The following is a 57,671-nucleotide window of genomic DNA, read 5'->3' as shown; positions in this document are numbered from 1 at the left end:
CGAACTCCGCCTGAACAGCAATACGCGGCTGCGCTGAGACGACACCGGCGAAGCGATGGCGGTGCGCCGGAGCGGGTCATGAGCTCGTAACCTGGAAGGTGCCGTCCGAATGGGGGTAATACATGCGTTTTCTACACGATCGCGTGCCGGACGAGGATCTCACCTACAGCGATGTCTACATGGTGCCTCGCCGCTCGGCCGTGGCATCCCGGCTCGACGTGGATCTGAGCACGTCGGACGGCAGTGGCACGACGATCCCGGTCATCGCGTCGAATATGACCGCCGTATCCGGGCGGCGGATGGCGGAGACCATCGCGCGATGCGGTGGTATTGCCGTGATTCCGCAGGACATCCCGGTCGATGTGGTCACCGACGTGATCGGCTGGATCAAGCGGCGGCACACCATGTACGACACGCCGCTGCGGATGGAGCCCACGGGCACCGTCGGCGAGGCGCTGGACCTGCTGCCCAAGCGGGCGCACGGTGCCGTCGTCGTGGTTGACGACGGCCGGGCCGTGGGTATCGCCACCGAGGCGGACTGCGATGGCGTCGACCGGTTCACCCAGGTGCGCAGCGTGATGTCGACGGATCTGTTCACGTTGCCCGACGGCATCGGTGCCGAGGATGCGTTCAACCGCCTGCACGGCGGCGGCCACCGGCTGGCGCCAGTGGTGGACCGCGACGGTCAGATCGTCGGCGTGCTGACCAGGCAGCGAGCCCTGCGCGCCAGCCTGTACGCGCCGACGCTCGATTCCGCCGGCCGGCTGCGGATCGGCGCGGCGATCGGGATCAGCGGCGACGTCGTCTCGAAGGCGGAGGCCCTGCTCGACGCGGGCGTGGACCTGCTGGTGCTCGACACGGCGCACGGTCATCAAGAGCGGATGCTGGACGCCCTGCGGGCGGTGCGCAAGCTCGACGTCTCCGTGCCGGTGGCAGCGGGCAACGTCACGACGGCCGACGGCGTGAGCGACCTCGTCGAAGCCGGCGCCGATATCGTGAAGGTCGGTGTGGGCCCCGGCGCCATGTGCACCACCCGGATGATGACCGGCGTCGGGAGACCGCAGTTCTCGTCGGTGCTCGAGTGTGCCGCGCGGGCACGGGAGCTGGGCTGCCACATCTGGGCCGACGGTGGTGTCCGGCACCCGCGTGATGTCGCGCTGGCGCTGGCAGCTGGCGCGTCGAACGTCATGATCGGGTCCTGGTTCGCGGGAACCTACGAGTCGCCGGGTGATGCGCGGCGCGACAGCGACGGCCGCCTGTACAAGGAGAGTTTCGGCATGGCCTCGGCTCGGGCGGTGCAAGCGCGCACTGCTGACGACACGCCGTTCGAACGGGCGCGGAAGGGCCTGTTCGGGGAGGGGATCTCGCGAGCGCGCATGTATCTCGATCCCGAACGCCCCAGCGTCGAGGACGTGCTCGACGAGATCGTCGCGGGCGTCCGGAGCGCGTGCACGTACGCCGGAGCGAGCACCCTCCAGGAGTTCCACGAGCACGCCGTGGTGGGCGTGCAGACGGCTGCCGGCTTCACTGAAGGTATGCCCGTCCCCACGAGCTGGTGACGTCCGCTCCTGACGTTCATCCCCGCCGAGGGTGACTCGTTGTCGCGTTGTGGCGGCCCGGGACGTGGCGCCGGACGCGGCTCGAGATGTGGCTCGGATCACGGTGCCGTCACGATGACGCGGAATTTCCCGCGCCTTCGTGGGGTTTGATGATACCCATAGGGGGTATCTTTTCCTCGGAGGTGCACGATGCCAGAGCGCGAATCGGCCCATGACGGCATGCATGCCGGACGCGAGGGCCAGATGGAGCACGAGCACATCGGTGACGGCGGCCGTCACGATCCCGCCGACCACGAAGATCACGGAAACCACGACGGCCACGAAGATCACGAGGGTCACGACGGCCACGAGGGTCATTCGCTGGCGATGTTCCGCGACCGTTTCTGGGTGTCGTTGGTGCTCTCCCTCCCGGTCGTGGTCACCAGTCACATGATCATGGAGTGGTTCGGCTACGAGCTGCGCTTCACGGGGATCGAATGGATCGCGCCGGTGCTCGGAACGGTGATCTTCCTCTACGGTGGCAAGCCGTTCCTCGCCGGTGCCGCGGCAGAGATCCGGAGCCGCCAGCCGGGAATGATGCTCCTGATCGGCATGGCCATCACGGTGGCGTTCGTCGCCAGCTGGGCGGCGAGTCTGGACTGGTTCGCCATCGAAGTCTGGTGGGAGCTGTCGCTGCTGATCGTGATCATGTTGCTGGGCCACTGGCTGGAAATGCGGGCGATCGGCCAGGCCCAGGGCGCGCTCGCGGCGCTGGCCGAGCTGCTGCCCGACGAGGCTGAGCGGGTGACGAGCACGGGCGATGTCGAGACGGTGCGGATAGCGGATCTGGCCGTCGGAGACGTCGTTCTCGTGCGTCCGGGCGCCCGGGTGCCGGCCGACGGTACCGTCGTCGACGGCTCGGCCGAGCTCGACGAGTCGATGATCACGGGCGAATCCAACCCGGTGCCCAGGGGCGAAGGAGACCGCGTTGTCGCCGCCAGCGTCGCGGCCGACGGCTCGATCCGCGTGCGGGTCGACGCGCTGGGCGAGGACACGACGCTGGCCGGAATCCGGCGCCTGGTGGCGGAGGCGCAAGAATCCAAATCGCGCACGCAAGTGCTGGCGGATCGGGCCGCGGCCTTGCTGTTCTATGTCGCCGTCGGAGCTGCGGCGCTCACGATGCTGGTCTGGGCGTTGCTGGGAGCGCCGGACACCGCGATCACGCAATCGGTCACCGTTTTGATCATCGCGTGCCCGCACGCACTCGGGCTGGCGATTCCGCTTGTGATGTCGATCTCCACGTCGAAGTCCGCGCGAAATGGAATCCTGGTGAAGGACCGGCTGGCGCTAGAACGGATGCGCAAGGTCGACGCCGTGCTCTTCGACAAGACGGGCACGCTGACCAAGGGGGAACACGCGGTCACGGGCGTGGCAGCGGAAGATGGGATCGAGGACGATGAACTCCTGGCGCTCGCGGCCGCGGTCGAGACAGACAGCGAGCATCCACTGGCGCGGGCGATCGTGGCCGCCGCTCGCGATCGCGGCCTGCGCTTGCCGCCGGCGCGTGATTTCCGCCCGATGACCGGGCGGGGCGTGCAGGCCTACGTCGACGACACGGCGGTGGCGGTCGGAGGGCCGGCCCTGCTGCGCGAGCTCGGCCCGGACGCGCCGGATGGGCTGAGCGGGCGGATCGAGCAGTGGCAGCAGCGTGGCGCGGCCGTGCTGTACGTGATCCGCGGCGGCGGTGTCGTCGGCGCGCTCGCCTTGGAAGACCAGGTGCGTCCCGAGTCGAGGGCGGCCGTCGAGGCCCTGCACCAGCTCGATGTGCGGGTCGCGATGATCACCGGTGATGCCCAGCAGGTGGCCGATGCCGTCGCCCGCGATCTCGGGATCGACGAGGTCTTCGCCGAGGTGTTGCCCGAGGAGAAGGACTCCGCCGTCACCCACCTGCAAGATCGCGGGTTCACCGTCGCGATGGTCGGCGATGGCGTGAATGACGCTCCGGCGCTGGCCCGTGCCGATGTCGGCATCGCGATCGGTGCCGGTACGGACGTCGCGATGGAATCCGCGGGAATCGTGCTGGCGTCCGACGATCCGCGCGGTGTCGTGTCCGTACGACGCCTGTCGGCGTCGAGTTACCGCAAGATGCTGCAGAACCTGTGGTGGGCCGCGGGCTACAACCTGGCGGCGTTGCCGCTGGCGGCGGGTGTTCTGGCGGGCGTCGGGTTCGTCCTCCCGATGGCGGTCGGTGCGGTGCTGATGAGCCTGTCGACCATCATCGTCGCCGCCAACGCTCAGCTCCTCCGCCGGGTCGACCTGAACCCGGCGGCCATAGCGACGGGGTGATGCCCGGCCCCGGCGCCGGTTTGGTCCGGGTGCCGGTTTGGCACAGTTGACCTCAACCAATGTTTAGGTGTCAGCCTGTGTCTGGTCAACGAAACGGTGCACAACGGTCAGACAAGGAGAACGACACACGATGCGAACGGTTCATGTCAGCCAATTCGGCGGACCCGAGGTACTGGTACCGGCGGAGGCGCCAGACCCGGTGGCCGGATCGGGCGAGGTGGTGATCGATGTCTCGGTTGCCGACATCCTGTTCCTCGACACGCAGCTCCGGAGTGGATGGGGCCAGGAATTTTTCGGCCAGGTACCGCCCTACGTCCCCGGAGGAGGCGTCGCCGGCGAGGTGGCGTCGGTGGGTGCCGGCGTGGATCCGGAGTGGGTGGGACGCCGGGTGGTCGCCTCAGTCGACGGCGGAGGGTACGCGGACAGCGTCGTCGCCGCTGCTGACCGGCTCGTCCCGGTGCCAGACGGCCTGAGCGACCGCGACGCCGCGGCCTTGCTGCAGATCGGTCCCGCCGCGCTCCGCCTGGTCGACGACTCCCGCGTCGGACCGGGCCAGTGGGTGCTGGTATCAGCGGTCGGTGGCGGGCTGGGAAGCCTGTTGCTCCAGCTCGCTCGTGCCGCGGGAGCCCGGGTCGTCGGCGCCGGGAGAGGCGAGTCCAAGCTGGCCCTGGCCCGACAGCTCGGTGCCGAAGCCGTCGTCGACTATTCGGAACCGGGCTGGGAGCACCAGCTGCGGCAGGTGACCGGCGGCCGGGGCGTGGACGTCGTCTTCGACGGCGTGGGAGGCACGATCGGCCAGGCCGCCTTCGGCGTGGTGGCGCCAGGCGGCCGGTTCTATGCATACGGCGTGCCCAGTGGCGGGTTCGCCGAGATCGACCCGGAGGAGGCGGAACGCCGCGACGTGACCGTGCGGGGAATTGAACTGGTGCAGTTCACCATCGACGAGACCCGCCGCCTGGTGGAGGCAGCACTGGCCGAGGCGCACGCGGGGCGGATCGCTCCGGTCATCGGGCAGACCTTTCCGCTGGATCAGGTCGCGGAGGCGCATGCCGCCATCGAATCCCGGACGGCTATCGGCAAGACGCTGTTGCTGGTGTGACGACGAGTTGAGGAGGATCTGAGATGCCGAAAGCCATCCGATATGCCCGGTACGGCGATCCGGAAGTGATGACCCTCGACGATGTCGAGATGCCCGTGCCAGCCGCCGGCGAGGTGCGGATCGCGATACGAGCCAGCGGTGTCAACGCCATCGATTGGAAGATTCGCCGGGGCTTGCTGGCCAACGGCGAGGCCATGGATGAACCGGCAGGTGTCGGCATGGAGGTCGCGGGGGTCGTCGATGCCGTGGGGCCCGGGGTGCATCACCTGAACAGGGGGCAGGCGGTATTCGGCCAGGTACCGTCCGGAGCGGCGGCCACTCACGTGCTCGCGGCAGCCGAGCGGCTGATCCCGAAACCGGAGTGGCTGTCGTTCGAACAGGCGGCCGCACTGCCCGTGGCCGTGGAGACCGCCGATCGCACGTTGCGGCAGCTCGATATCCGGAGCGGGCAGACGCTGCTGATCCACGCTGTCGCCGGTGGCGTCGGGCTGTCCGCCGCGCAGCTGGCCCGTGCGCGTGGCGCGGACGTCGTGGGAACGGCCTCAGAGCCGCACCACCCGTTCTTGCGTGAGCTGGGCGTCCGCCCGGCCACATATGGAGACGGCTGGGCCGAACGGGTCACCGCGCTCGCTCCGCACGGCGTCGATGCCGTGCTGGATGCCTCCGGACGCGGCGTGCTGCCCCAGTCGGTCGAGTTGACCGGCGATCCGGGCATGGTGATCACCATCGCCGACACGGCGGCCGAGGAGCAGGGCGTACGGTTCTCCACGAGCGCCGATGGCAAGCCGCTGCCCGATGTGTTCGCGAACGTCCTTCCGCTCGTCGAGCGCGGCGAGTTGTCCATGCCCATTGCCGCGACCTTTCCACTGGAGCGCGCGGCCGATGCGCATCGGCTCAGCGAACGCGGCCACCTTCTGGGCAAGATTGTGATCGTCGTGCCCCAGCCACACAGCTGATCCAGAATGATCATGTTTGGTACGTTTTCTCCGGCCGTAACACGTCTGTAGCCGTGGTATGGCCCGAGGAAACGTACCAAACATGATCATTCGGAAAGGGTGGTGGAGCGGGGGCGATCAGGTGTGCAGGCTCAGATGTGCTGGCGGTAGAATTTCGCGCCGTGACGGATCCCACCCACGCTACCGACGCGACCGAGACAACGCTGCCGACCGTGTTCGACCCATCGGCGGTAGAGGCGCCCGTATACGAGCGGTGGGTGGAGCGCGGATACTTCGAGGCGGACGACACGAGCGAGAGGCCGCCCTTCTGCATCGTCATCCCGCCTCCCAACGTCACCGGCAACCTGCACGTGGGCCATTCCTTCGAGCACACGCTGATCGATGCGCTGGTCCGGCGCCGGCGGATGCAGGGGTACGAGGCGCTCTGGATGCCCGGCATGGATCACGCGGGTATCGCCACGCAGAACGTCGTCGAGCGTGAGCTGGCCAAGGACGGCATCTCCCGCCATGACCTGGGCCGCGAGGGATTCATCGAGAAGGTCTGGGAATGGAAGGAGCAGTCGGGCGGGCTGATCCTCGATCAGATGCGCCGCCTCGGCGACGGCGTCGCCTGGAGCCGCGAGCGGTTCACCATGGACGACGGGCTCTCGCGCGCGGTGCAGACGATCTTCAAGAGGCTGTATGACGACGAGTTGATCTACCAGGCCGAGCGGATCATCAACTGGTGCGTGCGCTGCCAGACCGCTCTGTCGGACATCGAGGTCGAGCACACCGACGACGACGGTGAGCTGATCACCATCCGCTACGGGGACGAGGTGGTCGTCGCCACCACCCGTGCGGAGACGATGCTCGGGGACACGGCGGTGGCGGTCCATCCCGACGACGAGCGCTACCGCCATCTGATCGGCACCGAGGTAGAGTTGCCGCTGACCGGGCGGATGATTCCGATCATCGCCGACTCGCACGTCGATCCCGAGTTCGGTACCGGCATGGTCAAGGTTACGCCGGCGCACGATCCCAACGACTTCGAGATCGGCCGCCGGCACGACCTGCCCCACCTGGCCATTCTCGACGAGCAGGGCGTCGTGACCGCGCCCGGCCCGTTCGAAGGGCTCGACCGGTTCGAAGCCCGGCCCGCGATCGTCGCCGCCCTGCGCGAGCAAGGACGCGTCGTCGCGGAGAAACGGCCCTACACGCACGCGGTGGGTCATTGTTCCCGCTGCAGCACCGTGGTGGAGCCGCGCCTGTCGCTGCAGTGGTGGGTCAAGGTGGGCCCGCTCGCGAAGGCCGCCGGTGAGGCGGTGCGCGATGGCCGCGTCACGATTCATCCGGCGAGCATGGAGTCGCGCTGGTTCGACTGGGTCGACGACATGCACGACTGGTGCATCTCCCGGCAGCTGTGGTGGGGGCATCGCATCCCGGTCTGGTACGGCCCCGGCGGCGAGGTGATCTGCGTCGGGCCCGACGACGAGCCGCCGAGCGGGCCGGGTTGGCATCAGGACGAGGACGTGCTGGACACGTGGTTCTCGTCGGCGCTGTGGCCGTTCTCGACCCTGGGCTGGCCGGACGACACCCCGGCGATGCGCAAGTTTTACCCAAACCAGGTCCTAGTCACCGGCTACGACATCCTGTTCTTCTGGGTGGCCCGGATGATGATGTTCGGCCTGTACGCCAATGCCCACCGCGGCCCCGAGGAGTCGGTGCCGTTCTACACCATCGCGTTGCACGGCATGGTGCGCGACAAGCACGGCAAGAAGATGTCCAAGTCGTTCGGCAACGCCGTCGATCCGCTGGAGTGGATGGAGAATTACGGCTCGGACGCCCTGCGTTTCACCCTGGCCCGGGGTGCCAATCCCGGTGTCGATGTGCCGATCGGTGAGGACTGGGTCCAGGCGTCGCGCAACTTCTGCAACAAGCTGTGGAATGCGACGCGGTTCGCGGTGATGAGTGGCGCCAGGGTCGGCCAGCTACCACCCGCCGACGAGCTGTCGGTGCCGGATCGCTGGATCCTCTCCCGGTTGCACGCGACCCTGGCCGAGGTCGACACGTACTACGAGGATTTCCAGTTCGCGAAGCTGTGCGACGCGCTCTACCATTTCGCCTGGGACGAGTTCTGCGACTGGTACGTGGAGCTCGCCAAGACTCCCCTGGCTGCTGGCGGCGCGGACGCGGAGCGGACCCGGCTGGTGCTGGGCCACGTCCTCGATGCGCTCCTGCGTGCGCTGCATCCGGTCACGCCGTTCGTTACCGAGGTGTTGTGGACGACGCTGACCAATGAGGAATCCGTTGTCATCGCGCCGTGGCCGGTTGCGGACGGGCGATGGTCCGATCCCGGCGCTGAAGCGGGGATCACCGATGTGCGCCGGCTGGTGACCGAGCTGCGCCGGTTCCGCAGCGATCAGGGTCTCAAGCCCGGGCAGCGGGTGGCGGCCCGCACCACCGGCTTGGCCGGTGTCCTCGCCGCGCACGAGGTCGAGATCCGATCACTCACCAAGCTGGACGAGCCGGACGACGGGTTCACTCCCACGGCATCGATCACGGTCGGTGAGGTCACCGTCGAGATGGATCTGTCCGGCGCGGTCGACGTCGAGGCGGAGCGGCGCCGGTTGACGAAGGATCTCGCTACGGAGCGCAAGGCGCTGGAACAGGCCGAACGCAAGCTCGCCAACGAGCAGTTCCTGGCCAAGGCGCCTGACGCCGAGGTGGAGAAGGTCCGCGCTCGCCGGGCCAGCGCGGAGGCGGAGATCGGCCGGATCGAGACCCAGCTGGAACGGCTTGGCGCGCAGTGAGTACGCCCGATTTCGAGGTCGTGCAGGACCTGCTGCGTCAACGCTGGCCGGAGTCGAAGCTCGATCCCACGCTCGAACGCATCCGAGATCTCGTCGACGTGCTGGGCAGCCCGCAGCGGGTGTTTTCCACCATTCACCTGGCGGGCACCAACGGCAAGACGTCGACGGCGCGGATGATCGACGAGCTGTTGCGGGAGCTGAACCTGCGTACGGGCCGCTTCACCAGTCCGCACTTGCAGTCGGTGACCGAGCGGATCGTGATTGACGGCGAACCGGTGAGCGAGGAGCGTTTCGCGGAGATCTACGCCGAGGTCGAACCGTTTCTCGATCTCGTCGACGCCAAGCGCGACATTCCGTTGTCGTTCTTCGAGGTCCTCGTCGCGATGGCGTATGCGGCCTTCGCCGACACTCCGGTCGAGGTCGCGGTCGTCGAGACGGGTATGGGTGGCGCGTGGGATGCGACCAACGTGGTCGACGGCGTCGTCAGCGTGCTGACGCCGATCGGGATGGACCACGTGGATTACCTGGGTGACACTCCGGAGGAGATCGCCGGGGAAAAGGCGGGCATCATCAAGCCGGGATCGTTCGCGGTTCTGGGAGCGCAGTCGCAACCGGTGGCGGAGGTGTTGCTGGAGCGTGTCGCCGAGGTGGGCGCCACGGTCGCCCGGGCCGGCCTGGAGTTCGGCGTGCGCAGCCGCGAGGTGGCCGTCGGCGGTCAGATGTTGCAGCTGCAAGGGCTGACGGGGCAGTACGACGACGTGTTCATCCCCCTGCACGGCGCTTACCAGGCCGACAATGCGGCACTGGCGCTCGCGGCGGTCGAGGCACTCGTCGGCGGTGGCCGGGAGGGCCTCGATTCTGACGGGGTGCAGGCGGCGTTCAGCCGGGTGAGCTCGCCAGGGCGGATGGAGCCGCTCCGGCGCGGTCCGATCGTGCTGGCCGACGCCGCGCACAACGCCGCCGGTGCGCAAGCCCTGGCTGCTGCGTTGACCGAGGAATTCTCCGCGACGGCTATGGTCGCCGTGGTCGCCATCCTCGAAGGCAAGGATGTCGAGGGAATCCTTGCCGCACTCGAACCGGTGGTCCGGGAGGTCGTCGTCACCGTGAACTCGTCGCCCCGCTGCTTGCCGGCCGACCGCGTCGTACCGGTGGCGATCAACGTCTTCGGCGAGCAGCGGGTCCACCAGGTGACACCGCTGCCGGAGGCGATCGCTGCCGGTCTGACCCTGGCCGAACGTGCGGAGATGTTCGGCGGGCACGGCGTGATCGTCACGGGCTCGGTGGTGACGGCGGGCGACGCGCGGATGGTCACCGGAAGCGAGCAGGCGACGTGAACCGTATTGCGGCCACCATCCTGGGAGCCGAGGCGTTCGTCGTCGTGCTGGCGGTGCCGGTTGCCCTGAACGTGGCCGATGTCGCCACGGCACCCGGGTGGATCGGGGCGACGGTGATCGCGTTGCTCTGCCTGCTCGGCATCGGGATGGTGCGCCGGGGTGGGCGTGCGGGCTACGTACTCGGCTCGGTGGTCCAGGTCGGCATGCTCGCTCTCGGATTCATCCTGCCGATGATGTTCGTGCTCGGCGCCATCTTCGCCGCGCTGTGGCTGTTGCTGTTGCGCCTCGGCCCCGATGTCGAAGCGGCCAAACGCAACCGCGAGAATACCGGCGTACGGGAAGACAGGGATGACTGACAGTGTGGACCGAAGTCGCCCTCCTTGACTTCCCGGGCGATAGATCCCGGTTGCTCGTGCAATGTCCACGGGCTACCGCTATCCTCGCTTCTGGCGTGCGTCGAACGAACTCATCGGGACGGTAGAGACATATTCCATGGCAATATCGACGAGTCAGACCAGCGATTCGCAGACCGATCGTCAGCGAACGCGCGAAGAGCGTGGTGTCCGGAGTACGAAGGGTCTGAGCGGGGGCGGCGGTGACCGCATCCCCACGCCACCGCGCCAGCGCAGGCCCGCCTTGGCGGCCTTGGCCGTGCTGCTGATCGTGGGCGGCGCGACTGTCGCGGCGATCCTGGCGATGCGCGCCGACGAGCGCGTTCCGGTGCTGATGGTGCAGAGTCCGGTCGAGGCGGGAGAACAGATCACCGAGGAGCATCTGGGCACCACCCAGGTCGCCTCCGAGGGCACGCTGTTGATTCCCGCCAGCCAGATGGACCGCGTCGTCGGTCAGTACAGTACCGTCCGGATCAGCGAGGGCCAGCTGCTCGACACGTCGATGCTCGGTGGCTCTGGCATGCTGGTCGACGGGCACGCGGCGGTTGGCGCGTCGTTGGAGATCGGGCGTTACCCGGCCAGCGGCCTGCGGCCGGGAGACATCGTGGACCTGATCGCCGTCCGCTCGGATGGCGGTGGCGAAGTGATCTCGCAAGGGGCGCGCGTGAGTTCGGTGTCCGGCGGAGGTGACGGCGGTGCGGATTCCACGGTGAGCAGCGGTATCCAGGCGACGTTCATCGTTCCCGCCGCCGAGCGGGCCACGGTGGCCAGCTGGGCCGCAAACAATGGGCTGGCGGTCGCGGTGATCGAACGTGGTGCGGCGGTGGATGACGACGCACCGTCGATGCCCGATGCGGAGGACGGGCCGACGGATGACGATACGGGCGAGTCCAACGGGGACGCCGATGCCGATGACGAGGAGGGCTGACCGAGGTGCTGGTCGCTTTCGCCTCGGCCAAGGGGTCTCCCGGTGTCACCACCACGGTCAACGTGCTCGGTGACGTGTGGCCGACGGATGTGCTGGCCGCGGAGTTCGATCCGGCCGGCGGGGATCTCGCACTGCGCCACCGGGATCCGTACGGTCATCCGCTGGAGCCGGAACGCGGTCTGGTCTCGTTGGCTGCGGCATCCCGCCGGGGTATCGGCGTGCACGAGCTGGAGCAGCACGTGCAGACGATCGACGGGGGCCTGCCGGTGCTCACCGGTGTGACGAGGCCGGAACAGATCACGGGGATCGGTGCGGTCTGGCCGACGCTCACCCGTAGTTTGCGCGAGACCGGCATGGACGCGCTGGTCGATTGCGGGCGGGTGGCGCCCGGTACTCCGGTGATGCCCGTACTCACCGGTGCCGACGCCGTGGTCTTCGTTACCCGGCCTTCCGTGGAGTCGTACGCCCACCTGCGCGAACGCCTGCGCTGGCTCGCAGAGCCGCTGCGGATCGGGGAGCTCGGCAGCACCCCCGTCGGGGTGATCGTGATCACTGAACCGACCGACTCCGCGGCCGCGCGGGATCTGGACCGGCTGCTGCAATATGCCGGCCTGCAGGTATCGGTGCTGGGCCGGATCGCCGACGATCCCAAGGCCGTGCCCGCGTTGACCGGAGCGTCGAACCGCAAGCTGGAACGTTCGCTGCTGGTGCGCTCCGCGCGTGAGGTCGCCTCCGCGGTGCGCTCGCTCGCCAGCGGCGCAGGTTCCGTTTCGAGGGCAGGGAGGTGAGCATCCTGGAACAGAGCGGCATCGACCAAGACCTCGTGCGTCGGCTTCGCGAGGAGGTCGCGGACACGCTCGCCCGTCAGCGGCGCGAGGATGCCGCCAACGGCCTGACACCGATGACGGCCGAGGACGAGCGGCAATTCGCGCGCGCCGTGATCGGGCGCGTCCTCGAGTCCTACGCTCGCTCCGAGATCGCTGCCGGTCGCACGCCTCCCTCGGCCGAAGAGGAAGAGGAGATTTCGTCCGGTATCCATGCCGCGCTGTTCGGCGTGGGCCGGCTGCAGCCGCTTCTCGACGATCCCGAAGTGGAGAACGTCGACATCAACGGCTGCGACAACGTGTTCATCCAGTACGCCGACGGCCGCGAGGTGAAGGGCTGGCCGGTTGCCGAGAGCGACGACGAGCTGGTCGAGCTCGTCCAGATCCTTGGAGCCTACTCCGGCCTGGCCAGCCGGCCGTTCGATTCGGCCAATCCCCAGCTCGACCTGCGGCTGCCCGACGGGAGCCGGCTCTCTGCGGTGATGGGCGTGTGCGCCCGGCCGGCCGTCTCGATCCGGAGAGCCCGGCTCTCCCGGGTCCACCTCGACGACCTGGTGTCCTACGGGTCGGTGACGGAGGAGGTCGCGGCATTCTTGTCGGCGGCCGTGATGGCCCGCAAGAACATCATGATTGCCGGGGCCACCAACGCCGGTAAGACGACACTGCTGCGCGCGCTGACCAACGAGATCCCACCGGAGGAGCGGCTGATCACGGTGGAGCGTGCCCTCGAGCTCGGTCTCGGCGAGTTCCCCGACCTGCATCCCAACGTCGTGGCGTTCGAGGAGCGGCTGCCGAACTCGGAGGGCCAGGGCGCGATCACCATGGCCGAGCTGGTCCGGCGAAGCCTGCGGATGAATCCCAGCCGGGTAATCGTGGGTGAGGTCCTCGGTGATGAGATCGTGACGATGCTCAACGCGATGAGCCAGGGTAACGACGGTTCTCTGTCGACGATCCACGCGAACAGCTCCGGCGAGGTGTTCAACCGGATCTCCACGTATGCGATCCAGTCCGTGGAGCGGCTCCCGGTCGAGGCGACCATGATGCTGATCGCAGGTGCCATCGATTTCGTGGTCTTCGTGGAGAAACGCAACGACTACGAGAGCGGGGGACGGCTGCGGCGGTTCGTCTCCAGCATCCGGGAGATCAACGGCGTCGACGGCCGGGTGCTGTCCAGCGAGATCTTCGTCAGCGGTTCTGACGGTATGGCGGTGCAAGCGGCACCGATCTCGTGTCTCGACGAGCTGATGGAGGTCGGCTACCAGCCGGGAGGAGCGGTCCAGTGGAGCGCCTGACGCCGGGTCTGCTGCTCATCATCCTGCTCGGCGGGCTGGTCGGCGGGGGAATCGTGCTGCTGGTCGTCGCCCTGCGCGGCAAGGAGATCCAGCCGCCGGCGCCGGTGCGCAAGGTCAAGCTGGTGCAGCGGCTGGGCCGGCAGACGATGTTCGGTATCGGTGCCGGCGTGCTCATCCTCGCGCTCACGCAGTGGCCGGTGGCAGCGATCGGTGGTGGGCTGCTCGTGGCCGCGTGGCCGATGCTATTCGGCGGCGCGAAGGCCGAGCGCGAAGCGATCGCGCGGCTGGAAGGACTGGCGTCGTGGACGGAATCCCTGCGCGACACCATCGCCGGTGCCGTCGGCCTGGAGCAGGCCATCCCGGCTACGGTATACGCGGCTTCTCCCTCGATCCAGCCGCAGCTGCGGCTGCTGGCGGACCGGTTACGTATCCGGGTCGCGATGCCGGAGGCGCTCCAGCGCTTCGCTGACGATCTTGATGATCCCAGCGCCGACCTCATCGTCGCGTCCCTGATTCTGAATTCCCGCCTGCGCGGTCCCGGGCTGCGCCAGGTTCTCGGCTCGCTCGCCGATTCCGCCCGCGCCGAGCTGGACATGCGCCAGCGGGTGTTCGCCGGCCGGGCCAGCACCCGCCGATCCGTGCAGATCGTGGCCGGGGTGAGCCTGGGATTCATGGCTCTACTCGCGGTGTTCAACCGGGATTACGTGGAGCCGTACGCGGAGCCGGTCGGCCAGCTGGTACTCATTGTGGTGTTTGCCCTGTACGGGCTGGGCTTCGTGTGGATGCGCAAGCTGTCCAACATCGAGACACCGGATCGTTTCCTGGTCACCTCCTCGTCGCCAGCGGCGGAGAAGGAGCGCGCATGACGTGGATCATTCTGGCCGGTGCGGCTTGCGGTCTCGGGTTGCTGCTTCTCGGGCTGTTGCTCGCGCGCCCCAAGCCGAACCCTGCCGCAACGCTGGCCCAGCTGGACGTGCAGCGCGGGCGGGCCCGCCAGGAGCGGATCACGGCGGCGTCGTTCGATCCCCGCAGCGTGCGCGACTCGCGGAAGCTGCGGCAGGTGGGGGGACAGGTACGCTCGTCCCTCGACAATTTCGGGCTTGACCTCGGCGGCTTGCGCAGTGATCTGTCGCTGATGGGGCGCACGCTCGAAGGGCACCTGGCGATCAGCGTGCTCGCTGCCCTGGGCGGATTCGTCACCCCCGTGCTGGCCGATGTCATATTGATCGCTCTCGGCGTGGGCTTCGCGGTACCGATGTCGCTGGCGCTGGGTGTCCTGCTGGCCGCGCTCGGCGCGGCGATGCCGACCTTGAACGTGCGGTCGACGGCGGCCGAGCGCCGCCGCGACTTCCGGCACGTCGTCGGGTCGTTCCTCGATCTGGTCGCCATGAACCTTGCCGGTGGGCGTGGGGTTCCCGAGGCGTTGTCGGCCGCCGCGAGCGTCAGCGACGGATGGGCGATGACCCGGATCCGGGATACGTTGCTGACCGCCCGCCTGCACGGGGTCACGCCGTGGTCGGCGCTGGGAGAGCTCGGTGAGGAGCTGCGCATCGAGGAGCTGCGGGACCTCGCCGCCGCGCTCGCGCTGGTGGCCGAGGACGGCGCGAAGGTGCGCGAGTCGTTGACCGCGCGGGCCGAGTCGCTGCGCCGCCGGGAGCTGGCCGAGGTGGAGGGCAAGGCCGGTGAACGCTCCCAGTCGATGCTGGTGGCCCAGCTCCTGTTGTGTCTGGGTTTCCTCGTCTTCCTCCTCTATCCGGCGCTGATGGGCGTGGTGGGAGGTACATGAGCGTTTGTGTGCACACGCCGTCATCGAGACAATGTCTCTGAGTGAAGCCCGGACCACAACGTAGACCACGGCATAGAAGAACAGGGGAATGAGTCGATGAATGCTTTTTTCGCCCCGTCGACGCCACACGGATATTTGCTACTCAAGGCTCGAGTCCGGCTGGACAGGGCGCGGGCCGACGGGGATCGGGGTGCCTCGGCGATGGAGTTCGTCATCATCACGGCCGTTCTTGTGGTGCTGGCCGGCGCGGTAGCTGGGCTCATCTACCAGCTGGTGACCGGCAAGGCCAACGAGATCGAGATGCCGGAAACGCCAAGCGGCGACATCTGATCAGCACCGATGCGGACCAGGCTGCGCTCCGAGCGTGGAGCGAGCGCACTCGAACTGGCCGTCTATACGCCGATCATGTTTTTCGTGATCTTCGTGATTATCCAGTTCGCGCTCCACTACCACGGTAACCAGGTGGCCCACTCGGCCGCCCGGGAAGGTTCGCGCATCCTGCGGGTCGAGCCGAATGCGCTGAGCGAGGCCGAGCAGCACGCGGCGGAGTACGCGGCGCAGCTCGGCGGTAACCACCTCACCGACGTGACCGTACAGGCGCAGCGGGTCGGCACCGACTACGTGCGGGTCGAGGTGTGCGGCCGGGCACGAGAAATCATCAAGAACATCACTCCCCGCGTATGCCAGCATGCGGAGGGTCCCATCGAAGAGTTTCAGCCGGACATATAGGACACGGGGTGAGAGGTTCGGGACAGGCGGTACGAGACCGGGAGCGAGGCTCCATGGCTGTCGAGGTCGTGGTCCTCGTGCCGGTCGTCGTCGCCGTGATGCTGCTGGTCATCGCGTTCGGCCGGTATGTGGGCCGGGAAGGTGACGTCGAGTCGGCGGCGCGCGAGGCCGCGCGGGCGGCGTCGTACGAGCGAGATCTCGCTGCTGCGCGCGACGCCGCGCAGCAGGCAGCTACCCGGACGCTTCCGGACGAGCTGGCCTGCCAGCCGGTGACCGTTGGCGGGGACTTCCGGGCGGGCGGCACGGTCACGGTCACGGTGAGCTGCCAGGTGAGCTTCTCCGAGCTGGGTTTCCTCGGCCTGCCGGGTAGCGCGAACCTGCACGGGCAAAGCGCGGCGCCACTGGACACCTGGCGGAGGACACAATGAGACGGCTATCGACACTGCGCCGGGATCCGGAACGCGGTGCCATCAGTGCCCTGGTGATCGTGCTGATCGTCATGCTGTTCGCCGTTGCCGGGCTGATCTACGACGGCGGCCGGGCCATCAACGCGCGCCAGCAGGCCTTCGACGACGCCGAACAGGCCGCGCGCGCCGGAGCCGACCGTATCGACATGGAACTCTTCCGCAGCCAGGGTGTCGTCCAGGTCCAGCAAGCGGAGGCGAAACAGGCAGCGATGAATCATCTCGCCGGCCTTCCGGATCGGCAGTATGACGAGGTCGCGGTGAGCTTTCCGGGTGAAAGCACGGTCCGGGTGGAGGTTGCGAGGACGGTCCCGACGGGTCTGTTGCAGATGGTGTTCGTGAACAGTTTCGATGTCAACGGCGAGGCCACCGCGCAGCCCGAAGTAGGAATCCTGGGAGACGAACTGTGAACTCGGTCGAGAACCTTCCACCACCACCTCCGCCGGTCTCGCAGGAGGCTGACGACGGTGCACCGGCCGCCGCCCGGGAGACCGGTCCGCAGCGGTTCCAGCGTGGCCAGGATCAGCCGGCGCAACGGCAGAGCGTCCGCCAGGCGATCGGCGCGGGGTTCGCACTGCTCGTCCTGGTCGTCGGCATCCCCGTGGGCTTGCTGGTGCTGGCCGGGCCGCCGCCGGTGCCGACGTCGTGGCCGACACGCGAAGATCTCACCGCGACCATCGGTACCGAGCAGCTCATCGGCGTCCTCCTGTGGATCGTCTGGCTGGCGTGGCTGCAGTTCACGTTCTGTGTGCTGGTGGAGGCACGCAGCGCCGTGCGCGGTATCGGGCTCCCGTCGCGGGTGCCGATGTCCGGCGTTTCCCAGCGGCTTGCCCGCACCCTGGTCGGTACGGTGCTGCTGGCGGCCACGGCGGTCGGTCAGGCGAACGCGGCCGCGGCGCCCACCCTCGACGACACCCACGCGGCGGCGGGCAAGTCCGTCGCGAGTGCGACGGCCGCTTTCGATGCGACGGTCACTGCCTCGGTTCAGGAAAGCGAGCAGGAGAGCGGGTCGTCGCAGAGTTCGACCCCATCGGACGAGGCGATTTACCGCCTGGGCGACACCGTACTCGATCCCGAGGAAGGCAAGGATCTGGTCGGCCGCAAGGTCTACATCGTGCAGCCACCGGAGGGCCGCTACCACGACAACCTGTGGGACATCGCGGAGCGCACGCTCGGTGATGGCCGCCGCTACCAGGAGATCTTCGAACTCAACAAGGACCGCACGCAGCCCGACGGTAACCAGCTCTCGCTCGCTCGCCTCATCTACCCGGACTGGTTGCTCATCCTGCCCGACGACGCCACCGGCGTCGACACCGTCACCGTCGAAGAGCCCGAGATCGACGAGGAAGACGAGGCCGACGGCGACGCGTCGGGCGGCGGTGCGGACGCCGGCAGCGATGTGACCGGTGAGGCCGACGGCGACTCCGCGGGAGACGCCGGCACGGATGCCGATACGGACAAGGCTGGTGACACCGGGGCGGCGGGCTCCGACGGGACGCAGGAGAGTGAGGGTTCGAGTTTCGGCGGCACCAGCCGCGCCTCGGGCGATGAAGCCGAGACGTCCGCGCTCGGTCAGAACCCGTATCGGGAGCTGGCCGTGGGAGGCCTGCTCGCGGCGGGCCTGCTCGCCGCCATCGAAACGGTGCGCCGCCGGCGACGCTTGCCCGCACCTGGCGGGGACAAGCTCGAGGCCGAGGTGGCGCTGCGGATCGGCGCGGATCCGGACCGGGCCAGGTGGCTCGACTACGCGCTGCGCACGCTCGCACGGGGTTGCCGCTCGCAGGGGATGTCGCTGCCAGCCGTTTACGCGGCCTTCGTGGACAATTCCACCGTCGAGCTTCTCGTGGCGCCGCCGCAGCCGGACGCGCCGGAACCGTGGGTCGCCGACGACGCCGGCCAGCGCTGGAGACTCGAACGCACGGCGGTGGTGGGCGACCAGACCGAGCCGGGCGATGTGCCCGCACCCTATCCGGGGCTGGTGAGTCTCGGACGTGACGACGATCGCGACGTCCTGGTCGACCTTGAGGCGGCCGGTGGACCGATCAGCGTGGTGGGGGATCCGGGAACGGCATTCGAGGTGGTGACCGCCGTGGCGGTCGAGCTGGCCACCAATCAGTGGTCGGATCGCTTGCGCGTCACGGCGGCTGGCCTTCCCGACGAGCTTACCGTCCTCGACTCCGCACGGCTGCGTGCCGTCGCCGAGGCGTCGGAGGTGTTGCCGGAGCTGTCGGCCCGGCAGGGCGATGGTTTCGGTCCCGATGTGCTGAGCGGCCGCTTGAAGCCCGGTGGCGGCGGGGCATGGATGCCGGAGTACCTCGTTCTCGGCACCGAGCCGGAGGACGAGATCGTGGACGAGCTCACGGCACTGACCAGTTCGGCCAGCCGTGCACCGCTGGGGGTCGTGTGTGCCGGGAACGTTCCCGGTGCGCGGTGGCAGCTCTCGGTGGACTCGGCGGGCAATCTCGAGCTCCCGGCGCTGGGACTCAGCTTGCAGGCGAACCAGCTCAGCTGGAGCAGTATCGAAGCGCTGGCCGGGCTGATGGAGCCGGAACGGTGGGGTGGCGGCGATCCGCCGCCCGTGCTGCACGAGGCGTGGCTCCCCGAGGCCCGTCCGGAGGTGCCCGATCCCGGCCGCTCGCTGGACGTGGCGCACCTGGCCACGGCACCGGTGCGGGTGTTCGTGCTCGGGCCGGTCGAGGTGCAGGCACCCAACACCATCGACGACGAACGCAAGGCGCTGGCCACCGAGATCGTCGTACATCTGGCCCTGCACCCGGACGGTGTGCACCCGACGGTGCTGGCCGGGGCCATCTGGCCGCGTGGTGTTACCGCAGCGGTGCGCGAGGCGACATTCGAGCGCGTACGCGAGTGGCTGGGAACCGACCCGGACGGCTCGCCGTACCTGCTCATGACTGCTGATGGCCATCTCAGGCTCAGCGACGACGTCGTCCTCGACTGGGACGTGGTGTGCAGCCTTCTGGAACGTTCCCGTGCCGCTAATACGACCGACGAGGAGATCGATCTGCTGCGCCAGGCCCTGCGGGTGGCCCGCGGCCCGGTCATCGCCGAGCGGCCGACGGGGCGCTATGCATGGATCGCTCGGGTGCGTCTGGAGCGAGTCGCGGCCGATGTCTTGATCGACGCTGCGCACCGGCTGTCGGTGCTGTGCGGCGACCGCGGCGATCCCGGTACGGCTGCGGCTGCCGCGCGGGCCGGTCTGCGCGTCCGTCCGGGTGAGCAGGTGCTGTGGCGGGATTTGCTGCAGGCCCAGTACGCCGCCGACGGGATAGCTGGTGTCACCGCTGCGGCGGAGGAGATGTCGACGACGCTCACGGAGATCGGGGTGCCGGACATCGAACCCGAGACGGGTGCGCTGCTGGATGAATTGATGCCAGGCTCAGGTGATCACTCCGGTATTCACCGCCGCGATTCCGCGTAAGTCACGGCGCTCGGTTGTGGCACATGTAGGCCAGGTTGCCGATTCGGTATCAACCGGTAGGCTCTAGGCTGTCACCTCGGAGCGCGCGGGGTGATATTTAGTGTCGATATAAGGAGTTACACATGGCTGGAGTAGGTGCAGAGCTTTCCACCCTGCAGGAGCTTCACACCACGTTCGTTAACAAGGCGAGCGACGCCGAGTCGATCAAGAGCGAGGTCGACAGCGCGCTTGACAACTCCGTGTGGACCGGCGCCAACGCGGACAAGTTCCGTGACGCGTGGGAAGAGTACAAGCAGAACCTCAACAACCTGCGCGACGCGCTGGACGACGCGGCGAACGATGTGAAGATCAACCACAACAACATCGCCGAGGCAACCGGCGAGGGCGACCGGATCTGAGAATCCGGCGCATCACATCCAGCGATGTGGCCCGCATCCGCACAGCGGATGCGGGCCATTGCTATTCGGCCTTCGGGTCAGGCCGGGCTTGCGTTTCAGGCGTTCCCGGTCAGGTAGTTCAGATGGTTCAGGTGGTCGTGCCGCTATCGGTCGCGGCGGTGACGTCACCGAGCTCCGCCCAGTGCGCTGACGGCCTGGTCATTCATTCGCGGAACCGGACTTTGACCGTGAATGCTGGTACAGCTCATACGACGTTTCGATAGGTCAGGTGGCCGCGTTCGTGGGGAAATGTCTCCTAAATGTGTTACGTAGGCAGTAGTGAGGTGCCCCACACGACGCTCACCGGTACCATGCGGATCAGAGGCCGGTCAGACGGTCGGCCAGAAGGCAGCCCAGGACGAAACGAGCGGTACCGGAAAGGCTGGAACGGCCCGTGCGGCTCTTGTTGAGTGCCACCACATCGGTCGACGGCGAGCCGGTCGATCTCGCGGTCGATTGTGACGACAACGCCACGGTGGGTGACGTCGCGCGCAAGCTTGCCGACCAGCTGGCGCCCGCGTCGGCACCCGAACCGCAGATCATCCGTGCGGCCGGTCGGCATCTCGGCGTCGTCGACGACGCATTGCAGGCCAGCACCGCTACAGCGGCGCCGCCGACGTTGTACGTCGGCAGTGAACCGCTGGACCCCGGAGTTCTGGTCCGGGAGTCTCGCCTGCACAACGGCGTTCTCGTGGGTATCGACGTGCCGCCGGGTGACGTGTTCGCCGAACGCCGCGGCGTGGTCGAGGTCCGCATCGTCGCCGGTCGCGGTTCGGGAACGGTGAACAGCCTCGCCCCTGGTACCTATACCGCCGGAACCGCACCCACTGCGGCGATCCGGATCGACGACCCCGATCTGCCGGAGACGGTGTTCCAGCTTGACGTGACGCTCGACGGAACCGTCACCGTCACGCCGGACCCCGCCATCATCGGCCAGTACATGCCGCCGCCCGAGCGCGAAGAGCAGCTCGAAGGCCCGATCATCATCCCGAAGCAGGAAGACGAAAAGGAGAAGAAGAAGCAGCAGAAGCGGAAGCGGCGCCGCCGGTATAAGAAGCTCATGAAGGAGCTCGACCGGCTGAAAAACCCCCACCTGACGATCAACCCGGAAGAGGACCGGCCGCTGGCGCACCTCGATCGCGTCCCGCTCGAAGGCCCGACGGTCTGGCAGCCCGGCACGGCACTCGTCGTCGGCGAGGTGATGTTCGAGCTGAAGCTGCCAGCAGCGCCCGATGCGTCGCTGTCGGCCAGCCCGAGCGGGGTGACGCTCGACTACAACCGGCCCCCACGGCTGCTGCCGCCACCACGGCAGACGGAATTCCGCCTGCCCAGCGAGCCGAAGAAGCCAACGAAATCCCCGGTCCCCTGGGTCATGGCGCTGAGCCCGATGCTCATGGGCGGCACCATGTTCCTGCTCATCCGCTCGCCATACAGCCTCATGATCATGCTGTTGGCACCGTTGATGTTGTTCTTCCGCTACCGCCACACGAAGAAGCACCGGCGTAACACCCACGCCGAGCAGATGGAGAACTACGTCGAGCGGATGCAGCACATCAGCAACCAGGCCTACGAGGCTCTGGTCAAGGAGCGTGGGGCACGTCGCCACGACATGCCCGACCCCGCCGCCATGCTGCTGTTCGCCACCGGCCCGCGAGCACGGCTGTGGGAACGCCGGCGCACGGACCCGGACTGGATGCGGGTGCGGATCGGCATGGCCGACATCCCCAGCGAGGTCGCGCTGAGCGATCCGGGTCGCGAAGACCACGAACGTACCTTGCGATGGACGGCGCCGGATGTGCCCGTGGGTGTCGACATGGCCGAGGCCGGGGTCACGGGCGTGATGGGCGCCGACGGTCTGCGCACGCTCGTGGCCGAGTGGATGGTCGCCCAGACGGCCGCGTTGCACAGCCCCGCCGACCTCGACGTCGTCGTGCTCTCCGACCCGGAAGGCGACGAGGCGTGGAACTGGGTGCGGTGGCTGCCCCACGTACGGCGGGGAGACGACGCCGACGTCATCGCCGGCGTCGGAACTGACGACGAGACCACCAACCGCCGCGTCGCCGAACTCATGTCGATCATGGAGGCGCGCAAGGCCGCCCGTGACGACAAGGGCAGCGGGATGGGCGCCAACCGGAACATGAGTTTCCCTCCGTTGCTCGTCGTGCTCGACGGCGCGCGCCGCATCCGGCTGATCCCCGGTCTGGTGACCTTGCTGAGCGAGGGCCCGTCACTGGGCATGGTCTTTCTCTGCATCGATCGAGAGGAGCAGCAGCTTCCCGAAGAATGCCGTGCCGTCGTGCGTGTCGGGCCGGGCAGTACCTCTCAGGTGCGCGTCACCGGGGTCAAGACGGTCGAGGGCGTGCGTGCCGATTTCGTGCCGCCCGGCTGGTGTGAACGCCTCGGCCGGGCACTGGCCCCGATCAAGGACGTCAGCAAGGAAGATCTCTCGTCCACCTTGCCCAGCTCCAGCCGGCTGCTCGACGTCCTGAAACTCGATCCCGTCACCTCCGAGGCGATCGAACGGTGGTGGACGCAGGTCGGCCGGTCCACGCGGGCAATGATCGGTGAAGGCTCGGATGGTCCGTTCGCCATCGACGTCCGAGCCGACGGTCCGCACGGACTCGTGGCCGGCACGACCGGCTCCGGTAAATCCGAGCTCCTGCAGACGATCATCGCCTCGCTCGCCGTGGCGAACCGGCCGGACGAGTTCACCTTCGTGCTCGTCGACTACAAGGGCGGTGCGGCGTTCAAGGACTGCAACAACCTTCCGCACACGGTGGGCATGGTGACCGACCTGGACGGTCACCTGACCACGCGGGCGCTCGACAGCCTGGCTGCCGAGCTGCATCGCCGGGAGCACCAGCTCGCGGAAGCGGGCGCGAAGGACATCGAGGACTATCTGGCGGGCAAGGGACCCGACGACGAGCCCATGCCGCGGCTCATGATCGTCATCGACGAGTTCGCGGCGCTCGTGGCCGAGCTGCCCGACTTCGTCAAAGGGCTGGTCGACATCGCCCGTCGTGGACGTTCGCTGGGAGTGCACCTGATCCTGGCCACGCAACGGCCCGCTGGTGTCGTGAGCGCGGAGATCAAGTCGAACACGAACCTGCGGATCGCCTTGCGGGTCACCGACCGCAGCGACAGCCAGGACGTGATCGAGTCGCCGGAATCGGCGGAGATCGCGAAATCGTTGCCCGGACGCGCCTACGCCCGGCTCGGCCACTCGTCGCTGGTGCAGTTCCAGTCCGCACGGGTGGGGGGTCGGCCGCTGTCGCCGGACGCCGGGGTCGCCGTCGATCTGCGCGAGCTGTCGTGGCAGAGCATTGGCCGTCCGGACCAGGGCGGAGGCGGCGACGGCGCGGAAGAGGACGTCAGCATCCCCACCGACCTCGAGAGCCTGGTGACGGCCATCAACGAAACGTCGGATCGCACCGGCGTGAAGCCGCCTCCACCACCGTGGCTGCCGCCGCTCGACGACATCGTGACTCTCGACCAGCTCTTCGACGATCAGGGCGCGTCGGTCAAGTCGGGGAGCAGGGTGCGCATCCCGATCGGGATGGTCGACCGGCCCAAGGAGCAGAGCCGCTCCGTGGCCTACTACGACCTCTCCGGTGGACACCTGGCCGTCATCGGTGCCCCGCGCAGCGGGCGCTCGACCGCCTTGCGAGCCGTCGCCGGAGTCGTCGGGCGCGAGCTCTCGCCCGGTGACGTTCACCTTTACGGAGTTGACTGCGGGAACAACGCCCTCCTGCCGATGGTGGGCCTGCCGCACACCGGCGCGGTCGTCAGCCGCGATCAACCCGATCGGCTTGCCCGGCTGACGTCGCGGATCCGGGGAGAGATTGGACGGCGGCAGCAGCTGCTCGCGGAGCAGGGCTTCGCGGATGTCGAGGAACAGCGCGCGAACAGCCCCGAAGAGCGGCGCCTTCCGTACATCGTGGTCCTCTTCGACCGGTGGGAAGGATTCAAGCAGGCTTTCGACAGCTACGACAGTGGCGCCCTGGTCGACACCTGGATGCAGATCATGCAGGAGGGCACCGGCGTCGGGGTGAAGATGGTGCTGACGGCGGACCGCACCGGCCTCCTGGGCCGGCTCGGCACCCTGCTCGACGACAAGCTCATGCTCCGGATGACCGATCACTCGGACTTCACCGCCATCGGGCTCCCGGCCAAGGAGGTGCCCGAGCACATGCCTCCGGGCCGCGGGTTCCGCTCCGAAGGCGTGCACGAGACCCAGATCGCGTTGCTCGCCGAGGACGACTCCGGCACGGCTCAGGTGGCCGCGCTGCAGGAGATCGGCCGGGAGGCGAGCGAGCGGTTCGCGGACATGCCGCGCAAGCAGCGCCCCTTCCGGGTTGATCCGCTGCCGACCAAGATTACGCTTTCGGATGCGATGGAGCTGCTGGAAAAGCCGCTCGCGTCGAGTGAGATCCCGATCGCCGTCGGTGGTGACACGCTCACCCTGCGCACGCTGGATGCCAACGACCACGGACCGGGCATGCTCGTACTCGGACCCCGCCGCTCCGGGCGCAGCGCAACCTTGTTGACGATGACCACCTCGATGCTGGAGCGAGACTGGAAGGTCTTGCTGGTGACGCCGCGCCGCAGCCCGTTGCGTGACCTCGCAGGGCATGACGGCGTGCAAGCCGTGGTAGACCTGGAGAAGGGCAAGGACGATATCCTGCCGCTGTTCGACGAGATCGCGCCAGGTAAGGGAAAGCCACCGAGCGCGGTCGTCATCGACGACGTCGAGCTGATCGGTGTCGATGGCTGGCTGGTCGATGCCGTCACCAAGCATCTCGGCAAGTTGCGTGACTCCGGAAGCGTCATCGTGGCGGCCGGAACCACCGACGATCTCGGCAGCTCCTACCGGGGGCCGGTGGCAGCACTCAAGAAGTCCCGCTCCGGGCTGTTGCTGTCTCCGGGTTCGATGAGTGACGGCGACCACTTCGGGATCAAACTTCCCCGGTCGATGACCGGCGGAATGCCGCCGGGCCGCGGCCTGTACGTCGCCGCCGGTCAGTGGCAGCTCGTCCAGGTTCCGGAGACCACTCGCGGATGATCGTTGGCTGGCGAGCATGTGGCATATTTAATCTGTGACGATATGTGATACTTGCAGACGACGAAAGATGTGACGGACATGGGTAGCGGTGACGAAGGGCCGGTCGAGAACCAATACCGAACAGAGCTGGAGCAGGCCTTGTCGGGCGTGCGGAGCAACGCCGATACCTGTGGCGACGCCTTCAGCAAGGTAATCAGTGCGTTGGAGAACGGCGCATGGTCGAGCTCAACGGCAGACATCTTCGACGAGGAGCTGCGCGACCGCAAGCAGGCAGCCCAGGACGATGCCGATGACTGTCGGCGGGCGTTCGAGACCAGACATGAGAACGAGCCCGAGGAAGTTGACGAGGATGACTGGCGCGCTCGGTGGGTTGCCTACCCTCCGATGCAGATGCGCTGACGACGCACATTGCACAACCGAGGGTGAGACGGCGAGATGGCCAAGGCAGAAATCAACATTTCCGAGATGCAGCGGCTCGTCGAGGGACTCGACGACGCTCTCCAGGACCTCCGGCTGTCGAAGAGCAGGTTTGACGGCGATCTGACGACGTATCAGATTGACTATGACCTCGGTCGTGGCGTACAGCAGGCGATCGACTGGTCCGATGAGGAGCTTCCCGGCGTGCGCCGCCGGCTCGCGCTGGCCGAGATGATGGAGATGGACCCGGAACCGGACTGGCCAGCCGGGTACGTGGAGCTCGACGACGACACCGCGATCTCGGACGTGCCGCCGGATCAGGCTGAACAGAACGGGGCCGAGGCGGCGGAAGCGCTGCAGGTCGAAAACGCGCGCGATCTCGACGAGGATCTGGTCGCCGAGATCGAAGAGAACATGAACGATCCGTATTTCGCCGCCGGATTCGCCCGCGAGGCATCGCCAGAGCAGCTCGCGCAATATATGGACACCGTCGACGCTCTGGAACGCGAGAACTACGTTGACATGGAGTTGCGAAACCGCCTGGTCGAGTCTGTCGGGACGACGATCGGGACAGCGACACGCAACACCGGCACTCTCTCGCCGTCCGCGACGTTTGCGCGGGATTGGGCCGACGCGATAACGGGCGAGACGATGGCCGAGGGCGGTGACAACCGGCAGGGGCAGCCACAGTACCTGGCTATGTTCCTTCAGCATGGCAGGTACGGGACGCCATTCCTCGATCATGTCGGTGACGAGCTCTACGAGTACGAGCGAGACGCGGACGGCGCGGCCTGGGAGCCGAAGGCGTCGAACGCGATCGGTGGAGTTCGAGACGCCAACGGTGACGAGGCTGTCGACGTCATGGCGATGTATATGTCCGCGCTGGGCAACAACCCGGAAGCGGCGCAGAACTTCTTCGACGGCGGCAATACCACGACGGTCGAGCTCAACGGCCAAGAGGTAGAAGTCAACGAACGCCTCCAGTACATGACTACGGAACGGACCTGGCAGCACCGCACGGACCCCACCAACGGCGGGCGTCTCGGGGAGGCACTGGAAGCTGCCACGACACATTTCCGTGATCAATCGGACAACGGCCGCGTCTCCGCCAAGATCGCCTCGCAGACGTTCGCGCTGATCGGTGACAAGACCGGCGAGGGGTCCAGTGACGGAATCTTGGGCTTCGGTGCGAGCGAGGGCTGGCAGATGTGGGACGGCATGCGAGGCAACGTCGCGAACATGCTGGCCAGCTACGGGCCTGATCTCATGCGGTTGGGCCGGGGCCATTCAGATGATTTGGGCTCGGGCTGGACGGCCGGGCCCGAGGAAGATCTGTTCGGCGACGGCGCGCCGTATGGCGCCGCGATGGATCCCGAGCTCGTCGGTGAGATTCTCGGAACGTACGGCAAGGACGGACAGCGTGAGCACCTCGACACCGTCATGTCGGGAGTCATGGCTTCTTCTCAGCAGCGCATTGGTCTCGCGCTGGAGGAGTCGTTGAACGACGGAACCGAGCCGTCTGCTCCAGTGGCAATGCTGGAAGGCCGGAACATTCCGGCCCTGGCCACCGCAACGAACGAGGCCGGTGGAACGATGGGCTGGGTGATCAACTCCGCGTACCACGGCGCTCTTGACGAAGAAGAGTTGGAGCAGAAACAAGCTGAGGCGCGCGCCGCAGCATTCGACGCCGTGACATCGCTGCCGGTCGTGAAGCCGGCAGGTGAATGGTCGAAGCTCGCCTATGAACAGGCCCAGTCACATCTGAAGAATGAGATCGGTAACTCTGACCCAAGTGCCGGGAGCGATTTCGCCGAGCTATCGAGTGACGAGAAGGATAATCTCGATGAGATGCTCCTCAATCAGATGCTCGCGCACGGGTATTTCGATCAGGAGTATGTCGATGAGGCCAACGGTGGGGGCAACAGATACGAAGGTCCGCCGGAAGAGATGATCGATAGGTCGAGTGATCCCCCGCGTTTCGACTTCGATCACGAATCTTTCGAGGATTGGCACCGCAACAGATTTCCGATGGATGATTTCCTCAGGACGCATATCCACGGGTCATTCGAAGAAGGCATCCAAGACGGCCTGGAGCTGAACGGCCGATGATACGCAAGGTGCTGACGGTGTGTGTCGCAGTGGCGGGATTGTCCATCACGGCTTGCGAAGCCGACGATGACCAAGGAGACGAACCGATGGCCGATACCGAGGAGCTGGCGCCGACGCCACCGGCGAGCGAGATGCTGTGTGATTTCCTCCCGTTGGAGACCGTGGCGACGATCACTGACACCGATGACGTGGAGGCACGAGGCGGTGCGGATCGTGATGCCACGGGAGAGTTCGCAGGAGTCGGACCGACCTGCCGGGTGAAGGTCAACGGCGAGGACCGGGATGTGGTGCGCGTCCGTGCGTACTGGGCGGAGGGCATTGGCAAGAGCAATTTCGAGTCGGGGCTGACTGATGACCGCTACAACCAGTTGCCAGAGGAGACCGGGCTCGGGTTCTCGTGGACGGAAGAAAACGGCTCGTCTGGCAATGCCTCGAACAAGAGCGCCGAGGCGCGGCTGCTGTATGGCGATCGGCTGATCGAGGTACGCGTCGCCCAGGTCGTCGAGGGCCGGGATCCGGAAGCGGATGCTATAGCCGTCGCGCAGCAGGTCATCGAGACGCTCGAGTTGGATGACGAGTGGACCCTGCCCGGTGACCCGCCGTCGCGCTGATCGAAGCCGTACGTCGAAGCCGATGACATGCGCAGATGGCAGCGTTTCTTGCGGTGCACCGCGTGCTCTGTCCCAGGGCGGATGAGAACAGGGAAGCCCGCCACGAAAGTGTGTCACTCCTGGTCGACGACTCGCTGTGGTGTGGCGATGTGGGTTGCGGCTGTGGCACTGGCGATTTCGGGCTGCACGGGCGACGACGATGGTGTGAACCATCGGGCGCAGATCGACGAGCTCCCAGCAACCGCCCCTCCGGGCGAATTGTTGTGTGACATGCTGCCGGTCGACACCGTGACCACGGTGACCGGTACTGGTGATGTCGAGGCGGAGGGCGGTGCGGATCGGGATTCGTCAGGCAAGTTTGCGGGCACGCCGCGTTGCAGGATCATGATCGAGGGTGAGCACGGAGACATCTTGCATGGAAACGTGCCGTGGGCGGAAGGAAACAGCCTGAACAGTTTCGAGGCTGGCCTCGACGATGATCGTTTCAATCAACTACCAGACGAGGTGGGGCTGGGGTTCTCGTGGACCGAGGAGAACTCTTCAGGTGAGTCTTCATCGACGCGTGGTCATGCTCGTCTCCTGCACGGAAGCCGAGTGGTGGAGATGGATCTCGCTCAGATGGTGGAAGGCCGGGATCCGGAAGCGGATGCCATAGCCGTCGCGCAGCAGGTCATCGAGACGCTCGAGTTGGGTGACGAGTGGATCTTGCCCGGTGACCCGCCGTCGCGCTGATCGAAGCCGCCCACGGGGAATGCCACGGTTGACTTGTTGGGTCTGCGGAACGTCGAGGAGGCTCATCCGGGCTCTGGACGTTCCGCAGACCCAACAAGTGGCCAATTGCTAAGCCCGGCTTGAGCTGCCGCATCGTTCTCAGCGGCCGTGCTCGAGCTCGAACCGCATAACCTGCGCCACGCTCTCGGTGACTTCCGGATCGAGCTCGTTCTTCGCGGCTTCGACGTCGCCTACCAGGTTGTTCAACGCCGACTTGACGGGCTCGGCGAGCGGCGCTAGATGTTCGTCGTGCGTTTCTCGCGCCCTCGCGCCTGTCCAGGCTGGACCTTCGCCGATGGACTCGGTTGGATCGTCGATGTGTGGAGTCTCGTCGACAGCGTTCTCGGTTCTCCGGATGAGACTCTCGATAGCTGAGATCATCGGATTAGGCACCATCCGCTCTTCACCATTGCCCATTCCGGGCCTCCATCGCCATGTCGCAGATCGCAGGCTAGGTCTCGTTCCCACGCCCGGGGGAGCTACAACATGATAGCGAGAGGATCCTAGACTTCGTAAACATGCGTAAGATCGTCGCCTCGCTTGCTTTGGGCACTCTGCTCACGTTGACGGCATGTAGTGGGAGGGCAGACGGTGTCAACGTAGAGTTGCTAGCCGGTGGCGGAACCGATCCCGAGGGTACGGGTGAACAAGCAAAAATTCCAGCAGCGATGTATCGGATGACGTCGGATGGCAAGGGAGGCGTATGGGGGCTGGCACCCTACTCCATCATCGAGATTAGCGCTGAAGGAGATGTCAATACGACAGAGGTCGAACTCCAGGGGCTTGGTCCCGCGTCGCGGATTCGAGAGATTGCCGCAACCTCTGATGGGAGAGTATACGTGCTTCCGGATTTGCTGATTCAGCGCGAAGAGAAAGCTGTTGTGTTCGAGTTCGTGGATGAGGAACTGCAGCCGGTCGTCGGCGTTCCCAGGCCGGATGCCGAGGAAAGGGGGCCACTCTCCTCGGACGGGAGCTTGGCCCGTGACGCCGACCTCGGATATGTCCATGATATCGCCGTTGATTCCGAGGATCGCCTGCTCATCCTCGAACGGATCGATCCACCCGGATCCGCGGCTGGCTTTCAAGTACGGCGGGTGGAGCATGATGGAACGCTGGTCACGGTTGCCGGCACGCATAGTCCCCATCCCGGCGGACCGTTCTCGGATGAGGCGGCCGAACGCGCTGCCTATCCGCCAGATGGAAGCGATGCCTCATCGCTGGTGATACATGAAGCTACTGCCATCGCGGGTGGGGCTGATGAGAGCGTGTACCTGCAAACCACGCGTAGCGTCTTGGCTATCGAAGATGGCATGGTGCGCCGGATCCTAGGAGGCGGTAATCAGATGCCGCCCGCTCCCGACGGTGGACCGTTCGAGGAAGGAACGGACGCCTCGTCGGTTGCCTACCATGTTGGCCTTCCTGGTTCCCTATCGGTGAATGCCGAAGGCGAAGTTCTCACCAGAATGGATCCGGTGCCACAGCACGACGAAGACGCGTACGCCTGGCAGCTTACAGGTGGTGGGGGGCGAGCACAGAGCATAGCCGATGCCTCCGCTCAGGAGAGCTCCACGACCACTATCTACACGTCCGCCGACGGCGAGGCTATGATCGCCAGCCTCGTTGGTGGGGGCGCGACCTGGCTCGACGAGACGACCTTCGCCATCAGAACATCACACAAGGACGAGGGCGCGATCATCGTCCTCGCCGACGTACACACGTGAACGGTGTGTTGAGGAAACGGGCGCAGATTTCAGAAACGAGAGTGTTGCTCTTCGCCCATGTAAACTTGCACCGGTTTGCTCTGCACCCACGCGTTGAATGCTTCTAGTGCCCGCGGATCGTCCGGGAAATCCTCGTTGGGCACTATCTTCCTCTCTTCCTCGTTGTACACTAACGGTGCTATGACGTTGCCATTTTCGTCCGTAAACGAGGCACCGTAGCGGTTACCGTAATACTCGGGGTCCGCGGAGCGTTCGACCGTGCCATCGTGGTAATCATCGATGCTGCCCGCGTTGTATTCCGCAACTGCGACCCGAACCCAGTTGAGGTGTGCTCCGGCGAAATCGAAGTCGAGATCGGGCGGACTGTCACCTCCGACCGTAGCTGTGATCGCGCTAGCGATGGCTGCCTTGATGATCTCCTTGACGACATCTCCCGCCGCCTCCGTGGGATCGGTGGCAAAATCAACTCCGCGGTCGGAGAGTTCCTCGATGAACTCTTCCCGTCTCCTCTTGTCTTCCTCGATTTCGTCGAGGACGGTATCCCAAGAGCTAGAGAACATTCCGGCCAGATTGTTGGCCATGATATTGTCCCAATAATGCTCGTTCCCGTTCTGTGCGCCCGCTTGGTTTTTGATTCCTTCCTGGTACCAATTGACCAGCACGCCATGTAGCTGCCCGGCTGCGTCTGGGTTGCGCATTCCTTCAGTCACAAAGGAGTGCCAGTAGTCGGGATCGACCTCGATGCCACCACGATGCGGATTCTCCGAGACTCCACCAGGAGAGTTATAACTATAGACCAAGTCATCCCAGTAATTCTCAGCTATGTCCGCGAATGTCATCCGCAGCGGATCGGAGAAGAAGCCAGGTTCATCCAACTCACCGACACGGTTGATGAGGTGGGCGGCGTTCTGTTCTGCGTAGTTCTCTTGGGCCTCATCATAGAGGCGAAGTTTATTGTAGATCGATTGAGCATTTACCGTTCCCGCCTTGATGAACGATGAGAATGCTTCGTTCATGCCGGGTATTCCGGAAGGGTATTGTGCACGTTCCCAGATCTCGTCGGAATTCCGGTGCATGTACTCGGCCGCTGCGCGGAAGTTCATGCTAAGCGCCCCGTAGACACTGGCCGCACCCTCAGCGCCGAATGAACCAATGTCATCTTGTCTGCCATCTAGCGTCGCCTCGGCAAACGCGACCACAGACTCATGATGCCATCTGTGTCCGGGCCTGCTCATCAGATTGGCCATCTTCTCTCCGAGTCTGATTCCGTCAGGGTGAAGCCCCCTTTCCAACATTGCTGAATTCATTTCGGAAATGAACTCGGTGTCGTAGTTGATGCGATAACTTGCCGTAGAAAGCGTCGCGGCAAGCGCATCAACTTGTCGTTTGAATCGTCGCGATCTCGGTAAGGATCAGTAATGAGTATGCCTAGAACCTCGGGTGTGAGGCTTTTGACTAACGACTCGGCAAAATCGGGATCTGTGCCGTATTTCTGAAGTTGTTCCCAGGCCTCGGTGGTGATCTCGCCGTCAGCATCGTTGATCTGTTCGGCTAGATCTTCGCCTGCCGTTGCGCCTCTTCGATGGAACTGAACGGACTGTTCAGGACGTCAGGTCCTTGAACGTGGAGCACGCCGTCTCCCGACTCGCCATAATTCTGTTTCTGATCGAGAAGATACTCTGCATGGCTGTGCCGCTGGCGCATCTCTGGCATGAGGTCCTCGAGTTCGTTGCGTGCTTCGAGAAGCTTGTTCAGGTTAGTCTGGTCTACGCCAAAATAGTCGAAATCGGATTCCAGTCCAGAGATGTGGTCGCGCAAGCCGTCCAACGTTCTGTCCAGATCACGAACGGCGTCGCCCAGTGCATCGACATCTATCGAGGTGTATTCGGCACTCTCTCGGGGTTCGGGCATGGCGACGTCCTGGCTCAGGTCAGGCTGGGGAACCAAAGTTCGAGCTCGCGCTTGGCGGACTCGGGCGAATCGGAGGCGTGAACGAGGTTCTGCGTCTTGGAGAGGGACAGGTCGCCGCGCACGGTGCCCGGTTCGGCCTCGCGGCTGTCGGTGGCGCCGTTCATCCGTCGCACGATGTCGATGGCCTGATCGCCTTCCAGCACGAGCGCGACCAGCGGCCCGCCGGTCACGAACTCGCGAAGTGCGGGGTAGAAGGGCTTGTCAACGTGCTCGGCGTAGTGCGCATCGGCAAGCGATGGATCGATGGTGCGCAGGTCCATCGCGACGATGGACAGTCCCTTGCGTTCGTACCGGGCGAGAATCTCGCCGACGAGGCCGCGCTTGACGGCATCGGGTTTGATCAGGGCAAGCGTACGCTCAGACATGGTTCATAGCTCCTGGAACATCGATATCTTTCGGACCGGCGAAAAGCCTACCGGCCTGCTGAACGGCCGACGACCGGCGGCATCACGTCAAGACTACGCTGGCGCGCCCGACGGCTGTCCGGCCGAGGTGAACTGTCCCCACTGATCCTCGAAGCCGTCGCTCGGTGCCACATCACCAGTGCCCCGGCCAGCAGTCTGAACCGTCTCTGTCACGAGCTGTTCAAGCTCGTTCGCGCGAGCTGGATCGCCATCGGAGCGAGCGGACTCGATCAGTGCGGTGACGTTCGACGCGTCAGCTTCGTTGGTGAACCCGTGAGCGAAGTAGGGGTCGTGCTGGTTGCCTTTGAGCCTCTCGATGAGGTCGTTCACCTGGGACTGATCCGCGTCGGTTCCCAGCTGGGATGCGCATTCACGGCCGTTGTCCCGGGACACGTGCGGAGGGTCGTCGGGAATCTTGCTTTCGTCGTAGACCACCGGGCCACGCTGACGTGGTGCCTCTCCCGGCAGGATGTGCCCGTCGGGAGGACGAGACGGGGGACCTCCGGGAAGGATGTGCTTCCTGTCGCCACTACCCGCCCTGTCTTCGAGTGCCTGCGCGAGCGCCAACCGCCGACGCAGATGTGGCAGCTCGTCTTCGATCCAGGCCACCACCTGCGACAGTTTCTCCTTGCCGGGAACGTCCACCTCGTCCAGCCCGGCGTCGGTGAGAATCTTGCGGAACTCGGCTTGGTACTCGGGGATCTGGTCGCGAGCTCGCTCCATGGCCGCGATGAGCGTCGTCATCGCCTGGATGTCGATGGAGACGCGACCACCACCGCGGCGATCGTCGCCAGAGCCCCCGCCGGAGCCGTCATCTCCAGAGCCATCGTCCGAATCGTCGGTGTCCTCACCGGCATCGTCGCCGGAATCGTCCGTGGAGTCATCGCCGGAATCGTCGCCGGAGTCGTCGTCGCTGTCGGCCCGGAGCTTGTCGGACTCCTCGCCGTCGTCTTCGTTGCCGTCGGTGTCCTCGTTGTCGTCGGTCTCGTCGCCGGACGTCTGGTCGTCACGGTCGACTCCGCCATGGCTTCGTCCACCGCCGTAGCCGCCGCTATAGCCAGACGAGCCACTCGAACCTGTCGAGGTGGAACTGTAGTCGGGCATGTCGGCGACGTCGTCGCTTTCGGGCTTCTCCAGGCTTCCGGCCTGCTTGACCGGGTCCTCACCGAGACTGTCGTGGGTCTTGCCCGCCATCTACACGTCACCTTCCGTCCCGTGTTCGGCTGGCAAGATGCGTGGCTCGTGCGGTACGAAGCCAGTCTCGTCCGGGAGGTCGAAGTTGACCTCGTCGGGCAAAACGACCGGATTGTCCGAGCCGTCCTGGCGGTTCAGCCTGTCTTCGATCAGCTGGACAGTCTCCTCGCCCGCCTCGGTGGCCTTGCGCGCATGATCCTCCAGTTCGAGTGAGAACTCGTCGGCTCGCTGGCTCACCCAGGCTTGGTCATGCATCGCCTGGATGGCTGGCTTGAGGATCGATGCGCAATCGTCGGCCACCAGGCGAGCCCGTTCGAGCGCGAGTTCCAGCTCTTCCCGGCTGCCTTCATCGGAATCCGGCGGCGGGGGCTTGCAGTCCGGTGGGAGGGGGATCTCGGGGCGGTCTATGTCGATGTCGGGTCGCTCGACATCGGCGATGGGGGGTGCGTACTCACCTGACGAGCCGCCCGCGCCGTGCTCGGCTCGTAGCCGGATGCTCTCTCCCGATTCCGCGCGTTGTGCCTCGGACATCGGGGCCCCCTTCCTGGCGAGTCACTGACTTGACGGCTCACTCGTAGCGTACCGGTGTATTGCAGACAAGCAAGTCACCTGTCGACGGGAGACGAGATGCGTGAGACGAGATGGAGCAGGACACCGCTCCCAACCTATGAATTCTCCGGGATGGCACAGAAGGGGTAGACCTCGTCGTCGGCGAGCTCCCGGTACTCCTCCTCGGTGAACCAGCCCCGATCCTGCACGTACCACGCGCCGGCATGCTCGTCGACGTCGGCCAGGAAGGTCTCGACGGAAACCGACGCCCGGATCGGCCGGTGCGGATAGAAGCGGCCGCCGTCCTCCGGCCGCTGCGACTCGGCCGAATGGATACCGATGCGGATGAGATCGGCCGCGGACCAGTCCGTGCGAAGGGCGTTGCCCTCGGTGAACCCCTCGGGAACCGCATCAAGCGTGAGATGTTCCAGCCGGGCGCCGTCGTCATCCTGGGCGGCGAGCCGCCACGTGTCCAGGACGCGCCGATCGTTACCGTCGCGCTCGACGAGTTCGACCTCGATCTCGGCGACGCCGTCGCATGCGGCACCGAGCCAGTAGTGGAAACGCCCCTCGTCGCCAAGCCGTGCCCCGCCGGCTCCCGTCGGCCCGGCGGGTGCCGACCACGGCCAGCACGCTCCGAGGGCGAGCATCACCGCGCTGCCGAGAGCGAGGCGCGCCGTGGCGCGCCCTAGCCGCCGCAGCTTCCGCCGCACGTGCACCGGTAACCACCGTCTTCCAAGCCGGCCTCGCGTTCCAGCGGATGCTGGCACGGTTGGTTCGGATCGTTGGACACATATTCCCAGATGAACCTGGCCCGGCCGAGACGCGCCCATTGCTTCGCATGTACCGCTCGTGTCGCAGCAGACGTTCCAGGGCTGGGTGCACCCGAGCCCGGAGGCGAGACCCGCCCCGTCGTCGAGCACCAGCCCGGCGACGCCGTCGGCTGCGCCGAACGGCGACGCGTAGGACCAGCTGTTCTTGTCGCGGCGATCGTCGGTCTTGCTGGGCTCTCCGCCGTTGAGTAACTCGATCAGCCGGACGATCTCAGGGACCGACTCCCGTGCTGACTTCTACGGCACGGGCACCGTATCGGGACCGTGACTGTATCGCGCTGATTCGCGTGGTCCCGTTGTGGTGCTGGCCGCCTGCGGTGTGGTCGTCCGGTGGGCGCGACGGGGGAGCTGCGTGTGGGAGGGTGCGCGAAGGGTCACTAGACTCGGAAGTTGTCCCCGAATCCCACTGGAGTAAGACGATCATGCCCGTGGAGTCGTTGTTTCCGAAGTTGGAGCCGCTGCTGCCCCAGGTGAGCAAGCCGATCCAGTACGTCGGAGGCGAGGAGGGCGCCACGGTCAAACCGTGGGACGAGGCTCAGGTGCGGTGGGCCCTGATGTATCCCGACGCATACGAGGTCGGCCTGCCCAACCAGGGCATCCAGATCCTGTACGAGGTGCTGAACGAGCAAGACGGGGTGCTGGCCGAGCGCACCTACTCGGTGTGGCCAGATCTCGAGGCGCTGATGCGCGAACACGGCATCGGCCAGTTCACCGTTGACGCGCACCGGCCGGTTGCCGCATTCGACCTGCTGGGCGTCTCGTTCGCCACCGAGCTCGGCTACACCAACCTGCTGACTGCCCTGGACCTCGCGGGGATGCCGTTCGACGCCGTGGACCGCGACGAGAGCCACCCCATCGTCGTCGCCGGCGGACATGCGGCCTTCAACCCCGAGCCGATCGCGGACTTCGTCGATGCCGCGGTACTCGGCGATGGCGAGGAGGTCGTCCTCGCCATCACGGAAGTGGTCCGCGAGTGGAAGGAACAGGGTCGGCCCGGTGGGCGTGACGAGCTGCTGTTCCGGCTCGCGGCGAGCGGCGGCGTCTACGTGCCGAAGTTCTACGACGTGCACTACCTGCCCGACGGCCGGATCGAGCAGGTGGTACCGAATCGCTCGGGCGTGCCCGAGCGCGTGCACAAGCACACGGTCATGGACCTCGACTCGTGGCCGTACCCGAAGAAGCCGCTCGTGCCGCTGGCCGAGACGGTTCACGAGCGCTACAGCGTCGAGATCTTCCGTGGATGCACCCGAGGATGCCGGTTCTGCCAGGCGGGAATGATCACGCGTCCGGTGCGCGAGCGCTCGATCTCCACGATCGGTGACATGGTCGAGAACGGCGTCAAGCAGTCCGGCTTTGAAGAGGTCGGGTTGCTCTCCCTGTCCAGCGCGGATCATTCCGAGATCGGTGACATCGCCAAGGGACTGGCCGATCGCTACGAGGGCACCAACACGTCCCTGTCGCTGCCGTCTACCCGGGTGGACGCGTTCAACGTGACGTTGGCGAACGAGCTGTCGCGCAACGGCCGGCGTTCGGGACTGACATTCGCTCCCGAGGGCGGCACGGAACGGATGCGCAAGGTCATCAACAAGATGGTCAATGAGGACGATCTCATCCAGACCGTGGCTACGGCCTACAGCAGCGGCTGGCGGCAGGTGAAGCTGTACTTCATGTGCGGGCTGCCCACCGAAACCGACGACGACGTGCTGGCCATCGGCGATCTCGCCCGGAAAGTGATCGCCAAGGGGCGTGAGGTTTCTGGCCGTAAGGACATCCGCTGCACCGTGTCGATCGGCGGCTTCGTGCCGAAGCCCCACACGCCATTCCAGTGGGCGGCGCAGTGTGATCACGAGACGGTGGACGCCCGGTTGCACAAGCTACGTGATTCCCTGCGTGCGGATCGCACATACGGGAAGTCGATCGGCTTGCGCTATCACGAGGGCAAACCGAGCATGGTCGAGGGCTTGTTGTCGCGCGGTGACCGCAGGGTGGGGCGCATCATCAGGGCTGTCTGGAACGACGGGGCGCGCTTCGACGGCTGGAACGAGTATTTCTCCTACGAGCAGTGGACCGAGAACGCGGCGCGGGCTCTGCAAGGAGAGCCGGTCGATCTCCATTGGTTCGTCACGCGGGAACGTGACCAGGACGAGATATTGCCATGGGATCATCTCGACGCCGGTCTCGACCGCGACTGGCTCTGGGAGGACTGGCAGGACGCCCAAGACGAGATCGAGGTGGGCGACTGCCGCTGGACCCCATGCTACGACTGCGGTGTCTGCCCGCAGATGGGCACCGAGATTCAAACCGGCCCGACTGGCGCCAAGTTGCTGCCACTCACCCCCGTGTGAGCTGGCATCCGGCGACGCAGGGTGGCGTGTCGACGCTTTTGGGCCATTGTGTGCGATACTCGACGTACAACGGGCAGTAACCGCTGCTCGGTATAGCGACGTCCTCGCCGACGTCCTTCGCTTGGGTGTGTATCTGACCACCCTGGGGTTGAGGTGCTCGGCACGGTGGTGACGTTGTGGATGTCCAGCCGCGAGGCGGATCGGCACGGGGGATTCCGCCGGCGCGGCTGCATCTGAGGACGGCCGCCGACGCAGATGCCGGGGGACGTTGTTGGACACAGGCTTTGCGCCGGTGTTCGATCGAAGATCGAGCCGGCGGTTGACCAGAGCCGGGTGCCCGTGAGCGTGCGCCGCTCGGCGGTGCTTCCTCGCGGGGCAGCTCGGCTGACGGGAGTACGCGTACATGCAAGAGGACAACGCCACCTCGGCCGAGGGCTCGGCCGAGTCGATCGACTCTGCCTCTCGGCGCACATCACGCAAACGTGCGGCCAGCCGGCCGTCCGGACCGCCTGCCGCGGAAGCGGCGGGTGAGACGGCAACGGGTGAGGGCGCCGACGTCGACGACACGGCACAGCAGACAGCACCGGCGAAAAAGAGCCCGGCCAAGAAGAGCACGGCGCGAAAGAAGGCGCCTGGGAAGACAACCTCGGTGACGTCCGACGCGTCGGGAACGCCGGAGAAGACCACGTCAAAGAAGGCCGGCACGAAGAGCGCGCGGGGTAACGACGCCGCGCAGAGCGCGCCGGACAAGGACGCCGCGCAGAGCGTGCCGGCAGGTGACACGGAGAGCGTGCCGGATAGCGACGCCACGGAGAGCGCGCCGGCGAAGAAGGCCCCGGCCAAGAAGGCCCCGGCGAAGAAGACCCCAGCCAAGAAAGCCCCGGCCAAGAAGAGTGCTCCCAAGAAGAAGCAGGGATCGCCGAAGGGGCAGGCCGAAGACAAGACAACCGGGCCCGCGGTCGAGGCCGCCGACGAGACCGGGCCTGGCGCTGACTCCGGTGCGAACACGGAGACCAGGGCAGATGCCGGGATCGGCACCGACACCGGTGCGGCTGCAGCCACCCAGGAGCCCGCGCCACGTGCGGATTCGGGAGTTCAAGACACGGCTGCTCAGGACCCGGACGGTCGACATGATGGTGGCGAGGACGACGGCTCGACGGCTCTCTTCCGAGCGCCGGCCTTCGATGCGATGCCGATCTTCGAACCGCCTCGCCCCCCGGAGCCATCACCACGGGACGAATCCGCTCCGACGGCGCCTGCCGCTGAGCCGGCCGACACGGATGTGCCGGACACGGTAGCTGCGGGCGAGAACGAGCGCGGTTCCGACGACGATTCGGACGACGGTTCGGATGACGACGGGTCCGGCCGGCGTCGCCGCCGTCGTCGTGGTGGTCGCGGGCGGCGGAAGAAGCCGGAGAGCGGAGTCAGCGCCGACGGCGGCACCGAGCAGGGTGGCGACGAACCTGCGGAATCGGCCCAGGCCGGGAACACGGGCTCGACTGACGCACCTGAGGCTGACGACACCGGCGACGACGCCTCGGACGAGTCGGCGGAAAGTGATGAGAACTCCGACGGTCAGGAGGGCAGCGGCGGAAGCCGTCGCCGTCGTCGCCGCCGCCGTCGCAAGAGTGAAGGCGAGACCGAGGACGGCCGTACCGACGATCCGCCGAACACCGTCGTCAAGGTTCGTGACCAGCGTGAGGCCGACGACGAAGTGACCCTCGTGAAGGGCTCGACACGGCTGGAAGCGAAGAAACAGCGCCGGCGTGAAGGCCGCGAGGCGGGCCGCAAACGTGCCCCCATCCTGACCGAGTCGGAATTCCTGGCCAGGCGTGAAGCCGTCGACCGCGTGATGGCGGTCCGGCAGAAGGGTGACGTCACCCAGATCGCCGTCCTGGAAGACGACGTGCTCGTCGAGCACTACGTCAGCCGCGCCTCGCAGCAGTCGATGATCGGAAACATCTACCTGGGCCGGGTGCAGAATGTCCTGCCCGCGATGGAAGCGGCGTTCATCGACATTGGCCGGGGACGGAACGCCGTCGTCTATGCCGGCGAGATCGACTGGGCTGCGCTCGGGCATGCGGACGGCCCGAAGCGGATCGAAGAGGTGCTCAAGTCCGGCCAGACGACACTGGTCCAGGTCACCAAGGATCCTATGGGGCACAAGGGCGCGCGCCTGACCGGCCAGATCAGCCTTCCCGGACGCTACGTCGTGTACGTCCCCGGCGGCTCGATGAGCGGGATCAGCCGCAAGCTTCCGGACAGCGAGCGCAACCGGCTGAAAAAGATCCTCAAAAAGGTCGTCCCGGAAGACGCGGGCGTGATCGTGCGTACGGCGGCCGAGGGTGCCTCGGAAGAGGAGCTGATCAACGACGTCGAGCGGTTGCAGGCGGAGTGGTCGAAGATCCAGCAGAAGACGTCTGGCAGCGCGCCGGCGTTGTTGCACGGCGAGCCGGATCTGGCCATCAAGGTGGTCCGTGATCTCTTCAACGAAGACTTCACCAAGCTCGTCGTTTCCGGGAACGAGGCGTGGAAGTCCATCGATTCCTACGTCAGCAGCGTCGCATCAAGCCTGCGGGACCGCCTCGAGAAGTGGACCAGCAACGAGGATCTGTTCGCCGCGTTGCGCATCGACGAGCAGATCACCAAGGCACTCGACCGCAAGGTGTGGCTGCCCAGCGGCGGATCCTTGATGATCGACCGTACCGAGGCCATGACCGTCATCGACGTCAACACGGGCAAATTCACCGGTTCCGGTGGGAACCTCGAAGAAACGGTGACGCGGAACAACCTGGAGGCCGCCGAAGAGATCGTGCGCCAGTTGCGGCTGCGGGACATCGGCGGGATCATCGTCGTCGACTTCATCGACATGGTGCTCGAATCCAACCGGGATCTCGTGCTGCGCCGGCTCGTGGAATGCCTGGGGCGCGACCGCACCAAGCATCAGGTCGCCGAGGTCACCTCCCTGGGGCTGGTGCAGATGACCCGTAAGCGGATCGGCACCGGCTTGATCGAGGCGTTCAGCGAACAGTGCCCGCACTGCAAGGGCCGCGGTCTGACGCTCCACACGCATCCGGCCGAGGCAACCAAATCCAGCTCTGACGAGTCGACCAGCCGTTCGGAACGCCGTGGCCGACGCCGCCGCAACGAGCAGCAGGAAAAGGCCGACGTCTCGCTGGCTCCGAAACTTGAGGCGAACGCCGATCCCGGCGAGGCGTCGCCGGCCGACCTGGTGCCGGTGAGCGACGAAGAAGGCCAGGCCCAGGCGGCCAGCGGCGCGGAAACACAGCCGAGCGCGGACGCGAAGCCGGCTGCTGACGCCGAGTCAGCTGCCGGCCCGCAGTCAGCTAGTGGCGCGCAGCCGGCTGAGGCCGCTTCCGACGAGAACACATCGGCCAACTCGTCGGCCAACTCGTCCGGAAATGGCGCCCAGCCGACGAGCAGGCGTGGCCGCCGGCGCGCCCGGCGCCCGGCAGGCAGCCCTGACGAGCACGCTACGGCGCAGGCATCGTGACGCCAAGGATCACCCCGACCGTTGCCGGGGCGCCGGCACGCGTCACAGTGCCTCTCGCACCTGACGCACGGCCGTGACCATGGCCGCGAGGGCAGGTTCCACTTCGGCATAGGAGCGTGTCTTCAGGCCGCAATCCGGGTTGACCCACAGCCGCGTCGCCGGGACGGCCTGGCTGGCGCGCAGGAGCAAGGTCGCGATCTCGTCGTTGCTGGGTACACGCGGCGAGTGGATGTCGTAGACGCCGGGACCGATGCCCCTGGCAAACCCGGACGCCGCCAGCTCGGGAAGGATCTCCATCTTCGAGCGGGCGGCCTCGATGCTGGTCACGTCGGCCTCCAGGCCGTCGATCGCGGACATGACCTCGCCGAACTCGGAGTAGCACATGTGGGTGTGGATCTGTGTCGTGTCGGCGACGCCCGACGTTGCCAGCCGGAACGCATCAACCGCCCACCGCAGATACTCCGGCTGTTCGCTAGCGCGCAGCGGCAAGAGCTCGCGGATGGCCGGCTCGTCGACCTGGATGATGCGGATGCCCTCCGCTTCCAGATCGCGGGTCTCGTCGCGGATCGCCAGGGCAACCTGACGTGCAGTGTCGGCCAGCGGCTGATCATCACGGACGAAAGACCACGCCAGCATGGTGACCGGTCCCGTGAGCATGCCCTTGACCGGCCGGTCCGTGAGCCCTTGGGCGTAGGACGCCCACTCGACGGTCATCGGAGCGGGACGGCTGACGTCGCCATACACGATGGGCGGGCGCACGCACCTGGAACCGTACGATTGCACCCAGCCGTTGCGTGTCGTGATGAAGCCGTTCAGCAGCTCGGCGAAGTACTGCACCATGTCGTTGCGTTCCGGTTCGCCGTGGACGAGCACGTCGAGACCGAGCCGTTCCTGAAGCCGGATGATGCGCTCGATCTCGGTGCGCATCCGGGAGCTGTACTCGTCCGCGTCGATCTGCCCGTTGCGGTAGGCGGCACGAACCGATCGAACGTCGCCGGTCTGCGGGAACGAACCGATCGTGGTGGTGGGCAGCGGAGGCAGGTCCAGGTTGTCCGCTTGTACGGCGATGCGGTGCGCGTACGGGCTGCGCTGCGACGCCTCGGGTGGAAGATCGGCGATTCGCTGGCGCACGGCCGGATCGACCACGCTGGACGCCGTGGCGCGATCGTCCCGCGCCGATGTCCCTTCCTGAATGCGGCCGGCCACCGCGTCGTACCCCTCGTGCAGGCCCCGGGCGAGCGTCACCACCTCGGTCACCTTCTGATCGGCAAACGCCAGCCAGGACCGTAGCCGCGAGTCGATGTCCGGCTCGGCATCGAGATCGTACGGAACGTGCAGCAGCGAGCACGACGTGCTCACCGCGACATCGCCGGCGAGACCGAGCAGCGTCGCCAGGCTGCCCAGTGCTGACTCGAGATCGGCGCGCCAGACGTTCCGACCGTCGACGACGCCAGCGACCACCGTCTTTCCAGCCAGGTTCGGCGTCGCCGCGACGCGACCGGCGCCGCTGCCGGCGACGAGATCGACACCGATGGCTTCGACGGGCGTCATGGCAAGCGCGGGCAAGGCGTCCCCGAGATCACCGAAGTACGAGGCAACGAATATCGCGGGCCGGCGTTCGAGCGTGGCAAGCCGCTGGTACACGCGCTGCAACGCGGTGATCTCGGCGGCATCGCGGTCGGCGACGAAGCTGGGCTCGTCCAGCTGGATCCACGGCACGCCCGCATCCGCGAGAGTCTCGAGAAGCTCGGCATAGATGCTGGTCAGCTCGTCGAGGCGGTCGAACGGACGGAACCCGGCTGGTGCCTCGTCGTCCGGCTTGGCCAGGAGCAGCAGGCTGGCCGGGCCGATGGTGACGGGCCGGGTGACGACGCCTTCGGCAAGCGCCTCCCGGTACTCGGCGACGAGCTTGGCCGCGTTCAGCTGGAACGGCGTCGCCGGGCCGATCTCGGGGACCAGGTAGTGATAGTTCGTGTCAAACCACTTGGTCATCTCCAGCGGAGCGACGTCGCCAACGTCACCGTCCGGCTGGTCGCGCTCGTCGCCTCCCTCGTTCCTCGTCCGGCGACTCGCCGCTCCGCGCGCCATGGCGAAATACCTGTCCAACTCGTCCTCAAAGCTGGTGAAGCGCTGCGGAACGGCGCCAACGAGTACGGCCGCGTCGAGCACGTGGTCGTACAGCGAGAAGGTGTTGGACGGCACCGTGTCCAGGCCGAGCTCGGCCATCCGCCGAACGCTCTGCCTTCTCAGGGTGGCGGCAGTGTGTTCGAGATCGTGCCGGCTGACCGCTCCGGCCCAATACCCTTCGAGTGCCTTCTTCAGCTCCCGGTGCGGACCGATGCGTGGATACCCCAGAACGGTCGCGCCGATAGCCGGGATACCTGGTGTTTCTGTCACGTACTCTCTCCCTCGCGAGCTCGGATCGGTGTCCGGGCCGCACGGGATGACCTGACCGCGATGGTACGTGACGGCGTCTGCGATGCATTGCCACCAGCCCTACGCGGCAGCCCTCCCTCGAGGCTCCGGACGAGCGCGCACCGGGTGATGCGCGCTACCGGCGGCAGGTCTTCGGACTCACGGGCGAGAGCGTGCACTCACCTACTGACCGTCGCTTCCCAGGCGATCTCGCCCAGTGCCTGTGACGGTGGTCGTTCCCGTTCACCGCTGCGGGGCAGTCCCGGATTCACACCGGGTTCCCTCTTGCGTCGCCAGGCCCTACCCGCACGGGCAGCTACCTCACGAACCGCTGGCAGCACCCAGCATAGATGATGAAGGCAGACAGAGCACGTGCCTATTCCTGCCGGCCGCGTATCTGCCTGACGAGCTGTTCCAGGCGCTCGGGCCAGGTCGCCGGCGCCGTGGGCTGGAGGTGCGTTCTCCTCAGCTGTCGAATGTCGGGATTCGGCTGGCACGGTTGGCCAGGAACCGACATCGTCGAGGTCATGGCCACGACAATGTCGGTTCCTGACGCTGATGGCGAGTCGCGCTCGTGGCGAGGCGGCCCTATATCACACCGTGCCTGTGGATAGCGAGATGCAATCCACAAGCCGCCCGGCCGAGCATCGTGACCCATGCCGTCGAGCTTGCACGAAGCCCTGACCGAGATGTTTCGGTGCCGTCCGTCATTGGTGCCGAGCTTGTTGACCGGGCCGCTGAGTACGGCCCTGCCTTCCTATGATCGGATCCGTCTCGAGTCGGGAGACTTGACTGCGCTGGTACCGACCGAATTCCGTGCGGATGCCGTGGTGCTGCTCACCACGAAGACGGGCGATCCGGTTCTGGCGGTGGTGGTCGAGGTCCAGTTGGGCCGTGACCCGACGAAACGAACGAGCTGGCCAGCATACCTGGCGACGCTCCATGCCCGGCTTTCGTGCCCAGCGGTGTTGCTCGTGGTGTGTGCCGACGCAGTGATCGCCCGGTGGTGCGCCCAGCCCATCGAACTCGGCCACCCGGGATGGATCTTGCGTCCGCTGGTACTCGGTCCCGACCAGGTACCTGTGGTGGCTGGATCAGAGCAGGCGCACGCGGTTCCGGAATTGGTGGTGTTGTCGGCCATTGCCCATGGCGACGAGCCACAGCACCGGGAGGTGCTGGATGCGGTCGTGCAAGCGTTCGACGCTATGGATACTGATCATGCGGCTCTGTACTCTGATGTTGTACTGGGTGCGTTGTCCGGAGCGGCGCGGCGTTACGTGGAGGAACTGATGGCCACTGGGACGTACGAGGTCAAGAGCGAGTTTCTGCGCCGCTGGCGCGAGCAGGCTCTCACCGAAGGGCACTCGGAGGGCCGGGCCGAAGGGCACTCGGAGGGCCGGGCCGAAGGACGGGCGCGTGGCGAAGCGGAGGCTATCCTGGCGATCTTGGCGGCCCGGGACATCATGGTTCCACCGGGCGTGCGCACCCGCATTCTCGAGTGCCATGACCTTGATCAGCTCGACGAATGGGTGCGCCGGGCGGCGACAGCGGCCTCCTTGGGCGACGTGTTCGACGACGCGTAGACGCACCGGTGAGACCGGCTCATCGTAGCTGGCTGATGGCTCGCAGGATGCGCTTCTCCGAGACCGGATGCGCCGTGCCGACGTCTTGGGCGAACAGGCTGACGTGGAGTTCTTCGATCATCCAGTGGATGGCGTCGTGTTCCGGACCGGGTGGCTGGTCTGGCGGCAGGGCGTCGAGCATCTCGTGGTACGCCTCTTGGACCCGGGCGATCGTGTCCATGTGCAGGCGATCTCGCTGCGGGCTTGCTGGCAATTTGTCGAGCCGGCGTTCGATGGCCGTCACGTAACGAACCAGGTCGGGCAGCCGCTTGCGGCCGGTAGAGGTGACGAAGCCACGATAGATTAGCTGATCCAGGTGGTCCTTCGCGTCAACGAGTGACGGCGCGATCGCCATGTCCTTGCTCCGGGACAGGTGGGTGCGTACCCGATGGGCGATCGTCAGGATTCGTTCGACGTCTTCGACGACGGCGAAGACCTGTTCGATTAGCTGCCCGCGCACCTTTTCGCGTAACGCGGTAAATCCGGCTTCGTCCCACGGAGGCCCGCCGGCGTCGGCGATCAGCGCGTCTGCCGTGCAGTCCGTGCAATCCCACAGCAGGTCGGCGACGCTACCATGAGGGGCGTTGCTGAGCATGAGCTTGGTTTCGTTCGTCAGATGCCGCTGTACGAACGTGACCGGCGAGGGGATGCTCAGCACGAGGAGGCGCCGTACCCCGGCGGGATGCGCCGCCTGCTGGTCGGCCTCGGTGTGCAGCACCTTCAGCGCGACGCTGTCTCCCTCGTCGACCAGTGCCGGATATCCGGTGACGACGTGGCCGTGCTGCTGCTGTTCGAACGTGCGTGGCACGGTGCCGACGCTCCACTCCCGCAGGCCCGAACGTTCGATGCTTGCCGCGGCCCGTCCGACGCTCTGGCGCATATCGCTGCGCAGCCGGTGTTTCAGCGCACCGAGGTCCTTGCCTTCCGCGAGTGCCTTGCCGTGCTCGTCGACCACGCGGAACGTGACCTTGAGATGGTCGGGAACGCGGCTGAGATCGAAGTCTTCGGGGGAGATGGGGACGGCGCGCAGCCGAGTGAGCTCGCGCGCCAGTGCCTGCGTCAACGACGTCGATGGCGACGGCCCGGCGTTGGCGGATCCGCTGACGTCACCCTGGTCAATGCTGGCCAGGACCTGGCGAGCGGTGTCGGGAGCCGGCACGAAGGAGCGGCGCAGGTCCTTCGGCAGCGCCTTGATCAGCGCGGTGACCAGCTCCTCTCGCATGCCCGGTACCTGCCAGTCGAAGCCGGTGGGGTCGACCTGGTTGAGTACCGGCAGTGGAACGTCGACGCTGACACCGTCGGTGCTCGCACCGGGTTCGAACTGGTAGGTGAGAGGTAGCTCGTGCTCGCCCTGACGCCACGCGTCGGGGTAGTCCTCGGCGGTGACCGTCTCAGCGGCGTCGGTGGTGAGCAGGTCGGTGGTGAACGTCAGCAGTTCGGGGTCCTGCTGGCGCGCTTTCTTCCACCAGCTGTCGAAGTGGCGCGCGGACACCACGTGCGCGGGAATCCGCTGGTCGTAGAACTCGAACAGGGTGTGGTCGTCGACGACGATGTCCCGGCGGCGGGCGCGATGTTCGAGATCCTCCACGTCCTCCAGCAGTTCACGGTTCTCGTGGAAGAAGCGGTGCCGGGTCTCCCAATCGCCTTCGACCAGGGCATGCCGGATGAACAGTTCGCGGCACAGCTCCGGCTCGATCTTGGAGTACTGCACCCTGCGCCCGGACACGATCGGCACCCCGTACAACGTGACCTTCTCGTAGGCCAGCACCGCGCCTGCCTTCTTGGACCAGTGCGGCTCGCTGTAGGTGCGCTTGACCAGGTGCGACGCCAGCGATTCGGCCCATTCGGGGTCGATGCGCGCGTTGACCCGCGCCCACAGCCGCGAGGTTTCCACCAGTTCGGCGGCCATGACGCACTGCGGCGGCTTCTTGAACAGCCCGGATCCGGGGAAGATCGCGAACTTGGTGCCCCGCGCCCCGAGGTACTCGTTCGCCGAGCCCTCCTTGACACCGATGTGCGAGAGCAGGCCGGCCAGCAGGGACCGGTGGATCTCGTCCGCGCCGCCGGGCGTCTCGTTCACGGTGACGCCGAGTGGCTTGACCAGATTCCGCAGCTGCGCTTCGAGGTCCTGCCATTCCCGGACACGCAGGTAGTTGAGATACTCCGTGCGGCACATCTTGCGGAACTGGTTGGACGAGCGCGCGCTCTTCTCGTCACGCAGGTAGTTCCACAGATTCAGCAGCGCGGCGAAGTCCGATGTGGGGTCGATGAAGCGGGCGTGTTTCTCGTCGGCGGCCTGCTGCTGGTCTGCCGGGCGTTCGCGCGGATCCTGGATGGAGAGCGCCGCGGCGAGGACGATGACCTCGCTGGCGCAGCCCTGCCGGTCAGCCTCGAGGATCATCCGCCCCAGGCGGGGGTCGACCGGCAGCTGGGCCAGCTTGCGTCCGATGTCGGTGAGACGCTTCTTCGGGTCCTGCTCCTTCGGGTCGAGCGCGCCGAGCTCGTGGAGCAGATCGAACCCTGCGGAGATGCTGCGCCGCTCGGGCGGATCGATGAACGGGAAGTCGGCGACGTTTCCCAGGTCGAGCGCGGTCATTTGCAGGATCACCGACGCGAGGTTGGTGCGCAAGATCTCCGGGTCGGTGAACGCCGGACGGGACTCGAAGTCCTCCTCGGAGTACAGCCGGATGCAGATACCGTCGGCGGTCCGGCCACACCGACCGGCACGTTGCCGTGCCGACGCCTGCGAGATCGGCTCGATCGGCAGCCGCTGTACCTTGGTGCGCTGGCTGTAGCGCGAGATCCGCGCGGTGCCGGTGTCGACGACGTAGCGGATGCCGGGAACGGTGAGCGACGTCTCAGCGACGTTGGTGGCGAGAACGATGCGCCGCCCCGTGTGTGGCTGGAACACCCGGTGCTGTTCGGCCGCGGACAGGCGCGCGTACAGGGGGAGTACCTCGGTCGTGGCTCCCCGGTGCCGCGTGTTCTCGTACCGCTTGCGCAGCGCGTCAGCCGTATCGCGGATCTCGCGTTCGCCGCTGAGGAAGACCAGCACGTCGCCGGGCGGCTCCAGCGCCAGCTCATCCACCGCGTCGACGATCGCCTGCACCTGGTCCCGTGGCTCGTTGCTCGAACCGTTCGTGGCGGCATCGGCGTCGGCAGCGTCGGCGACCAGCGGGCGATATCGGATCTCGACGGGGTAGGTGCGCCCGGACACCTCGATGATCGGCGCGTCGTCGAAATGTGCGGAGAAGCGTTCCGGATCGATGGTCGCCGAGGTGATGATCACCTTGAGGTCGGGTCGGCGCGGCAGGAGCTGCTTGAGGTAGCCCAGGATGAAGTCGATATTGAGGCTGCGCTCGTGCGCCTCGTCGATGATGAGCGTGTCGTAGCGCCGGAGCATCCGATCCTGGCCGAGTTCGTTCAGCAGGATGCCGTCGGTCATCAGCTTGACCAGCGTGTCGTCACCCGCCTTGCGGGTGAACCGCACCTGGTAGCCGACGGCCTCGCCGAGCTCGGATGTCGTTTCTTCGGCGATGCGCTCGGCGACGGTACGTGCGGCCAGGCGGCGTGGCTGGGTGTGCCCGATGGCGCCGCGGATGCCGCGGCCGAGCTCCAGGCAGATCTTCGGTAGCTGGGTCGTCTTGCCAGAACCCGTCTCACCGGCGACGATGACTACCTGATTGTCCCGGATCGCCGCGGCGATGTCGTCCTTGCGCTGGCTGACCGGCAGCTCGTCGGGATAGACGAGCCGGGGCCGGCGGGCGACGCGGCTGGCGATGCGCTGCTCCGCCGCGTCGACCTCGCTGGCGATCTCGGTGAGTGCCTCGGCGCGAGCATCCTCGCGTTTGATCCTGCGAGTGCCATCCAGCCGTCGCCGAAGCCGGCGCTCGTCGCGCAGCGACAGCTCGGACAGCCGGGCGCGCAGATCTGTGACGGAGGGTGTGGACATACCGGAACAAGCTTACGGTGCAGGCAGTGTGGTCATCACATGAGTTCTCGCGACCTGTGCGGGAGGAGGGACTCGAACCCTCACGTCCGAAGACACACGGACCTAAACCGTGCGCGTCTACCTGGTTCCGCCACTCCCGCCAGAGGCACCGACCATGGCCCGCTGGAGGCCCCCACCATGGTACGCCACAGCCGAGGGCACTGGTCGGTGCCCGTCTCGCCCGTCGCTACTTCCACCGCACCTCGTCGACCGTTCGCGCTGTCCCGCGTCACTCCTCGGTGTGGTCCATCTCGTACGGGAGCATGGACTCGCCGTACACCGCTGCTGACCCGTCGTCGTTCACCGCAACCAGGAACGTCACGCCGTGCGTGAGCGTCATCGCGGTCAGTGGTGTGTCACCAGGCAGCGTTCCGTAGCCGTCGCTTTCCAGGGTCAGGCTGAAGTCGTCCTCGAGGCTGACGTCCTGCGTGCAGGCGATGGTCGCCAGGGCCAGCGCACCGCCGTCGGTGGCGAGCCAGCGGACGTCGTCATTGCGGAGCGAGCAGTTCTGCTCGACGGTCACCGGATCTTCCGGGCCTTCGACGATCTCCAGGCCGTGATCAGGAAGCCCGTTGACGCCTCCGGCATCGGCCAGATCGATGCCGTCGGGCTCCTCGCCGTCTTCGGCGTAGGTGACGAGCGCGTCGAGGACCTCCATACCCTGTTCGGCCGTGGAGTCGTCGGCGATCGTGGCCACGCCGTCATCGGTTTCTGGCAGTGGCACGTCGGCCTCAGCGGGCGGGTAGGTCGACAGGGCAGCTTTCCATGGGGACGCGGCGTCCTCGCGGGTGACGAGATGGTAGCTGCCGCCCGCGTCGCCCTCCGGCTCGCTGGCAGCGAAAAACCACATGGGATAGGAGTCGAATTCCGGCGCGGCGATCAGCGACGGCTCGACCGTGAACGGTTCGATCGGATCGCCGTCCTGCGCCTGCTGGACTTCGTAGCCCATCTGGGACGACGTGAGCAGCGGGCCGGTCTCGACGGACGCGATCAGCTCGGCGTCCTGCTCGGCGTTGGCCTCGTTGTTCACCTCGGTGTAGTGCTCGAAGAAGGCGGCTGCGGCCTCGGGGGTGACGGCCGCAACCGTTGTGTGGGCCTCGTGGTCCGCCTCGCCGGGAAGCTCGGCGCAGCCGGCCAGGGCGAACGCTCCGATGCCGACGATGACGGCGGTTCGCTGGACCGTCCCCGGCCGGCGCGTGGAGCTCGGGCGCAGCGGCGTTGGTTCGGTGATGTCGGTCTCCTCGTCGACGTCGCCCGGTTCGGTATCGTGATGGTCATCGCGGGGCGCGCTGGCAGGCTTCCGGCGCCGAAGCAGCAGGATGCCGCCGACGACGAGGAGAATCCCCAGGGCGGCAGCCACCACGGTGACGATGAACAGGCCGTCGATCTCGGCACCGACGCGCACGTCTACGCCCGTCAGCGGTTCGAGATCGGCACCGGCGATGACCAGGCGGAAAGGCTCGTCGGTGAGCTCGACACCAAGCTGCTGCTCGCCTGCCCCGGCGCTGGAGGCGCGCCACCAGTCGAGCTGGGCAGGTGCGGTCTCGGGCGCGTCCAGGTCACCTCCGGCGGTCGTGGTTGAGAAGTCCCCGCGCCAGGTGGCATCGGTGATCTCGGTCAGGGCCACCCCGTCGAGATACGAGTCGACGTGAACGGGGTGCGCCGCACCCACGAACGTCTCGCCGGTGCCGGTGTCTGCGGACACGTACAGCGTCGGTCCCGTGAGAGTAATGGCGGAGGTGTCGGTAGCCACGACTGCCGAATCCGCACTCACCTGTTCGTCAAGGACGTCGATCGTATCGTCTGGCCCCACGTAGACGGCGGCGGCACCTCCGGCGATGAGCACGGGGAGGCCGAGAACGATCAGCAGGATTCCGAGAAACCTACGCATGACTCTCCGGGGAATGGCGTCGAAATGTGGTCAAAGCCTATGCGTCTATGCCGAGCTCGCGGCGGAGCTTCGCGACGTGTCCGGTGGCCCGGACGTTGTACATCGCCTTCTCGACCACTGTGGACGGGTCGACGACGAACGTCGATCGGATGACGCCGGTCACCGTCTTTCCGTAGAGCTTCTTCTCGCCGTATGCGCCATACGCCTTCATGATCTCGAAATCGGAATCGGAGAGCAGCGGGAAGGTGAGGGCATCACGCTCCCGGAACTCCGCCAGCTTGTCCGGCGTGTCCGGCGAGATGCCGAGAACCGCGAGGCCGGCGGCCTGCAACGATGCGAGATTGTCCCGGAAATCACAGGCTTGTGTGGTGCATCCGGGTGTCATGGCGGCGGGGTAGAAGTACACGACGACACGCTGCCCTTGATACGAGGAGAGCGCGACCGGTGTGCCATCGGCGTCGGGCAGGGTGAAGGGCGGGGCAGCGTCGCCCGGTACGAGTCGATTCTCAGTCACGGGTACTACCGTAGCGGCGACGAGCGACAAGGTTATGGCGGGAGCCGCGACCCGGGATTTACGGACGGGATTTACGGACGGGAGCTGCCGGATGCCGATACGGTGGTGGGGACAGACGAGCTGAATAGGAGGTCCGGGTGAGTGCTCCCAGGCGCGCGTCGACCGATTCTCAGGCGGTTCCCGGCGGGCCGGAAGCGGCCGGACGCGATGGGCACGGCGCGATGCCCGCGCAGCGCCCGAAACGGGGCGTCGAAGAGATCGAGAAGGAGATGGCCGAGCGCAGTGAGCGCCTGGCCGCGAACATCGATGAGCTGGTCGGGCGGTTCAGCCCGGCAACTCTGGCCCGGCAGAGCGTCGACCGGGCGGGTTCGATGGTGCGATCGCCGGGCGGTGGCGTGCGGGTCGAGGTGCTCGGTGCCGTCGCCGGAGCGGCCCTAGTGGCAGGGCTCCTGGTCTGGCGTGCACGTCGACGCCGGTAACGTGTCGTCGTGGTCTGGATGGTGTGCCGGGCGAATGTGCTTGCTCGGGGCCTACCACGTATCCTGAGGCAGCGTGAGCGCTGAGAATGCTGAGAAGCTGCCCATCCGTATGCTGCACGATCGCGTGCTCGTCGCGCTGGACACGGAAGTAGGCGAACGCACGTCGTCCGCTGGCATCGTCATTCCGGCGACGGCGGCCATGGGGCGACGGCTGTCGTGGGCCAAGGTGGTGGCACTTGGCGCGAACGTGCGTACCGTCGAGGTGGATGATCGTGTGCTCTTCGACCCCGAAGACAAGGCGGAGGTTGAAGTGCGCGGCGAGACGTACATCTTGCTGCGCGAACGGGACCTGCATGCCGTCGCTTCCGAGCGCATTTCGGACGGTCAGACGGGGTTGTACCTGTAGCTGCTGATCGGCACGGCGCCGTGAACTAGCCGCTCCGTGAGTTCGCTGGCCAGCTGCGTCACGCCTGGTTAGCGGCCAAGGCAGAGCAGCAGTTCGAGCAGGGACAGATCAAGACCCAGACAGTGCTCTTCGCGATCATCTGTCGGGTCCGGTGAGGGTGTCGGCTCGGGAGGATCCATCGTCTCGGTCGGCGACGGTGTCGGCTCCTCGTGGTCGCGATCATCCGACTCGTCGTTGTCTTGCTCCGGATCGTCCGGTTCCTCGGGTTCCTCGCTCGCCTCGTCCTGGGGTGGATCGTCTGGCTGCGAGTCCGATCCCTCCGAGGTGTCATCGTCTCGGGAATCGTCCTGATTCGACTCGCCGCTGTCGCGGTCCGGATCGGGTTCGGGCCGCTCGTCCTGCTCGTTCTCCGACTCGCCCGACTCACCCGACTCACCCGGCTCGTCCGGCTTGGGGGAGGTTGTTTCGTCGTCGGCGGAGGGCTGCGCGGGAACCGTTCCCCGTGGGCCAGTGTGCTCCTCGGGCGTGGGTGACGACGTCTGCTCTGGTGTCGAGTGGGGCGACGGCGTGGGGTCGATGGAACCGGCGGGCTCGCTCATCACGACGTATGCACCGTCGGAGAGACGCTCGTCGGTGCTGGGTACGACGAGACTGCCCAGTGTCAGGCCGATGGCGGCTCCGATGACACATGCCACGACAGAGGGATGCTGGCGGCTCTTGCGACCCACCCACTGCGCGGCACGAGTAGCCGCGCCGACGCGAGCATGGGTGCCCGCATCACCACGCCGTCCCCGCGTGTCCTGGCCGTGCTCGGTCGAGTCGATGGGAACAGATCCTTTCCGCTGTCCTCGCCCCGGCCGGACAATCAGTGGCCGGGGCTACACCTCCAACACTCGCGACAGCTTAACCAGGTGGTTTCGTCGTCGACCATAGGTCGATCGGCCGATATTCGCTCGGCTGAGCGTGTTGTCTCCGGGAGCCACTGGGAGGGGGTGGGTATTTGATTCTGGTGTACATCCGGATATGTCCGGCGCATTGTCAGGCCGTATGGTTTAAAATTAGTCCATGCGGCCTGAAAACAGTCCGGGTGGCCGAAAACCCCCGTCGTTCATCGAGCAGGCACGTCGTGCTCAGATCATCGAGGCAGCGGCCGAGACGGTGGCCGCCGTCGGATACGCCAACGCCTCGCTCGCCCAGATCGCCGAGCATGCCGGGATCAGCAAGAGCGTCATCTCCTACCACTTCGCCGGCAAGAACGAGTTGCTGGAACGGCTCGTCCACGAGTTCTTCGAGGACGCGGGTGCGTACATGGAACGGCACCTGGAAGCCGAGGCAACGGCTCGCGGGCGAATCCGGACGTGGATCGAATCGCAACTGTCGTTCTTCGGAAGCCATCGCACGCGGTTCTTGGCGATGGCGGAGATCGTCACCAACCATCGGCGCCCGGACGGTTCGAAGCCATTCTCCGACCTTGACGAGGAGGAGGTCGCGGAGCTGGCGAAGATCCTGGAAATCGGCCAGGCGAACGGAGAGGTCCGCGATCTGGACCCTCGCGCAGCGGCAGTGATCATCGGCAAGTCCATCGAAGGTGTGCTCAGCCGCTGGGCATGGGGCAGCACGGTCGACTTGGAGGCGGAGACAACGGCACTCGTCGACTTCGTCGATCACGCCATCGCAGCACCAGAACATCGCCCGCCTCAGTAGGGCCCATGCGACGCGGCACCCTGCGAACCGACCGGAAGGGATCATGACCAATACCGAACGCACCGTCCGGCTCAGGCCACCCCATCATCGTGTCGAACGACGCGCGATTCTCTGGTGGATGCTGCAGTCGTTGTTGTTCACGGGCGCGGTGCTGGCGGCCACGATCGTCGCCCACGCACGCTGGGCGGAGGCGCGGCCCTGGATCGTCGTTGCCGTGATAGGCGCTGCGGTCTTCGCCTTCGTGGTAGTCGTCGTCGAGCCGCTGTGGCGCTATGTGGTGCACCGGTGGGAGACCACGGATGAGGCGGTCTATGCCCGTACGGGATGGATCGTGCGTGAGTGGCGTGTCGCGCCGATCTCGCGGATCCAGACCGTCGACGCGATCCGTGGCCCGTTGGAACAGCTTCTGGGACTCTCGACACTGCGGGTGACGACGGCGTCGTCGAAGGGCGCCATAGACATCGGCGGGCTCGACAAGGACGTCGCGGCCGAGGTGGCCGAACGGCTCACCACGATCACCCAGCTGACTCCAGGTGACGCGACGTGACCGCGGACCTTCCCAAGTACGACGATTACCGGCCCGCCGAGCAGGCCGATGAGCTCGCCGATGGTGCATCCGCATCTGCGGGAGCAGCCGACCCGACGCCCTGGCAGCGGCTGCACGTACGGATGATCTGGGTGGACGCGATATGGACCATCCTGTCGCTGGCGCCGAGCGCGATCGCCATCTGGGTCGTCGGCGTGGAGCCCACGCTGGGGAACCTGTGGCCAGTGATCGCGATCGCTGTCTTCGGCGTGATGGGCGCGGTCACCGATGCACTCCGATGGGTGTTCACCCGGTACCGGGTGACGAACGAGTACGTGGAACGACGTACCGGAGTCTTCGTCCGCCGGTATCGCTCGGTCCGCCGTGACCGGATCCGCAGCGTGGACTCGACAGCCAAGCTGCGCCACCGGCTGGCCAGGCTCCGTGTCGTCAGTATTGGTGCTGGCCAGCAGGCCGCCGCAGGGGAATCGGCGCTGGCGCTGGATGCGGTGACGAAGGACGACGCCGAAGGGCTGCGCCGGGAGCTGCTGTCGGCCGCCGGCAGCGAAACCGAACCGCGCGCGCATGACGACGAGGAGCCGGACAAGCAGGTCTTTGCCCGGCTGCGGCCGCATTGGGTCGTGTACAACGTGTTCAACGTGTGGGCGTACGTCATGGCGGCCGGCTTGCTCTGGGGTGGTTTCTGGCTGGCGTCCACGTTCGGTATCGACGTCGTGGGATTCCTCGACGCGCTGGCCGACTGGGAAGCGCTGGGGTGGGGATGGACGATCACGATTGCCGTCCTCGTCACGGGTGCTCTCGGTGTCGTCGGGCTCGCCGTGAACTTCTTCACCGAGTACTGGAACTTCGAACTGGCGCGGGTGCCGGGAGAGCGCGGCACGCTCCTGCGCACCAGGCGAGGCTTGTTCCAAACGCGTGAGGTCAACCGCGACGACACCCGGATGCGTGGTGTGGAGATCAGTGAACCGGTGCTGTGGCGCTGGATGGGCATGGCAGACACGAATGTGATCACGACTGGACTCGACCGTTGGTCGATATCACAGCCCGCGACGATCCTCCCCCGCGGTCCGATCGGCGTGGCACGTCCGGTCGCCGCCGCCGTTCTCGGCCGCCACCCCGGCCCGCTCGACGCACCGCTGGAGCGCCACCCCCGCGCGGCACTGCACCGGCGGATGTGGTGGGGCGACGTTCACGAGCGGTGCCGTCGTCGGCGTGCTCGTATGGCTGGTCGTCACCGATGTGTTGCCGTCGTGGACGATCTGGGTGGGATTGGGCACCTGGCCACTCACCCTCTGCTGCGCCTGGATCGCCTACCGCGCCCTGGGCCATGCGATCGTCGACGAGTACGTCGTCGTCCGTTCCGGCCTGATGACGCGGACGAGCGCGGCGCTGAAGCGCAGGGCAGTGAGCACGATCGCGGTGCGCGAGTCGATCCTGCAACGGCGCCTGGGCCTGAAGACCGTGTCTGCGATGACGGCGGCAGGCTGGGGTGTCTATGAGGCGCCCGACGTCGCAGCCAGCGAGGGTGTGGCGTTCGCCGCGGATGCGGCGCCAGGGCTGCTGGAACCGTTCCTCGTCCGCGACGACCATTCCACGGACGGCGACGAGGGTAACGGTGAGTGCCCGGGCCATACGGGTGCCCGCGGTCGACGGGTTTGCGTCGGCGATCGTTGGGAATCGACACAGGAATGAGCGAGCCCGACTTCGACCGTCATCGCGATCCCGGCGCGGAGCTCGACCGCGAGGGTGTCCCCGAGGTGGGGGACGAGGCCACGCCCGGTGCGGGAGACGTGCCGGAACCGGCCGAGCCAGTGGCGCCGGTGGAAGCCCCCACGGAGGCCGGCGTGGATCGGCCCAGCCCGCGCGAGCGGGAGGCCAGAGAGCATGTCGAAGATCACGTGTCCGCCGAGGAACGAGACGTCGAGGAACCGGAGACGGAAGAGCGGGAAGGCTCAGCCGAAGAGCGGGCGCTGCATGTCGAATCCGAAGAACCCCCGCCGTTCGAGGAGGAGCCGCCCCTGGAAGGCGAAGTGCCGGGGGACGAACCGTCAGGGTAACGGACGGGCGACCGCCGATATCCGATCAGCCATGCGCGATGAGCGCACGTGAGAAAGCGCTCTCCACGACGAGAATGCGGGCACTCGGCGTGCACTGTCCGGGGACTCAGCTTGTTGGATCACTATCACGGGTCTTCGGATCCTGGCGGGGTGCTGGGTTCATCGGACGATGATGGAGCCTAGTACTCGCC

General features: G+C 66.5%; 46 protein-coding genes, 1 tRNA gene, 2 pseudogenes and 1 riboswitch (1 of these 50 running past the window's edge). Of the genes and pseudogenes, 36 read left to right on the top strand and 13 right to left on the bottom strand.

The genetic code is table 11. The features are described from left to right. The 24 genes from DPM12_RS00235 to DPM12_RS00120 form a co-directional block, all read left to right on the top strand. On the top strand, window positions 1-37 hold the 3' portion of the coding sequence (locus DPM12_RS00235; RefSeq protein WP_112256109.1) for a PucR family transcriptional regulator. Its footprint begins 1,580 nt before the window's first position; the window shows 37 of its 1,617 coding nt (coding positions 1,581-1,617); the start codon falls outside the window, past its left edge; its stop codon occupies window positions 35-37. Window positions 38-122: 85 nt separating this feature from the next. After that, window positions 123-1,559: a GuaB1 family IMP dehydrogenase-related protein gene (locus tag DPM12_RS00230; protein ID WP_112256108.1), complete on the top strand. Its 1,437-nt coding sequence runs from the start codon at window positions 123-125 to the stop codon at window positions 1,557-1,559. Between the two features lie 189 nt (window positions 1,560-1,748). Further along, window positions 1,749-3,884: a heavy metal translocating P-type ATPase gene (locus DPM12_RS00225; RefSeq protein ID WP_245951166.1), complete on the top strand. Its 2,136-nt coding sequence runs from the start codon at window positions 1,749-1,751 to the stop codon at window positions 3,882-3,884. Window positions 3,885-4,014: 130 nt separating this feature from the next. Next, the gene (locus tag DPM12_RS00220; protein ID WP_112256106.1) at window positions 4,015-4,983 is read left to right on the top strand and encodes a zinc-binding dehydrogenase; all 969 of its coding nucleotides are present in this window, start codon (window positions 4,015-4,017) and stop codon (window positions 4,981-4,983) included. 23 nt (window positions 4,984-5,006) lie between these two features. Next, window positions 5,007-5,939, top strand: a complete 933-nt coding sequence (locus DPM12_RS00215; RefSeq protein WP_112256104.1) for an NADP-dependent oxidoreductase — start codon at window positions 5,007-5,009, stop codon at window positions 5,937-5,939. A 161-nt stretch (window positions 5,940-6,100) separates the two neighbouring features. After that, on the top strand, window positions 6,101-8,728 hold the full coding sequence (locus DPM12_RS00210; protein WP_112256639.1) for a valine--tRNA ligase: 2,628 nt from the start codon (window positions 6,101-6,103) through the stop codon (window positions 8,726-8,728). Next, window positions 8,725-10,062, top strand: coding sequence for a bifunctional folylpolyglutamate synthase/dihydrofolate synthase (locus DPM12_RS00205; protein WP_112256102.1), 1,338 nt, complete (start codon window positions 8,725-8,727; stop codon window positions 10,060-10,062). Before DPM12_RS00210 ends, DPM12_RS00205 begins: the two co-directional genes overlap by 4 nt. Next, entirely contained in the window at window positions 10,059-10,418 is a 360-nt protein-coding gene (locus tag DPM12_RS00200) for a DUF4233 domain-containing protein (protein ID WP_112256100.1), read from the top strand. Before DPM12_RS00205 ends, DPM12_RS00200 begins: the two co-directional genes overlap by 4 nt. Before the next feature lie 136 nt (window positions 10,419-10,554). Next, window positions 10,555-11,382, top strand: coding sequence for an SAF domain-containing protein (locus DPM12_RS00195; protein ID WP_158542632.1), 828 nt, complete (start codon window positions 10,555-10,557; stop codon window positions 11,380-11,382). A gap of 5 nt (window positions 11,383-11,387) precedes the next feature. Continuing rightward, window positions 11,388-12,170, top strand: coding sequence for a CpaE/TadZ family protein (locus DPM12_RS00190; protein ID WP_112256096.1), 783 nt, complete (start codon window positions 11,388-11,390; stop codon window positions 12,168-12,170). 20 nt (window positions 12,171-12,190) lie between these two features. After that, window positions 12,191-13,498, top strand: a complete 1,308-nt coding sequence (locus DPM12_RS00185; RefSeq protein WP_112256638.1) for a TadA family conjugal transfer-associated ATPase — start codon at window positions 12,191-12,193, stop codon at window positions 13,496-13,498. Next, window positions 13,486-14,364 (top strand): type II secretion system F family protein, encoded by an 879-nt coding sequence (locus tag DPM12_RS00180; RefSeq protein ID WP_112256094.1) that lies wholly within the window; start codon window positions 13,486-13,488, stop codon window positions 14,362-14,364. Before DPM12_RS00185 ends, DPM12_RS00180 begins: the two co-directional genes overlap by 13 nt. Then, a complete protein-coding gene (locus DPM12_RS00175) occupies window positions 14,361-15,284 on the top strand; it encodes a type II secretion system F family protein (protein WP_112256092.1) in 924 nt (307 codons plus the stop codon). Before DPM12_RS00180 ends, DPM12_RS00175 begins: the two co-directional genes overlap by 4 nt. A gap of 96 nt (window positions 15,285-15,380) precedes the next feature. After that, the gene (locus tag DPM12_RS00170) at window positions 15,381-15,614 is read left to right on the top strand and encodes a hypothetical protein (RefSeq protein ID WP_112256090.1); all 234 of its coding nucleotides are present in this window, start codon (window positions 15,381-15,383) and stop codon (window positions 15,612-15,614) included. 9 nt (window positions 15,615-15,623) lie between these two features. Further along, on the top strand, window positions 15,624-16,013 hold the full coding sequence (locus DPM12_RS00165; RefSeq protein WP_112256088.1) for a TadE/TadG family type IV pilus assembly protein: 390 nt from the start codon (window positions 15,624-15,626) through the stop codon (window positions 16,011-16,013). A 53-nt stretch (window positions 16,014-16,066) separates the two neighbouring features. Then, window positions 16,067-16,441 carry a TadE/TadG family type IV pilus assembly protein gene (locus DPM12_RS00160; RefSeq protein ID WP_211658127.1) on the top strand — a complete coding sequence of 125 codons (375 nt, stop codon included), beginning with the start codon at window positions 16,067-16,069 and terminating at the stop codon, window positions 16,439-16,441. After that, window positions 16,438-16,887 carry a TadE/TadG family type IV pilus assembly protein gene (locus DPM12_RS00155; protein ID WP_112256084.1) on the top strand — a complete coding sequence of 150 codons (450 nt, stop codon included), beginning with the start codon at window positions 16,438-16,440 and terminating at the stop codon, window positions 16,885-16,887. The genes DPM12_RS00160 and DPM12_RS00155 overlap by 4 nt, the downstream gene beginning before the upstream one ends. After that, complete coding sequence (locus DPM12_RS00150; protein WP_112256082.1) at window positions 16,884-19,916, top strand: AfsR/SARP family transcriptional regulator; 3,033 nt, start codon at window positions 16,884-16,886, stop codon at window positions 19,914-19,916. Before DPM12_RS00155 ends, DPM12_RS00150 begins: the two co-directional genes overlap by 4 nt. 122 nt (window positions 19,917-20,038) lie before the next feature. Then, window positions 20,039-20,314, top strand: coding sequence for a WXG100 family type VII secretion target (locus DPM12_RS00145; protein ID WP_112256080.1), 276 nt, complete (start codon window positions 20,039-20,041; stop codon window positions 20,312-20,314). A gap of 433 nt (window positions 20,315-20,747) precedes the next feature. Then, the gene (locus DPM12_RS00140; protein ID WP_112256078.1) at window positions 20,748-25,415 is read left to right on the top strand and encodes an FtsK/SpoIIIE domain-containing protein; all 4,668 of its coding nucleotides are present in this window, start codon (window positions 20,748-20,750) and stop codon (window positions 25,413-25,415) included. A 78-nt stretch (window positions 25,416-25,493) separates the two neighbouring features. Continuing rightward, complete coding sequence (locus DPM12_RS00135) at window positions 25,494-25,814, top strand: hypothetical protein (protein WP_123788383.1); 321 nt, start codon at window positions 25,494-25,496, stop codon at window positions 25,812-25,814. A gap of 36 nt (window positions 25,815-25,850) precedes the next feature. After that, window positions 25,851-27,941 (top strand): DUF6571 family protein, encoded by a 2,091-nt coding sequence (locus DPM12_RS00130; protein WP_112256075.1) that lies wholly within the window; start codon window positions 25,851-25,853, stop codon window positions 27,939-27,941. Between the two features lie 86 nt (window positions 27,942-28,027). After that, window positions 28,028-28,552, top strand: a complete 525-nt coding sequence (locus DPM12_RS00125) for a hypothetical protein (RefSeq protein ID WP_123788384.1) — start codon at window positions 28,028-28,030, stop codon at window positions 28,550-28,552. A 147-nt stretch (window positions 28,553-28,699) separates the two neighbouring features. Further along, the gene (locus DPM12_RS00120; protein ID WP_123788385.1) at window positions 28,700-29,284 is read left to right on the top strand and encodes a hypothetical protein; all 585 of its coding nucleotides are present in this window, start codon (window positions 28,700-28,702) and stop codon (window positions 29,282-29,284) included. Between the two features lie 138 nt (window positions 29,285-29,422). On the opposite strand, the gene DPM12_RS00115 is transcribed toward DPM12_RS00120, so the two are convergent. Beyond that, window positions 29,423-29,704, bottom strand: coding sequence for a hypothetical protein (locus tag DPM12_RS00115; protein ID WP_123788386.1), 282 nt, complete (start codon window positions 29,702-29,704; stop codon window positions 29,423-29,425). Between the two features lie 137 nt (window positions 29,705-29,841). Here DPM12_RS00115 and DPM12_RS00110 point away from each other — a divergent pair, with 137 nt between their 5' ends. After that, on the top strand, window positions 29,842-31,044 hold the full coding sequence (locus DPM12_RS00110; RefSeq protein ID WP_123788387.1) for a hypothetical protein: 1,203 nt from the start codon (window positions 29,842-29,844) through the stop codon (window positions 31,042-31,044). A gap of 29 nt (window positions 31,045-31,073) precedes the next feature. Here DPM12_RS00110 and DPM12_RS00105 read toward each other — a convergent pair whose 3' ends face one another. From DPM12_RS00105 to DPM12_RS00080, 6 genes are all read right to left on the bottom strand, one after another. Beyond that, window positions 31,074-32,243, bottom strand: coding sequence for a hypothetical protein (locus DPM12_RS00105; protein WP_123788388.1), 1,170 nt, complete (start codon window positions 32,241-32,243; stop codon window positions 31,074-31,076). A 352-nt stretch (window positions 32,244-32,595) separates the two neighbouring features. Further along, window positions 32,596-32,955, bottom strand: coding sequence for a hypothetical protein (locus DPM12_RS00100; RefSeq protein WP_112256064.1), 360 nt, complete (start codon window positions 32,953-32,955; stop codon window positions 32,596-32,598). Window positions 32,956-32,969: 14 nt separating this feature from the next. Then, window positions 32,970-33,380, bottom strand: a complete 411-nt coding sequence (gene ndk / locus DPM12_RS00095) for a nucleoside-diphosphate kinase (RefSeq protein ID WP_112256062.1) — start codon at window positions 33,378-33,380, stop codon at window positions 32,970-32,972. 93 nt (window positions 33,381-33,473) lie between these two features. Beyond that, window positions 33,474-34,613, bottom strand: a complete 1,140-nt coding sequence (locus DPM12_RS00090; RefSeq protein ID WP_112256060.1) for a hypothetical protein — start codon at window positions 34,611-34,613, stop codon at window positions 33,474-33,476. Then, window positions 34,614-35,144 carry a hypothetical protein gene (locus DPM12_RS00085; RefSeq protein WP_112256058.1) on the bottom strand — a complete coding sequence of 177 codons (531 nt, stop codon included), beginning with the start codon at window positions 35,142-35,144 and terminating at the stop codon, window positions 34,614-34,616. A 134-nt stretch (window positions 35,145-35,278) separates the two neighbouring features. Continuing rightward, entirely contained in the window at window positions 35,279-35,881 is a 603-nt protein-coding gene (locus DPM12_RS00080; protein ID WP_112256056.1) for a hypothetical protein, read from the bottom strand. A 536-nt stretch (window positions 35,882-36,417) separates the two neighbouring features. On the opposite strand from DPM12_RS00080, the gene DPM12_RS00075 reads away from it, so the two are divergent. Both DPM12_RS00075 and DPM12_RS00070 read left to right on the top strand, forming a co-directional pair. Then, window positions 36,418-38,340, top strand: coding sequence for a TIGR03960 family B12-binding radical SAM protein (locus tag DPM12_RS00075; RefSeq protein WP_112256054.1), 1,923 nt, complete (start codon window positions 36,418-36,420; stop codon window positions 38,338-38,340). A gap of 403 nt (window positions 38,341-38,743) precedes the next feature. Further along, complete coding sequence (locus DPM12_RS00070) at window positions 38,744-41,854, top strand: Rne/Rng family ribonuclease (protein WP_112256052.1); 3,111 nt, start codon at window positions 38,744-38,746, stop codon at window positions 41,852-41,854. A gap of 42 nt (window positions 41,855-41,896) precedes the next feature. Here DPM12_RS00070 and metE read toward each other — a convergent pair whose 3' ends face one another. Next, a complete protein-coding gene (metE, locus tag DPM12_RS00065; protein ID WP_170313649.1) occupies window positions 41,897-44,251 on the bottom strand; it encodes a 5-methyltetrahydropteroyltriglutamate--homocysteine S-methyltransferase in 2,355 nt (784 codons plus the stop codon). A gap of 145 nt (window positions 44,252-44,396) precedes the next feature. Further along, a riboswitch (cobalamin riboswitch) is annotated at window positions 44,397-44,617 on the bottom strand. A 440-nt stretch (window positions 44,618-45,057) separates the two neighbouring features. Between metE and DPM12_RS00060 the strand changes: the two genes are divergently transcribed. Continuing rightward, window positions 45,058-45,852, top strand: a complete 795-nt coding sequence (locus DPM12_RS00060) for a hypothetical protein (protein WP_211658123.1) — start codon at window positions 45,058-45,060, stop codon at window positions 45,850-45,852. 19 nt (window positions 45,853-45,871) lie between these two features. Here DPM12_RS00060 and hrpA read toward each other — a convergent pair whose 3' ends face one another. From hrpA to bcp, 4 genes are all read right to left on the bottom strand, one after another. Continuing rightward, entirely contained in the window at window positions 45,872-49,843 is a 3,972-nt protein-coding gene (hrpA, locus tag DPM12_RS00055) for an ATP-dependent RNA helicase HrpA (protein WP_112256048.1), read from the bottom strand. Between the two features lie 57 nt (window positions 49,844-49,900). Beyond that, a tRNA-Leu gene (locus DPM12_RS00050) sits at window positions 49,901-49,983 on the bottom strand. A 128-nt stretch (window positions 49,984-50,111) separates the two neighbouring features. After that, complete coding sequence (locus tag DPM12_RS00045) at window positions 50,112-51,773, bottom strand: DUF8094 domain-containing protein (protein WP_112256046.1); 1,662 nt, start codon at window positions 51,771-51,773, stop codon at window positions 50,112-50,114. A 37-nt stretch (window positions 51,774-51,810) separates the two neighbouring features. Next, window positions 51,811-52,287, bottom strand: coding sequence for a thioredoxin-dependent thiol peroxidase (bcp, locus tag DPM12_RS00040; RefSeq protein WP_112256045.1), 477 nt, complete (start codon window positions 52,285-52,287; stop codon window positions 51,811-51,813). A gap of 137 nt (window positions 52,288-52,424) precedes the next feature. Here bcp and DPM12_RS00035 point away from each other — a divergent pair, with 137 nt between their 5' ends. Beyond that, window positions 52,425-52,766 (top strand): DUF3618 domain-containing protein, encoded by a 342-nt coding sequence (locus tag DPM12_RS00035; RefSeq protein ID WP_112256043.1) that lies wholly within the window; start codon window positions 52,425-52,427, stop codon window positions 52,764-52,766. Between the two features lie 109 nt (window positions 52,767-52,875). Next, entirely contained in the window at window positions 52,876-53,172 is a 297-nt protein-coding gene (locus tag DPM12_RS00030) for a GroES family chaperonin (protein ID WP_112256636.1), read from the top strand. 68 nt (window positions 53,173-53,240) lie between these two features. Here DPM12_RS00030 and DPM12_RS00025 read toward each other — a convergent pair whose 3' ends face one another. Next, on the bottom strand, window positions 53,241-53,867 hold the full coding sequence (locus DPM12_RS00025) for a hypothetical protein (RefSeq protein ID WP_123788389.1): 627 nt from the start codon (window positions 53,865-53,867) through the stop codon (window positions 53,241-53,243). A gap of 370 nt (window positions 53,868-54,237) precedes the next feature. Here DPM12_RS00025 and DPM12_RS00020 point away from each other — a divergent pair, with 370 nt between their 5' ends. The 6 genes and pseudogenes from DPM12_RS00020 to DPM12_RS00005 all read left to right on the top strand — a co-directional run bounded on the left by DPM12_RS00020 (window position 54,238) and on the right by DPM12_RS00005 (window position 57,480). Beyond that, a complete protein-coding gene (locus DPM12_RS00020) occupies window positions 54,238-54,876 on the top strand; it encodes a TetR/AcrR family transcriptional regulator (RefSeq protein ID WP_112256039.1) in 639 nt (212 codons plus the stop codon). Between the two features lie 43 nt (window positions 54,877-54,919). Next, a complete protein-coding gene (locus DPM12_RS00015; RefSeq protein WP_112256037.1) occupies window positions 54,920-55,423 on the top strand; it encodes a PH domain-containing protein in 504 nt (167 codons plus the stop codon). Between the two features lie 122 nt (window positions 55,424-55,545). Then, window positions 55,546-55,887, top strand: a pseudogene (locus DPM12_RS24205) (PH domain-containing protein); the annotation flags it as partial. A gap of 904 nt (window positions 55,888-56,791) precedes the next feature. Then, window positions 56,792-56,887: pseudogene (locus DPM12_RS24200) on the top strand (hypothetical protein); the annotation flags it as partial. Between the two features lie 6 nt (window positions 56,888-56,893). Further along, the gene (locus DPM12_RS23475; protein ID WP_211658273.1) at window positions 56,894-57,115 is read left to right on the top strand and encodes a hypothetical protein; all 222 of its coding nucleotides are present in this window, start codon (window positions 56,894-56,896) and stop codon (window positions 57,113-57,115) included. Beyond that, a complete protein-coding gene (locus tag DPM12_RS00005; RefSeq protein WP_112256035.1) occupies window positions 57,112-57,480 on the top strand; it encodes a hypothetical protein in 369 nt (122 codons plus the stop codon). The genes DPM12_RS23475 and DPM12_RS00005 overlap by 4 nt, the downstream gene beginning before the upstream one ends. The last annotated feature ends 191 nt before the right edge of the window (window positions 57,481-57,671 follow it).

The sequence above is a fragment of the Phytoactinopolyspora halophila genome (assembly GCF_003287285.1).
GTDB classification, from domain to species: domain Bacteria; phylum Actinomycetota; class Actinomycetes; order Jiangellales; family Jiangellaceae; genus Phytoactinopolyspora_A; species Phytoactinopolyspora_A halophila.
The sequence above is the reverse complement of the archived record's forward strand: the minus strand, read 5'-3'. Positions and strand labels throughout refer to the sequence as shown.

What these genes read in the sequence shown, in the direction of transcription:
- DPM12_RS00230 (WP_112256108.1), top strand. Translation starts at nt 123, where the DNA reads ATGCGTTTTCTACACGATCGCGTGCCGGACGAGGATCTCACCTACAGC.
- DPM12_RS00225 (WP_245951166.1), top strand. Translation starts at nt 1,749, where the DNA reads ATGCCAGAGCGCGAATCGGCCCATGACGGCATGCATGCCGGACGCGAG.
- DPM12_RS00220 (WP_112256106.1), top strand. Translation starts at nt 4,015, where the DNA reads ATGCGAACGGTTCATGTCAGCCAATTCGGCGGACCCGAGGTACTGGTA.
- DPM12_RS00215 (WP_112256104.1), top strand. Translation starts at nt 5,007, where the DNA reads ATGCCGAAAGCCATCCGATATGCCCGGTACGGCGATCCGGAAGTGATG.
- DPM12_RS00195 (WP_158542632.1), top strand. Translation starts at nt 10,555, where the DNA reads ATGGCAATATCGACGAGTCAGACCAGCGATTCGCAGACCGATCGTCAG.
- DPM12_RS00175 (WP_112256092.1), top strand. Translation starts at nt 14,361, where the DNA reads ATGACGTGGATCATTCTGGCCGGTGCGGCTTGCGGTCTCGGGTTGCTG.
- DPM12_RS00170 (WP_112256090.1), top strand. Translation starts at nt 15,381, where the DNA reads ATGAATGCTTTTTTCGCCCCGTCGACGCCACACGGATATTTGCTACTC.
- DPM12_RS00165 (WP_112256088.1), top strand. Translation starts at nt 15,624, where the DNA reads ATGCGGACCAGGCTGCGCTCCGAGCGTGGAGCGAGCGCACTCGAACTG.
- DPM12_RS00160 (WP_211658127.1), top strand. Translation starts at nt 16,067, where the DNA reads ATGGCTGTCGAGGTCGTGGTCCTCGTGCCGGTCGTCGTCGCCGTGATG.
- DPM12_RS00155 (WP_112256084.1), top strand. Translation starts at nt 16,438, where the DNA reads ATGAGACGGCTATCGACACTGCGCCGGGATCCGGAACGCGGTGCCATC.
- DPM12_RS00145 (WP_112256080.1), top strand. Translation starts at nt 20,039, where the DNA reads ATGGCTGGAGTAGGTGCAGAGCTTTCCACCCTGCAGGAGCTTCACACC.
- DPM12_RS00135 (WP_123788383.1), top strand. Translation starts at nt 25,494, where the DNA reads ATGGGTAGCGGTGACGAAGGGCCGGTCGAGAACCAATACCGAACAGAG.
- DPM12_RS00130 (WP_112256075.1), top strand. Translation starts at nt 25,851, where the DNA reads ATGGCCAAGGCAGAAATCAACATTTCCGAGATGCAGCGGCTCGTCGAG.
- DPM12_RS00125 (WP_123788384.1), top strand. Translation starts at nt 28,028, where the DNA reads ATGGCCGATACCGAGGAGCTGGCGCCGACGCCACCGGCGAGCGAGATG.
- DPM12_RS00120 (WP_123788385.1), top strand. Translation starts at nt 28,700, where the DNA reads ATGTGGGTTGCGGCTGTGGCACTGGCGATTTCGGGCTGCACGGGCGAC.
- DPM12_RS00115 (WP_123788386.1), bottom strand. Translation starts at nt 29,704, where the DNA reads ATGATCTCAGCTATCGAGAGTCTCATCCGGAGAACCGAGAACGCTGTC.
- DPM12_RS00110 (WP_123788387.1), top strand. Translation starts at nt 29,842, where the DNA reads ATGCGTAAGATCGTCGCCTCGCTTGCTTTGGGCACTCTGCTCACGTTG.
- DPM12_RS00100 (WP_112256064.1), bottom strand. Translation starts at nt 32,955, where the DNA reads ATGCCCGAACCCCGAGAGAGTGCCGAATACACCTCGATAGATGTCGAT.
- ndk (WP_112256062.1), bottom strand. Translation starts at nt 33,380, where the DNA reads ATGTCTGAGCGTACGCTTGCCCTGATCAAACCCGATGCCGTCAAGCGC.
- DPM12_RS00090 (WP_112256060.1), bottom strand. Translation starts at nt 34,613, where the DNA reads ATGGCGGGCAAGACCCACGACAGTCTCGGTGAGGACCCGGTCAAGCAG.
- DPM12_RS00085 (WP_112256058.1), bottom strand. Translation starts at nt 35,144, where the DNA reads ATGTCCGAGGCACAACGCGCGGAATCGGGAGAGAGCATCCGGCTACGA.
- DPM12_RS00075 (WP_112256054.1), top strand. Translation starts at nt 36,418, where the DNA reads ATGCCCGTGGAGTCGTTGTTTCCGAAGTTGGAGCCGCTGCTGCCCCAG.
- DPM12_RS00070 (WP_112256052.1), top strand. Translation starts at nt 38,744, where the DNA reads ATGCAAGAGGACAACGCCACCTCGGCCGAGGGCTCGGCCGAGTCGATC.
- hrpA (WP_112256048.1), bottom strand. Translation starts at nt 49,843, where the DNA reads ATGTCCACACCCTCCGTCACAGATCTGCGCGCCCGGCTGTCCGAGCTG.
- DPM12_RS00045 (WP_112256046.1), bottom strand. Translation starts at nt 51,773, where the DNA reads ATGCGTAGGTTTCTCGGAATCCTGCTGATCGTTCTCGGCCTCCCCGTG.
- DPM12_RS00030 (WP_112256636.1), top strand. Translation starts at nt 52,876, where the DNA reads ATGCTGCACGATCGCGTGCTCGTCGCGCTGGACACGGAAGTAGGCGAA.
- DPM12_RS00020 (WP_112256039.1), top strand. Translation starts at nt 54,238, where the DNA reads ATGCGGCCTGAAAACAGTCCGGGTGGCCGAAAACCCCCGTCGTTCATC.
- DPM12_RS00015 (WP_112256037.1), top strand. Translation starts at nt 54,920, where the DNA reads ATGACCAATACCGAACGCACCGTCCGGCTCAGGCCACCCCATCATCGT.
- DPM12_RS23475 (WP_211658273.1), top strand. Translation starts at nt 56,894, where the DNA reads ATGACGGCGGCAGGCTGGGGTGTCTATGAGGCGCCCGACGTCGCAGCC.
- DPM12_RS00005 (WP_112256035.1), top strand. Translation starts at nt 57,112, where the DNA reads ATGAGCGAGCCCGACTTCGACCGTCATCGCGATCCCGGCGCGGAGCTC.